Annotated in this window: 51 protein-coding genes and 4 pseudogenes; 11 read left to right on the top strand and 44 right to left on the bottom strand. The window is 70.4% G+C overall.

The window, feature by feature from the left end; genetic code table 11:
• The 7 genes from ACWDAK_RS30375 to ACWDAK_RS30345 all read right to left on the bottom strand — a co-directional run.
• A partial coding sequence (locus tag ACWDAK_RS30375) for an FtsW/RodA/SpoVE family cell cycle protein (RefSeq protein WP_427395382.1) occupies positions 1–858 on the bottom strand: 858 nt, incomplete at its 3' end.
• 615 nt (positions 859–1,473) lie between these two features.
• Positions 1,474–3,159, bottom strand: a complete 1,686-nt coding sequence (locus tag ACWDAK_RS30370) for a serine/threonine-protein kinase (protein WP_344640619.1) — start codon at positions 3,157–3,159, stop codon at positions 1,474–1,476.
• 297 nt (positions 3,160–3,456) lie between these two features.
• Entirely contained in the window at positions 3,457–4,512 is a 1,056-nt protein-coding gene (locus ACWDAK_RS30365) for a hypothetical protein (RefSeq protein WP_427395381.1), read from the bottom strand.
• Positions 4,513–4,557: 45 nt separating this feature from the next.
• Positions 4,558–6,312 carry a serine/threonine-protein kinase gene (locus ACWDAK_RS30360; protein WP_427395380.1) on the bottom strand — a complete coding sequence of 585 codons (1,755 nt, stop codon included), beginning with the start codon at positions 6,310–6,312 and terminating at the stop codon, positions 4,558–4,560.
• Between the two features lie 474 nt (positions 6,313–6,786).
• Positions 6,787–7,974, bottom strand: coding sequence for an XdhC family protein (locus tag ACWDAK_RS30355; RefSeq protein WP_427395379.1), 1,188 nt, complete (start codon positions 7,972–7,974; stop codon positions 6,787–6,789).
• Positions 7,975–7,983: 9 nt separating this feature from the next.
• A complete protein-coding gene (locus ACWDAK_RS30350; RefSeq protein ID WP_427395378.1) occupies positions 7,984–8,640 on the bottom strand; it encodes an SRPBCC family protein in 657 nt (218 codons plus the stop codon).
• A gap of 111 nt (positions 8,641–8,751) precedes the next feature.
• The gene (locus ACWDAK_RS30345; protein WP_427395377.1) at positions 8,752–9,384 is read right to left on the bottom strand and encodes a LysR substrate-binding domain-containing protein; all 633 of its coding nucleotides are present in this window, start codon (positions 9,382–9,384) and stop codon (positions 8,752–8,754) included.
• Here ACWDAK_RS30345 and ACWDAK_RS30340 point away from each other — a divergent pair.
• On the top strand, positions 9,374–9,844 hold the full coding sequence (locus ACWDAK_RS30340) for a VWA domain-containing protein (RefSeq protein ID WP_427395376.1): 471 nt from the start codon (positions 9,374–9,376) through the stop codon (positions 9,842–9,844). The genes ACWDAK_RS30345 and ACWDAK_RS30340 overlap by 11 nt on opposite strands.
• A 78-nt stretch (positions 9,845–9,922) precedes the next feature.
• On the opposite strand, the gene ACWDAK_RS30335 is transcribed toward ACWDAK_RS30340, so the two are convergent.
• The 3 genes from ACWDAK_RS30335 to ACWDAK_RS30325 all read right to left on the bottom strand — a co-directional run bounded on the left by ACWDAK_RS30335 (position 9,923) and on the right by ACWDAK_RS30325 (position 12,404).
• Positions 9,923–10,867 carry a hypothetical protein gene (locus tag ACWDAK_RS30335; RefSeq protein ID WP_427395375.1) on the bottom strand — a complete coding sequence of 315 codons (945 nt, stop codon included), beginning with the start codon at positions 10,865–10,867 and terminating at the stop codon, positions 9,923–9,925.
• Positions 10,868–11,379: 512 nt separating this feature from the next.
• Positions 11,380–11,853: a GNAT family N-acetyltransferase gene (locus ACWDAK_RS30330; protein ID WP_427395374.1), complete on the bottom strand. Its 474-nt coding sequence runs from the start codon at positions 11,851–11,853 to the stop codon at positions 11,380–11,382.
• 344 nt (positions 11,854–12,197) lie between these two features.
• Positions 12,198–12,404 carry a hypothetical protein gene (locus tag ACWDAK_RS30325; protein WP_427395373.1) on the bottom strand — a complete coding sequence of 69 codons (207 nt, stop codon included), beginning with the start codon at positions 12,402–12,404 and terminating at the stop codon, positions 12,198–12,200.
• Between the two features lie 401 nt (positions 12,405–12,805).
• Between ACWDAK_RS30325 and ACWDAK_RS30320 the strand changes: the two genes are divergently transcribed.
• Positions 12,806–14,032, top strand: a complete 1,227-nt coding sequence (locus ACWDAK_RS30320) for a globin domain-containing protein (protein WP_427395383.1) — start codon at positions 12,806–12,808, stop codon at positions 14,030–14,032.
• On the opposite strand, the gene ACWDAK_RS30315 is transcribed toward ACWDAK_RS30320, so the two are convergent.
• The 17 genes and pseudogenes from ACWDAK_RS30315 to ACWDAK_RS30235 form a co-directional block, all read right to left on the bottom strand.
• Positions 13,920–15,224: a DUF4132 domain-containing protein gene (locus tag ACWDAK_RS30315; RefSeq protein ID WP_427395372.1), complete on the bottom strand. Its 1,305-nt coding sequence runs from the start codon at positions 15,222–15,224 to the stop codon at positions 13,920–13,922. The two genes, ACWDAK_RS30320 and ACWDAK_RS30315, sit on opposite strands and share 113 nt — an antisense overlap.
• Before the next feature lie 251 nt (positions 15,225–15,475).
• Positions 15,476–15,604, bottom strand: a pseudogene (locus tag ACWDAK_RS30310) (family 1 glycosylhydrolase); the annotation flags it as partial.
• Positions 15,605–15,661: 57 nt separating this feature from the next.
• A complete protein-coding gene (locus ACWDAK_RS30305) occupies positions 15,662–16,246 on the bottom strand; it encodes a hypothetical protein (RefSeq protein ID WP_427395371.1) in 585 nt (194 codons plus the stop codon).
• Positions 16,243–17,640 (bottom strand): hypothetical protein, encoded by a 1,398-nt coding sequence (locus ACWDAK_RS30300; RefSeq protein ID WP_427395370.1) that lies wholly within the window; start codon positions 17,638–17,640, stop codon positions 16,243–16,245. The genes ACWDAK_RS30305 and ACWDAK_RS30300 overlap by 4 nt, the downstream gene beginning before the upstream one ends.
• Positions 17,637–18,446 (bottom strand): ABC transporter ATP-binding protein, encoded by an 810-nt coding sequence (locus ACWDAK_RS30295; protein ID WP_427395369.1) that lies wholly within the window; start codon positions 18,444–18,446, stop codon positions 17,637–17,639. The genes ACWDAK_RS30300 and ACWDAK_RS30295 overlap by 4 nt, the downstream gene beginning before the upstream one ends.
• 32 nt (positions 18,447–18,478) lie before the next feature.
• Complete coding sequence (locus ACWDAK_RS30290; protein ID WP_344640603.1) at positions 18,479–19,306, bottom strand: zf-HC2 domain-containing protein; 828 nt, start codon at positions 19,304–19,306, stop codon at positions 18,479–18,481.
• A gap of 73 nt (positions 19,307–19,379) precedes the next feature.
• Positions 19,380–19,949 carry an RNA polymerase sigma factor gene (locus tag ACWDAK_RS30285; protein WP_344640602.1) on the bottom strand — a complete coding sequence of 190 codons (570 nt, stop codon included), beginning with the start codon at positions 19,947–19,949 and terminating at the stop codon, positions 19,380–19,382.
• A gap of 59 nt (positions 19,950–20,008) precedes the next feature.
• A pseudogene (locus ACWDAK_RS30280) lies at positions 20,009–20,154 on the bottom strand (IS630 family transposase); the annotation flags it as partial.
• Positions 20,155–20,220: 66 nt separating this feature from the next.
• Positions 20,221–20,787 (bottom strand): hypothetical protein, encoded by a 567-nt coding sequence (locus ACWDAK_RS30275; protein WP_427395368.1) that lies wholly within the window; start codon positions 20,785–20,787, stop codon positions 20,221–20,223.
• Positions 20,788–20,986: 199 nt separating this feature from the next.
• The gene (locus tag ACWDAK_RS30270) at positions 20,987–22,345 is read right to left on the bottom strand and encodes a GH1 family beta-glucosidase (protein WP_344640600.1); all 1,359 of its coding nucleotides are present in this window, start codon (positions 22,343–22,345) and stop codon (positions 20,987–20,989) included.
• A gap of 164 nt (positions 22,346–22,509) precedes the next feature.
• Positions 22,510–23,169 (bottom strand): TetR/AcrR family transcriptional regulator, encoded by a 660-nt coding sequence (locus ACWDAK_RS30265; RefSeq protein WP_344640599.1) that lies wholly within the window; start codon positions 23,167–23,169, stop codon positions 22,510–22,512.
• Between the two features lie 231 nt (positions 23,170–23,400).
• The gene (locus ACWDAK_RS30260; RefSeq protein WP_344640598.1) at positions 23,401–24,342 is read right to left on the bottom strand and encodes a permease prefix domain 1-containing protein; all 942 of its coding nucleotides are present in this window, start codon (positions 24,340–24,342) and stop codon (positions 23,401–23,403) included.
• Between the two features lie 44 nt (positions 24,343–24,386).
• The gene (locus ACWDAK_RS30255; RefSeq protein WP_344640597.1) at positions 24,387–24,749 is read right to left on the bottom strand and encodes a PadR family transcriptional regulator; all 363 of its coding nucleotides are present in this window, start codon (positions 24,747–24,749) and stop codon (positions 24,387–24,389) included.
• Between the two features lie 605 nt (positions 24,750–25,354).
• Positions 25,355–26,557 (bottom strand): FAD-dependent oxidoreductase, encoded by a 1,203-nt coding sequence (locus ACWDAK_RS30250; RefSeq protein WP_427395367.1) that lies wholly within the window; start codon positions 26,555–26,557, stop codon positions 25,355–25,357.
• Positions 26,558–26,674: 117 nt separating this feature from the next.
• On the bottom strand, positions 26,675–29,152 hold the full coding sequence (locus tag ACWDAK_RS30245) for a PEP/pyruvate-binding domain-containing protein (RefSeq protein ID WP_427395366.1): 2,478 nt from the start codon (positions 29,150–29,152) through the stop codon (positions 26,675–26,677).
• Positions 29,153–29,204: 52 nt separating this feature from the next.
• Complete coding sequence (locus ACWDAK_RS30240; RefSeq protein WP_344640594.1) at positions 29,205–29,954, bottom strand: VC0807 family protein; 750 nt, start codon at positions 29,952–29,954, stop codon at positions 29,205–29,207.
• A gap of 133 nt (positions 29,955–30,087) precedes the next feature.
• A complete protein-coding gene (locus tag ACWDAK_RS30235) occupies positions 30,088–31,914 on the bottom strand; it encodes an AfsR/SARP family transcriptional regulator (protein ID WP_344640593.1) in 1,827 nt (608 codons plus the stop codon).
• Positions 31,915–32,969: 1,055 nt separating this feature from the next.
• Here ACWDAK_RS30235 and ACWDAK_RS30230 point away from each other — a divergent pair.
• From ACWDAK_RS30230 to ACWDAK_RS30215, 4 genes are read left to right on the top strand one after another with little or no spacing between them, the layout of a single operon-like run.
• Positions 32,970–33,413 carry a helix-turn-helix domain-containing protein gene (locus ACWDAK_RS30230; RefSeq protein WP_344640592.1) on the top strand — a complete coding sequence of 148 codons (444 nt, stop codon included), beginning with the start codon at positions 32,970–32,972 and terminating at the stop codon, positions 33,411–33,413.
• Entirely contained in the window at positions 33,410–33,910 is a 501-nt protein-coding gene (locus ACWDAK_RS30225; protein ID WP_344640591.1) for a hypothetical protein, read from the top strand. Before ACWDAK_RS30230 ends, ACWDAK_RS30225 begins: the two co-directional genes overlap by 4 nt.
• Before the next feature lie 9 nt (positions 33,911–33,919).
• Positions 33,920–35,137, top strand: a complete 1,218-nt coding sequence (locus ACWDAK_RS30220; RefSeq protein ID WP_344640590.1) for an MAB_1171c family putative transporter — start codon at positions 33,920–33,922, stop codon at positions 35,135–35,137.
• Complete coding sequence (locus ACWDAK_RS30215; RefSeq protein ID WP_427395365.1) at positions 35,128–36,570, top strand: amidase; 1,443 nt, start codon at positions 35,128–35,130, stop codon at positions 36,568–36,570. Before ACWDAK_RS30220 ends, ACWDAK_RS30215 begins: the two co-directional genes overlap by 10 nt.
• A 105-nt stretch (positions 36,571–36,675) precedes the next feature.
• Here ACWDAK_RS30215 and ACWDAK_RS30210 read toward each other — a convergent pair whose 3' ends face one another.
• From ACWDAK_RS30210 to ACWDAK_RS30135, 16 genes and pseudogenes are all read right to left on the bottom strand, one after another.
• Complete coding sequence (locus ACWDAK_RS30210; protein WP_344640588.1) at positions 36,676–37,665, bottom strand: quinone oxidoreductase family protein; 990 nt, start codon at positions 37,663–37,665, stop codon at positions 36,676–36,678.
• Between the two features lie 28 nt (positions 37,666–37,693).
• Positions 37,694–38,728 (bottom strand): methyltransferase, encoded by a 1,035-nt coding sequence (locus ACWDAK_RS30205; protein ID WP_427395364.1) that lies wholly within the window; start codon positions 38,726–38,728, stop codon positions 37,694–37,696.
• A gap of 36 nt (positions 38,729–38,764) precedes the next feature.
• Entirely contained in the window at positions 38,765–39,220 is a 456-nt protein-coding gene (locus ACWDAK_RS30200) for a DUF1772 domain-containing protein (protein ID WP_344640586.1), read from the bottom strand.
• Positions 39,217–40,269, bottom strand: a complete 1,053-nt coding sequence (locus tag ACWDAK_RS30195; RefSeq protein WP_344640585.1) for an NAD-dependent epimerase/dehydratase family protein — start codon at positions 40,267–40,269, stop codon at positions 39,217–39,219. The genes ACWDAK_RS30200 and ACWDAK_RS30195 overlap by 4 nt, the downstream gene beginning before the upstream one ends.
• A complete protein-coding gene (locus ACWDAK_RS30190) occupies positions 40,266–41,027 on the bottom strand; it encodes a class I SAM-dependent methyltransferase (RefSeq protein ID WP_344640584.1) in 762 nt (253 codons plus the stop codon). The genes ACWDAK_RS30195 and ACWDAK_RS30190 overlap by 4 nt, the downstream gene beginning before the upstream one ends.
• Positions 41,028–41,319: 292 nt before the next feature.
• Positions 41,320–42,270 (bottom strand): amidohydrolase family protein, encoded by a 951-nt coding sequence (locus ACWDAK_RS30185; protein WP_427395363.1) that lies wholly within the window; start codon positions 42,268–42,270, stop codon positions 41,320–41,322.
• Positions 42,271–42,303: 33 nt separating this feature from the next.
• Positions 42,304–42,612, bottom strand: a complete 309-nt coding sequence (locus ACWDAK_RS30180) for an antibiotic biosynthesis monooxygenase family protein (RefSeq protein WP_344640582.1) — start codon at positions 42,610–42,612, stop codon at positions 42,304–42,306.
• Positions 42,609–42,932 (bottom strand): antibiotic biosynthesis monooxygenase family protein, encoded by a 324-nt coding sequence (locus ACWDAK_RS30175; protein ID WP_344640581.1) that lies wholly within the window; start codon positions 42,930–42,932, stop codon positions 42,609–42,611. Before ACWDAK_RS30175 ends, ACWDAK_RS30180 begins: the two co-directional genes overlap by 4 nt.
• 1 nt (position 42,933) lies before the next feature.
• A complete protein-coding gene (locus ACWDAK_RS30170; RefSeq protein ID WP_344640580.1) occupies positions 42,934–43,665 on the bottom strand; it encodes an SDR family NAD(P)-dependent oxidoreductase in 732 nt (243 codons plus the stop codon).
• Between the two features lie 34 nt (positions 43,666–43,699).
• The gene (locus ACWDAK_RS30165; protein ID WP_344640579.1) at positions 43,700–44,161 is read right to left on the bottom strand and encodes a DUF1772 domain-containing protein; all 462 of its coding nucleotides are present in this window, start codon (positions 44,159–44,161) and stop codon (positions 43,700–43,702) included.
• Positions 44,161–44,643 (bottom strand): SRPBCC family protein, encoded by a 483-nt coding sequence (locus ACWDAK_RS30160; protein ID WP_344640621.1) that lies wholly within the window; start codon positions 44,641–44,643, stop codon positions 44,161–44,163. The genes ACWDAK_RS30165 and ACWDAK_RS30160 overlap by 1 nt, the downstream gene beginning before the upstream one ends.
• Positions 44,641–44,853, bottom strand: a pseudogene (locus ACWDAK_RS30155) (acyl carrier protein); the annotation flags it as partial. The pseudogene ACWDAK_RS30155 and the gene ACWDAK_RS30160, both read right to left, overlap by 3 nt.
• A 24-nt stretch (positions 44,854–44,877) precedes the next feature.
• Positions 44,878–46,062 (bottom strand): ketosynthase chain-length factor, encoded by a 1,185-nt coding sequence (locus tag ACWDAK_RS30150; protein ID WP_427395362.1) that lies wholly within the window; start codon positions 46,060–46,062, stop codon positions 44,878–44,880.
• The gene (locus ACWDAK_RS30145) at positions 46,062–47,336 is read right to left on the bottom strand and encodes a beta-ketoacyl-[acyl-carrier-protein] synthase family protein (protein WP_344640577.1); all 1,275 of its coding nucleotides are present in this window, start codon (positions 47,334–47,336) and stop codon (positions 46,062–46,064) included. Before ACWDAK_RS30145 ends, ACWDAK_RS30150 begins: the two co-directional genes overlap by 1 nt.
• Positions 47,336–47,818, bottom strand: coding sequence for a cupin domain-containing protein (locus ACWDAK_RS30140; RefSeq protein ID WP_344640576.1), 483 nt, complete (start codon positions 47,816–47,818; stop codon positions 47,336–47,338). Before ACWDAK_RS30140 ends, ACWDAK_RS30145 begins: the two co-directional genes overlap by 1 nt.
• The gene (locus ACWDAK_RS30135; RefSeq protein ID WP_344640575.1) at positions 47,815–48,147 is read right to left on the bottom strand and encodes a TcmI family type II polyketide cyclase; all 333 of its coding nucleotides are present in this window, start codon (positions 48,145–48,147) and stop codon (positions 47,815–47,817) included. The genes ACWDAK_RS30140 and ACWDAK_RS30135 overlap by 4 nt, the downstream gene beginning before the upstream one ends.
• A gap of 183 nt (positions 48,148–48,330) precedes the next feature.
• On the opposite strand from ACWDAK_RS30135, the gene ACWDAK_RS30130 reads away from it, so the two are divergent.
• The 3 genes from ACWDAK_RS30130 to ACWDAK_RS30120 all read left to right on the top strand — a co-directional run bounded on the left by ACWDAK_RS30130 (position 48,331) and on the right by ACWDAK_RS30120 (position 51,281).
• The gene (locus ACWDAK_RS30130) at positions 48,331–49,473 is read left to right on the top strand and encodes a cytochrome P450 (protein WP_427395361.1); all 1,143 of its coding nucleotides are present in this window, start codon (positions 48,331–48,333) and stop codon (positions 49,471–49,473) included.
• Between the two features lie 24 nt (positions 49,474–49,497).
• Positions 49,498–50,685, top strand: a complete 1,188-nt coding sequence (locus ACWDAK_RS30125) for a cytochrome P450 (protein WP_427395360.1) — start codon at positions 49,498–49,500, stop codon at positions 50,683–50,685.
• A 122-nt stretch (positions 50,686–50,807) separates the two neighbouring features.
• On the top strand, positions 50,808–51,281 hold the full coding sequence (locus tag ACWDAK_RS30120; protein ID WP_344640572.1) for a pyridoxamine 5'-phosphate oxidase family protein: 474 nt from the start codon (positions 50,808–50,810) through the stop codon (positions 51,279–51,281).
• Here the strand turns inward: ACWDAK_RS30120 and ACWDAK_RS30115 are convergent.
• Positions 51,274–52,284 carry an LLM class flavin-dependent oxidoreductase gene (locus ACWDAK_RS30115; protein WP_427395359.1) on the bottom strand — a complete coding sequence of 337 codons (1,011 nt, stop codon included), beginning with the start codon at positions 52,282–52,284 and terminating at the stop codon, positions 51,274–51,276. The two genes, ACWDAK_RS30120 and ACWDAK_RS30115, sit on opposite strands and share 8 nt — an antisense overlap.
• Before the next feature lie 250 nt (positions 52,285–52,534).
• Here ACWDAK_RS30115 and ACWDAK_RS30110 point away from each other — a divergent pair, with 250 nt between their 5' ends.
• Together ACWDAK_RS30110 and ACWDAK_RS30105 are read left to right on the top strand one after the other, a co-directional pair.
• Positions 52,535–53,728: a nucleotide disphospho-sugar-binding domain-containing protein gene (locus ACWDAK_RS30110; RefSeq protein ID WP_344640570.1), complete on the top strand. Its 1,194-nt coding sequence runs from the start codon at positions 52,535–52,537 to the stop codon at positions 53,726–53,728.
• Between the two features lie 34 nt (positions 53,729–53,762).
• Positions 53,763–54,451 (top strand): annotated as a pseudogene (locus ACWDAK_RS30105) (hypothetical protein); the annotation flags it as partial.

Here is a 54,451-nt window from a genome sequence, read left to right as displayed (position 1 = left end):
CGTGCCGACGACGGCGGCGCCGCCGACGGCCATCAGCAGGCCGAGGACCACCCAGCTGGTCCGCTCGGTGGCCACGTAGAGCATCACGACGAAGACGCCGAAGAAGATCAGCGAGGTGCCGAGGTCGCGCTCGAAGATCAGCACCAGCAGGCTGACCACCCAGATGGCGAGCACCGGGCCCGCGTTGCGTCCGCGCGGAAGGTTCATGCCCCAGACCTTCCGCCCGGTCAGCGCGAGCGCGTCCCGGTTGGCCATCAGGTACCCGGCGAAGAAGACGGTGATGGCCACCTTGACGAACTCGTCCGGTTCGACGGTGATCCCGGGGAGCTTGATCCACCGCTTGGCGCCGTTGACGTCACCGGGGAAGAAAGCCGGTGCCGCCAGCAGGATCAGCGCCCCGGTCATCAGCAGGTAGACGTAGCGCTGGAAGATCCGGTGGTGCTTGATGACGATGATCACGGCAGCCGCGGCCGTGGCGGCGACCCATACCCACATCACCTGGTCCGGGGCCGCCGGGCTCTTCTGAATGTCGCCCTTGGCGGCGTGGAAGAGCGCGTAGGACTGGTCCAGCCGGCTGAGCAGCACCAGTCCCAAGCCGGTCAGGAAGACGGCCAGTGGCAGGAGCAGCGGGTCCGCGTACGGGGCGAAGCGCCGGACCGCCAGGTGCAACCCCAGGGCCAGCGGTGGCAGGCTGAGGCCGTAGACCAGCAGGCCCTCGGGCAGCGCGTGGTTCATCGCCTCGTTGGCGGTCACGTAGCCCACCAGGCAGACCAGGACCGCCGCAGCCAGCATGAAGAGTTCGAGGTTGCGGCGCCGGGTGGCCAGCCTGCGCCCGGAGCTTCGTGGGCTGTCCTTCACAGGATTCCCTATCTTGGCGGCTTCGACAGCGATGCGGTGGACGACGACTCCTGACGCGGGGTGGGCACGAGCCGATCGTGCCCGTTCATCACACGCTCGACCGTCTCGCCGCCCCCACGGACGGGAAGTCCGCGGGCGTACGGGGAGGCCCCTGACCGGCACCGCTCAGACCGTTCGTCCCCCGGCGATCGAGACGCCGAACGTGACGGCACCGACGAGCAGGGCGCTGACGAAGACGAATGCTGCGAGCTGGGCGAGCGGGTCGAGCTGGGTGCCCTGCCCGACCAGCGTCCAGATGGGGTCGCGGAACGCTCCTGAGACCGCGATGGCGAGTGCCGCCGCGTTGACGGCGTGCCGTGACGCGCGACGCCGGTTGCCGCTCTGCGGACGCCGGCCATCGGCCTCGCGGCGACGAGGAAGAGCGTGAAGGACACCGCCCCGATCGTGTGGCCGTGGCGGCCGGGGCGGCACTGGTGTTGCTCGCCTGGGCACTCACGGCCACCCTGCGCGACCTGCGCTCCGTGCCGACGGAACTGGCCTGACCCTGTCGTACCACGTTGCCCACCGGCCGTGGCGAGGCGGTTCCCGCGAGCTGGAGGTGTACCGTGCCGGCCTTCAGGAGCTGCGCGGGTAGGTCCGCGTCACGTTGCCCTTCGGGTCCGCCTCCAGGTAGCCGCTGCCGTAGTCGTCGGAGAGGTAGACCTTGACACTGGGCGAGCCGTCGAACATGTCGGCCTCGATGATGAGGTAACGGCTGGTCGGATGGGCGACGTTCAGGGTGTCCTGGGCCTTCTGCAACAGGGCCGGCAGGACGTCCCAGTCGAAGTCCTGCAGACCGATGGCCTTCTCGTCGGGCGTGAGCTCACCGCCCACCGAGCGGACCGCCTTGCCGTCACGGTAGTTGACCTCGTCGTAGAACTTGGCGCCGGCGGCGGTGGGCACCTGGGCGATGGCGTAGTCGGGGTAGACGACGAGCTGGTAGGCCTTGCCGCCGGAGAGGTACGGGTGTAGCGCGTCGATCGTCCGGCGCACACCGCCCGGCGTCAGCAGGTTCGCCCCGCCCGGGGATTCCGACGGCGGCAAGGCGGCAGGTGCGCCGGCGCCGGCCGGGTCCGGACTGCTGGTGACCGTGGTCGTCGTACCGGTCGTCGAGCCCGCGGTGGTGCCGTGCGCCGCTGTCGCGCCGCCCTGATTCAGGAGCAGGGCGACGACACCGGCCAGCACAACGGCGGTGACCACCCCCGTGGCGGCGACCGTCCGGCCCCGGCGGGCGGCCGCCGAGGGCTTGGCGGGGGTGCTCGGAACCGGCCGGAAGTTCTGCGCCGCCGGGTCGGGCGGCGGCGCGGCGAAGCCAGGCGGCATCCGGTCCGCAGGCAATGCGGCGCCACCGGGCGGCGGCGCGGCGACGACGGCCTGCGGAACGCGGTCTTCGAAGGCGGCGCGGTCTTCGAAGGCAGCGCCGTCGAACTCAGCCGCCGCGAGCATCCGGTCGAGCTGCTCGGCGTCCGGGCGGGCCGCCGGGTCCTTGGCGAGCAGCGCGGTCAGCAGCGGGCCGAGCCGCCCCGCGCGAACCGGGGGTGGCAGCGGCTCATCGAGCACGGCGGCGAGCGTGGCGAGCGTGGTCGCCCGACGCAGCGGGTGGCGGCCCTCGACGGCGACGTACAGCATCATGCCGAGCGACCACAGGTCGGAGGACGGATTTCCCTCCTGGCCGCGGATCCGTTCCGGCGCGATGTACTCGGGTGAGCCGATCAGCGCGCCGGTCGCGGTCAGGGCGGTCGCGTCCTGGATCGCGGCTATGCCGAAGTCGGCCAGCACCGGCGTGCCGTCGGGGCGCAGCAGCACGTTGCCGGGCTTGACGTCCCGGTGCTGGATGCCGCCGGCGTGCGCGGCCCGAAGCGCGGACAGCACGCCGCGGCCGGTCCGGGCCGCCTCCGCCACGTCGAGCGGCCCCTCGGCCAACCGGTCGGCCAGACTGCCGCCGGCCACCAGCTCCATCACCAGCCAGGGGTGCGGGTGTTCCGGAGTGTCCACGATGTGATGGATCACCACCACGTTCGGGTGCTGGAGCCGGGCGAGCGCCCGCGCCTCGCGCAGCACCCGTTCGCGCAGCTGCCGCGCCTGGGCCGGATCGGCCGCCGCCATGGCCGGGTCCGGCGGGCGGACCTCCTTGAGCACCACCTCACGTTGCAGCGCGTTGTCGCGTGCCCGCCAGACCAGGCCCATGCCGCCGCCACCGAGCTGTTGCAGCAGTTCGAACCGCCCGTCGATGAGGCGCTGCTCCGCCCCCGCTGTGTCCATGGCGGTCATCGTAGGAGACGCCACCGACTGCGCTGACCACACCGGCAGCTCCGTCGGCGGACGGGTACGCACCATGGCCCGGTTCCACTGCCCTCACCCCGTGACCGGCTCCGTCCCCACACCCGAGGGCCCTTCCTCGTTCCGCACACTGGTGCGTGAACGGAGTGTGATGGCCATTCCGCGCGTGCCCCGGTGCGGAGGGCGCGGACGTCAGGGCACTGAGCGGCCACGACCGCCTGCAGCAGTCCGGTGCGGGCGGTCGAGGCATCGGCGGTCGGGGCATCGGCGGCCGGTGACTCAGTGGCAGGTGTAGGTGAAGGAGGCCGAGGCAGTACGGGAGTCCGGGGAGAGCACCTCCAGGGTCGCCGTGGCCGCCATGGTCCCCTTTCCCTCGAAGGTCCAGCGGAGCACCACGTCCGTCTGGTGGCTGCCCTTCGGCACCGGCTGGGCGATCTCGGCGGAGACCGTGCCGTCGCTGCGGCGCCAGCGGTAGGAGACCGTGCCGGCCCGGCCCTTCGTCCGCAGGGTGCCGATGACCGTAGCGGTGCCGTCGCAGGACGGACCGGCCGGGTCCGCGCGGACCGAGACCGCGGTCACCGAGAGCGGCTGCGCGGAGCCCTGCCAGGCCAGATAGCCCAGCACGGCGAGCAGGACCAGCAACGGCAGCAGCCACCCCAGGCGCCTCCGGGCTGGCCGTGGGGCTTCCGCGGCCGCCGGCTCGCCGGGCCGGGCGGTGCCGTGCCACACGGCTGCGGCGAGCGCCGGAACGTCCGCGGTGGCGCTCGGCACACCGGGGCCGAACCGGCGCAGCCCGTCGGCCCGAGGTTCGCCCGTCGGCTCCGACGACCCCGCCGGTGCCGGGACGGTCGCTTCGAGAGTGGCCTCGAGGGGTGCTTCGGCCGTCGTCTCGACGGTGGCGGCCGACAATTCGACGGTGGCGGCCGACAATTCGACCGTGGCGGCTGGGGTGGCCCAGGCCTCCTCGTCGAGCAGCGTGGCGCTTTCGGCTTCCTCACCGACCGCACGCACGTCAGCAGACGCGAGCCGCACCGTCGCCGCAGCAGCCGACGGCTCCAGCTCCACAGTCGCGACCGCATCGAGCTCGACATCCTCACCGACCGCACGCACGTCAGCAGACGCGAGCCGCACCGTCGCCGCAGCAGCCGACGGCTCCAGCTCCACAGTGGCGACCGCATCGAGCTCGACATCCTCACCGACGCCGCGTACATCGGCAGACGCGAGCCGCACCGTCGCGGCGGCGGCAGGGTCGGGCGGGGACGGTCTGTCGAGGCGCATCGTGCGGTCCGGCTCCGGGACGGTCTCCGTGGCCGGGCGCTCCTGAGGTGTGGTCATGGTCTCTTCCTGGCGGGTGGTGCGGTGTGGTCTGCGGAGGGGGTGTCAGCGGGGCGGGTTGCAGAGGTAGGCGTAGACCTCTTGGTAGCTGCCCTGGCCCCGGAGTGCGGCGGGGGCGGTGCTGACCTGTAGGCCCCACGCGGTCGCGTTGTCCGCGAAGGTGTGGCTGACCGGGAACGACGCGTTGGTCTGGCCCTTGGCGAGTGTGAGGCTCTGGGTCGCGACGACCTTCCGGGATGACCCGCCGTCTATCCAACTTACAGCAAGGGTCCCGGTGTTGGCGCCGTTGGTGGTGACGTTGACGGTGCCCTTGGTGCCGTAGTTCCCGTAGCAGCCGTACGAGGAGATGCTCACCGAGATGACGCGCAGCGGCGTCGGGGCCGGCGAGGGCGTAGGCGGGCTCGGCGGGCTCGGCAGGCTCGGCGGGGTCGGACCCGTGGTGGTGGCCGTCGGGTCCGTCACCGTCCCGGGGGCCGGCGCAGGTGGGTCGGTGGCGGCCGGGCCGGCAGTGCTCGGTCCGGTCCGGGTGGTCGCCGTAGCCGTCGCTCCGGGCGTGGCGCTCGTCGAGGACGACGGCGACGTCGACGCGGTCACCGAGGCGGAGGGTGAACCGCTCGCGGACGGCTCGGTCGAGGACGCGCTCGCCGTAGGCGCCAGCGAGGTCGTCAGTTCCGGTGCCGGAGCAGCCACGGACGTCACGTGCGCGGCATCCACGCTGCCTGCGACCGCGACTGCGGCCATCGTCCCGGCCACCAGCGTGACGCCCACGGCACCCGCCGCGAGGCTGGCCCTGCGGCTCAGCCGAGGACGCCGAGCGGGCTCGACGTCGGCGGCGGTAGTCGCGGCCGGGTCCGGGCCGCCGTCCAGCACGGTGGTGGCCAGCGTGGTGCCTCCCGCACCCGTGCCACCGGCGGAGGGGAGCAGCAGGGGCAGCAGTGCCACCAGCGCCGCGAGCACCCCTCGCCCGCGCTCCTCCCAGTCCTCGCCGTACTCGGAACTGGCCACCCGTTCGAGCTCCTCCACCAGCGCGGCCGCGCTCTGCGGGCGTTCCCCGGGTGTCTTCGCCAGGCCGGCCCGGATCAGCGGCCGGACCGGCTCCGGCGCCAGCTCGTCGGGGATGGGTGCCTCGGTGTGCTTGATCGCCAGCTCCGCCAGCGTCGTGCCGCTGTAGGGCTTGGTACCGGTGAGGCATTCGAAGAAGGTCGCCGTGGCCGCGTACACGTCGCCGGACGGCGAGGCCGGCTCGCCCGCCCACTGCTCGGGGGCCATGTAGACGGGGGTGCCGGCGACGCCCGGCCGTTCGCCGCTGCGTACCGCGATGCCGAAGTCCACCAGCTTGGACGATCCGTCGGCCGCGACCAGCACGTTCTCCGGCTTGTAGTCGCGGTGCACCACACCGGCCGCGTGCGCGGCGGCCAGGCCGAGCAGGGACCCCTTGAGCACCACCAGCGCCGCCTCCGGCGAGGTGGCGCCCTCCTGGCTCAGCAGCCCGCGCAGCGCGACGCCGTCCACCAGCTCCATCACGATCGCGGCGCCCCGGGGGCTCTCCACGTACTCGTACAGCGCGGCCACCTGGGGCGAGCGCAGGCCGCCGAGCAGCACGGCCTCGTTGCGGAAGGAGGTGGTGTCACCGACCGCCGCGCTCAGGTACTTGACGGCGACCCGCGTGCCGGTGGCGTCGTGCCGGGCCAGCACCACCCGCCCGCTCGCCCCGGCGCCGAGCTCGCGCTCATGGGTGTAGCCGGGCAGCGTCCACAGGCCGTCGGCCTCCGCCGCCGTGCCCTCGGTCTGGCCGTTCATCCTCAGTCTCTCTCTTGGTCTCTCTCGGATCCGGCGAGCAGCGCCGCGCCGTCCGGACGGACGTCGGGTGCGCGGCCGCCGCGACGTGCCACGGCGTTGTCGGCGACGTGAACGTCAGGGCCTCGGGTTCCCGCCCGAGACGGATCGCAGGTCACGATTCGGATGCTTCGCATGCATCCGCAAAACCCTTCGCACACAGGCGAGTTCGCTTTTCGGGTAGACCGGTCGTCCGGATGCGCAGCCACCCGGCGGCGAATTGTACGACGCGCGCCGGATCCGTCGCGCCGTGCGCCGACCGGACGGAGGAGTCGTGGAGGAGCCGTGGTGTGCCGAGCGGGACCGGCGCCGTGTGTGCTGCCCGGCGGTGAGGTCTGGCGTGGTCCTCGCGGGGTGGCGGATCGGTCGGAGCCTGCCACGTCCGCTGCCGCGTCACCTGCGCGGCCGCAATGGCCGGCAGCCGATCGGACTGGGCGGTCAGCCGGCTTCGACCGGGGCCGGTGGCCGTTCGTCCGGCGCGGTGGCGGTGTGGATCGGACCGTCGGTCCGGGTGAGCGGCCGGCCGGTGCCGCCCCAGCGGGCGGCGATGATCTCGGCAGCGATGGAGACCGCCGTCTCCTGCGGCGTGCGGGCGCCGAGGTCGAGCCCGGCGGGAGCCGACAGCCGGGCCAACTCCCGTTCCTCCAGGCCGGCTTCGCGCAGGCGGGCGAGCCGCTCACGGTGGGTGCGCCGCGAGCCGAGCGCGCCGACGTAGGCGAGTTGCGGCAGCCGCAGCGCGGTCGTCAGCAGCGGCACGTCGAACTTGTGGTCGTGGGTCAGCACGGCCACCACCGTGCGGTCGTCGACCCGGCCCGCCCCGGCCTCCTCGGCCAGGTACTCGTGCGGCCAGCGCACCACGACCTCGTCCGCGTGCGGGAAGCGGGAGGCGGTGGCGAACACCGGCCGCGCGTCGCACACCGTGACGCGGTAGCCCAGGAACGACCCCAATTCGGCGACCGCGGCGGCGAAGTCGATCGCACCGAACACCAGCAGGCGCGGCCGCGGGACGAAAGACTCGACGAACACGGTCAGCCCGCCGGGCTCGGCCCTCTCCGCGCCGTCCAGGCATCGGCCCACGGTGTCGTAGTGGCGCAGCATGGTCGTGCCGTGGTCGAGCAGGCCGCGGACGTCGAGGCCCACCGCGCGGTCCAGCGCGGCCGACCCGAGGGTGTCCGAGGAGCGGTCCGGCCAGACGACCAGGCGGCTCCCGAGCGCGCCCGCCCCGTCGTCCGCCCCGGTCACCACGGTGGCCACCGCGACGGGCTCACCGGCGCTCAACGAGGCCACCACGTCCGGCAGTTCGGGAAAGGTCCGGCGGGACACCGGTTCGACGAAGATCTGGATCGTGCCGCCACAGGTCAGCCCCACCTCGAAGGCGTCGTCGTCGCTCACCCCGTAGGTACGCAGCACCGGGCGTCCCGTAGTCCGGGCCGCCTCGGCCTCCTCGTACACCGCGCCCTCGACGCAGCCGCCCGAGACGCTGCCGACCACGGTGCCGGAGGCGGACACCGCCATCGCCGCACCCGGCCGGCGCGGCGCGCTGCGGAAGGTGCTGACCACGGTGGCGAGCCCGAAGCTCTCGCCCGCCTGGTACCACGGGTAGACCTTGTCCAGGACGTCACGCATGGTGGCTCCTCACGCGCGCCGGCAGGTCCGCCGCAGTCGGCGCACGACGCCCAGCAGGACCGTGACGGCGAGGACGACCGGCACCAGGCGCTTGACCACCGGACCGCGCGCCACGGCGAGCAGGTCCAGCGGCTCGCTCCCGGGCGTCTTCGACGGGGCGGCCGCGGGCTCCGCGGCCGGCGCGGCCTCGTCCTTGGCCCTGTCCTCGCCCCCGCTCCCCCGCTCGGCGGCCAGCCGCTCCTCCAGGCAGGCCACGAACTGGTCCGGCAGCTTGCGGCTGATGTCCGTCATCACACCCTTGCCGAACTGGGCCACCTTCCCGGTGACGCTGAGCCGGGTCTCCACCGTCACCCGGGTGCCGTCGCCGTCCGGCGCCAGGGTCGCGGTGATGTGCGCCTCGGCGTTGCCCTGGCCGTGGGTGTCGCGTCCGGAGGCGGTGAGCCGCGCGGTGCGGTTCGCCCCGTCCAGTTCGTCGACCGCGGCCGTGCCCCGGTACTGGACGGTCACCGCGCCGACCCGCACCTTGACCGTGCCGTGGAACCGATCGCCGTCGACCTCGGTGAGCTCCGCTCCCGGCATGCACGGGGCGATCCGCTCGACGTCGGTGAAGAGGTCCCAGGCCGCCTCCACCGGCAGGCGCACGCGGAACTCGTTGGTGAACTCCATGTGGACGGTCCTCCTTGCCCGGACCTGCCCGGTGCCCCGGGGAATCCGGCGCTCGACCTACCTTCCAACGGTTCCCGGCGACCCGGCGATTCCCGGTGGGGCGGTGCCCGGTCAGCTCCACAGGCTCACCCGGACGGTCGGCCGGTAGTGGTCCACCGGCACGCCGGTGGCCGGGTCCAGCAGACTCCGCACGGCGGCCGGCGTGGTCAGGAACCGGCACAGCGCGGAGGCGGCCGGCGAGCGCCGGTCACCGCTCAGGGCGGCGGCCCGCAGCACGCCGTTGACCGGGGTGCCGGGGACGGCGACCACGGTGAGCGTGCCGTGGCGCAGCTCGTCGCGGACCAGGTGGAGCACGGCCAGCGACAGCCCGTCGCCGGCCATGACCGCGCTCAGGGCCGCGCTGGCGCTCGGGAAGATCGACGCGTCGGCGTCGCCGACGCCGTGCCGGGTCAGGAACGCGCCGCCGGGCGTGCCGGGGTCGAGCCCGCCCGGCCCGAGCAGCCAGTGCTCCCGGGACAGTCGGCCGATCGGCAGGTACAGCCGGCCGCCCGGGGCACGGTCCAGCCGGGCGCCGGCGTGGTGCGGCGCAGCGACGACCACCAGTTGGAAGCCCAGGAACGGGATGTGCTCGAGGGTGTCAGGACCGGGCGGTGCGGCGATCGGGCCGGGCTCGGCGCCGACCGGGCTGATCGCGACGTCCGCGCGCCGGTCCAGCAGCAGTTCGCCGAGCGCGGTGGACGGCACCGCCGCCGCGCTGCGCCGGGCGAGCCGGGCCGCCCCCGACTGGTCCGGCGGCACGCTGATCGGGCGGGCGCTCACCGGGTTCAACGATCGCTTCGGACGGCGCGGCATGGCCCGGGGAGCGGTGGTGGTGATCTTCTCCGACGGCTGGGAGGGCGAGGATCCGTCGGCCGTCGGCCGGGAGAAGGCCCGGCTCAGCCTGCTCGCGCATCGCGTCATCTGGGTCAACCCCCGTAAGGGGGCGCCCGGCTACGTCCCGCTCGCCGCCGGGATCGCGGCCGCACTGCCGCACTGCGACGCCTTCGTGAGCGGACACGGCCTCGCGGCGATGGCCGACGTCTTCGACGCCATCGCCGGCCGCGAACCGTCGGCGGCGAGGAGAACCACGCGAGATCGAGGGTTCCTGCGCTCCTCACCCGCTTCCGTGTTCACCCCGCTACCCGGGAGCCCCACCCAGCTCTGACCACCCCAACTCCTCGCACCACACAGCCGGTTGGTGCCCAGCGCCATCGCTGCGTCCCGCCAGCCGATGCGACCGCTGTCAGGTCAGCGCCCTGGACTGCCAGTAGCCGAACTGCCGGAGCGGGTCGTCGTCGAGCACCCACGGCCACGCGGTGACCGTGTCACCGAGCAGGCGGAAGGTGTCCGTACTCTCCTGCACGCGGCCGGCCTGGACCAGGGCGAAGGCGAGCAGGTTGAGGTCGGCCAGGGCGGCCGCGTGCCGCAGGTGGCCGGGGCGCGGCCAGTCGGCCACAGCGGTGTTCAGCGCGGCGGTGGCCCGGTTGCTCGCCCACTGGCGGCGGACCAGCAGCGCCTCGACGCCGCCCCGCGCGGCAGTGCGGGCGTGCTCGTCGACCAGCGCGGTCAGTTCGACACCCACGGCCGGTGCGGCCGGTGGCACCGCGCCCCGCACGGCGTTCACGAACTCCAGCTGACCGCCGCGCGAGCCGCACTCCTCCGGCGACAGGTAGCGCAGCATCTGCAGATGGGCCTCGCGGTTCCAGGGGTCGCGCGAGGTCACCTCGTGCCAGACCGCGAACAGCTTGCGCGACTCGACGCGCGCCAGGCGCAGGATCCCGAGCAGAACCACCCAGGGCGTGGGGTCCTCGGGGCGGGCGTCGGCAGCGCGGTAGCAGTTGTCGGCGGCGGCACGGACGTCCTCCATCCCTCCCGCGTGCCGACCGCGGACCAACTCGACCCACGCCTCGAACACCAGCGGGTCGGCGCCCCGTGACCGGCGCATCCGCCAGGAACGGGCCAGCGCCGACGGCGCGGCGGCCTCGGCGAGCACGGCGAACCGGTGCGCACGACGGTCCCAGTCCGTACCGGCCTCCTGCAGAAGCCGCTCGACCTGGCCAATCTGAATGTCGTACTGGCCCGGCATCCCGGAGGAATTCAACTGTCGCCGCACGCGACCGAGTTCGACGTCGTCGAGTTCCGGCAGGAGGCGCGGGCCGGAAGCGCGAAGTCTTCGAAAGATCGACACGTGCCGCAGCCTAGGCGCCCGGCGGAATTTCAGACAGCCCTTGGAAGGGAATTGTTATTTCCCGGTGATTCCGGTGATTCCGGTGACCCTACCGTCTCGTACCGCAACCGGAGGAGGCCGGCGACCGACGGAAACGGAGTGGGGAAGGGAAAGGACGGGGGTGTGGAAGGGCGGGCGGATGGAGTATGGTCTCCCAATCCGACGGGCACGCCGAGGTCATGCCGCGACGCGAATACGGTCATGCGCGCGCAGAGCGGGGCCGTGGATGGCGCGGACCGGCGGAGTGAGCCCTCGTGACGTCACGGATTCCATGATGTGCTCGCTTTCGGAAATATGACCACTCGTCAGGAATGTGGCCCCCCCGGCGACGGGATTTCTCGCCATCGGCCGCCCGGGAACGCACGGCCGCCGTCCCGGAGCGCGCACCGCCGGCCACCCGGCGAGGGTCCGGGCCGCGGAACGTGGAAACCTGCCTGCCTAGCAGCGCGCGAACCCCTTGATGGCGGCCGGGGTCAGACCCCGGGCGCCCCGGCGAGCGTCCTCGTCATGAAGACGCTGTTGGGGTCGGGTCGGTAGCCGGCGAACGGCTCGCAGTAGTCGAAGCCGAACTTCTCGTACAGCTTCCTGGCAGGCAGGAAGAACTCCTCCGAGCCGGTCTCCAGGCTCAGCCGGGCGAACCCCATCCGCCCGGCCTCGGCGATGATGTGCCCGAGCAGCCGGGAGGCGATCCCGCTCCGCTTGCGCGCCGCGTCCGTGCGCATCGACTTGAGCTCCACGTGGCCCGCGTCCAACCGCTTGACCGCACCACAGCCGACCAGCGCGGCCCCGTCCCTCACCGACCAGAACGTGACCTCCGGCCTGCGGAGCTCGTCGAGATCCAGCGCGTGCACGCTCTCCGGCGGCGAGATCGACCGCAGTTGCTGGAGATGAGCGTCGAGGAACCGCGCGATCTCCGGACCGGAGAGGTCGTCCACTGCGATCTTCATGTCCTGCGCCATCCCTTCCCGCCCGGGCCTGCCCGGGAATCCACACCTCGGCGAACCGTCCGAGGTCCCGGACACCATGATCGCTCCTCACCCCGTGCAGCCCGATCAGTGGGGGGTACTGCACGGCGCTGATCATCTGATCCAACAGCCGTGGAAGCGATGACAGAGCACCCGGCCGGTTCCTGGCCGGCGGACTCGCGCCGGAAACCTTCCGTAGCCACTCGCGTTCGTCAGCGGCGCCGCCAGACCGGCCGGACGCGTCGCGCGAGTAGGGCCACAGCATGCCTCCGTTCAGTCATCGTTGGTGTCGAACTAGCCTTCGGTCACAGGAATGTGACGTGAAGTCAGGAAACCGGAAGACGTCTGACGCCGTCGGTCAGTACTGAACCGCACCGGCCGCGACGGGCGGTGCCGGCGGTGCCCACGGCGATCAGCGTGCTGTGGCAGATGAGCGAGAAGCAGCGCATCACCGGCGGATTCCACGTCTCCGGAAGCGCCAACGTCCACACCGCCAATTCGGGAGTGGCCGCCGGCGAGAACTCCTCGGCCACCGTCAACACTTCGCCGGCGCGGATCAGTGCGCGGAGCGCGCCGATCGCGCAGGCCGTGACGGCTCAAAGGGCCCGGAATTCTCTACCAGAGGATCGGAATCACCATCAGTTCCCTTGGACGGGAGCCGGACTGCGATGATCGGACACCGGCGGTACAGCTCGGCGGAATTCCGACACGATTGCGTGGCCGGAATTCAAGGGAAAGTTCCCCACCCACGCGGCCGGTCACATCCGGTCGGACGGTACCAGATACAGCCACTACCAGCTAGTAGCATACTTCACAAACTATTCACCGGATTCAGCTTGCAAATCCGATTGCCACCATGGGCAGAATGAGGCGTTTTCCGGCCCGCAGCAAACAGTTCTCGACGCGAAGAACTGGACAGGAGAGTCACCGCGTGATGTTTCGCGTCGAACACTCGGTCAGAAACTCCGCTGCACCGGAGAATTCGCAGGACCGTCCGCAGCCGACGACACAGCGCCACGGCACCGATGCGCTCCTGTCCGCACACGATGTCGCCCTGCTCCGGGCGAGCCGGGCCGCCGTCGAGCCGCACGCGGCGGACCTCCCGGTCCACTTCTACGCGACGCTGTTCCAGCGCTACCCCCAGGTCCGCGATCTGTTCCCGCCGCACATGGAGATCCAGCACGACAAGCTTGTACGCGCCCTGCTGCTCATCGTCGACCTGGTGGACGATCCCGAGAACCTGGTCCGCTTCTGCTCCGAACTGGGCCGCGACCACCGCAAGTTCGGCGCTCAAAGTGAGCACTACACCGCGGTCGGCGAGTGCCTGCTCGCCACGCTGGAACACTTCGCCGGGCCCGCCTGGAACGCGGACGTCGCCGCGGCCTGGACCCGTGCCTACACCGCGACCGCCCAGGTCATGGACGGGGCGGCCCTTGCCGACGCCGCCGAGCGACCGGCCGTCTGGGACGCCCGCATCGTGCACCACCGCAGGTACGGCCCCGACCTTGCGGAGATCACCGTGCGGACCGACCAGCCGTACCCGTTCACCGGCGGGCAGTTCGTCAGCATGGAGACCCCGTGGTGGCCGAAGAGCTGGCGCTACTACTCCCCCGCCAATGCGCCTCGGCCGGACGGGACCATCACCTTCCACATCCGCGCTGTTCCTCGCGGCCCGGTGAGCAGCGCCCTGGTGCACCGTGCGGCGGTCGGCGACGTCGTCCGGCTCGGCCGGCCCCTCGGTGACATGATCCTCGACCCGGCCTCCACCCGCGACGTCGTGTGCGTCGCCGGCGGCACCGGGCTCGCACCGATCCTCGCACTGGTCGAGCAGGCCCTCCTGGACGGCGTCCAACGACGGATGGACGTCTTCGTCGGGGCCCGCAGCACGCACGAACCGCACGGACTCGAGGACATCCGCCGGATCTCGCAGCACCACCGCTGGCTCACCGTACGGGCCACCGTCTTCGCCCCGGACACTCCCGGCGCCGCCTCCGGCCTGCCCGAGGCACTGACGGCGGCCGGCCCCTGGCGGGAGCACGACGCCTATGTCAGCGGCCCCGGGCCGATGATCGTCGACGCCGCCCGAGCGCTGTACCACGCAGGGGTACCACTCGAGCGCATCCACCACGACCCGTTCGTACACCTCGACTTCGCCCACTGAGCGCATCCGCGGCCCCGGGGGCGACGCCTTCGGCGTACGCCGCTGCGTCGCGAAGTCGACGTGCACGAGCCCGAAGCGCTGGCTCGGCGCGCAGACCCCACTCGGGCAGCAGCCGCATCGGGGCGGCGAAGGAGTTGTCCACGGCGAGCTGCAGCTGGCTGTGCCAGCCCCGTGCGCCGGCCAGGGCGTGGAACCTGTGCTGGCGCAGGACGTGCGCGGCGAAGCGGTTGGAGTACACCCGGGTGTGCTCCTCGGCGGCGGTGAGCAGGTAGACCTCCCGGTGCGCCTGCTTGAACGGCTGGACGACTCCGTTGCGTTCCAGCAGCGCGCGCCAGGCGAGCACCGTCTCGGGCGGGCAGCCGACGGGGTGCCACAGTTCGACCGAGGCGTCCGCAGCGGGCGCGAGTTCGTCACCGGTCACGGTGCGCAGGACGCCGCCCAGCCAGGCGCAGGCCGTGCCGTCCACGGTCCAGATCAGCCGGCGGGCCAGGGTGCCGACCAGCGGATGGTCCAGGAAGCGCTGCCGCCAGGAGCCGTACCGCCAGCTGCGCCGCGCCGGGAACTGCCGGTCCAGCCGCTCGGACTGCGCGGTCAGCATCTTCTCGAGGTCCTTGGTCGAGGCCTTGAACTCCTTGAGCCCCTGGGCGTGTTCGCGCCGCACCGAGGCGGGTGGGGTCTTCACCGCGCGGCCGGTCTCGTTGTACCAGGTCTGGCGGACCCGGGAGCCCTCCACCAGCAGCTCCACCCGGGCGTCGCCGAAGCTCTCGCACCCTCGGCCCACCTCGGTCAACCCATAGCTGGATACGGCGAGTTCCTCGATCTCGGCGCGACTGAGGCCGAGTGCGGCGGCTCGACCCCGGAGCGCCTTGTCCAGCTCCTTGGAGGTGCCCTTGTACGTCACCCTGGTGGTGAGGCGGGCGAGTTGGGCGAGCCCGTCCTCACCGTCCAGGCGGGCGAGGCAGTGTACGGCGGCGTTGGCGACCTTGGGCGCCCGGGGGCCGACACCCGGTGCCTTGCGCAGCGCGGACTCGACCAGCCCGGCCAGTACACGGGCGCTGTCGGGATGGGCCTGGGTCAGGGCCAGCAGCTGGCCGAGCCCGCGCAGCGCGTCCATGTTGTGCGGGTCGAGCTGGTTGACTCCGTCTCCGTGCGGGTCCCGGAAATCCCAAGCCCTGCCCAGAAGTTCGCTCACGCTTCAATTCTGCCGTGGTTGTCCGTCTCGGGGAAGGTGGCACTGTGCTGTGGTCGGGCCGGTTCAGGACACGAACGCGGAGAAGACGGAACGACGCCCGGCCGTACATGGCCCTTGGTCCACCAGGCGGTGCACGTCCGCGTACCGGCCCTGGCTCGACTCGGAGCGTCGGCCCCGACGGCCGCCGCAGAAGGTCGAACGTCGGGCTCATCGGGCCCGGTCGAATCTCGGCCGAGCGCATCTGCGTCCAACTACCCTCTGAGGCAAATCCGGTGGGTGTGAATCAGGTAGCGATACCAGGCGTATGGCGCCTTCGGGGTGGGGCGCTGGGTCTCGAAGCCGACGTGGACGAGCCCGAAGCGCTGGTGGTAGCCCTCGGCCCGTCGAACAGGCTGTCAGGGTATCCGGCCGAGTTCAGCGGCCGGGGGACGTGCCCGCTACCGTCTCGGTCCTGCAAGGGCGTAGAGCACGGTGCCGGTCACCAGCAGGGCTACCGCGGTCCAGGTGGACGCCTCCGTGCCGGGGGGAAAGGTCATCCAGCCGACCGCCTTCCCCACGGTGTGGGGCGGCAGCGGCGGGACGAGGACGGTGAACGCGAGCCAGCCGGTCGGCAGGGTCCAGGCGAGGTGTGCCCCGCACAGCACCGCCCCGAGCGCGGCCAGGCCGGCCAGGCCCGCGCTGTCCCGGACGACGACCTCGGTGGGGGCGAACTTCGCCCCCATCGCCTGGACCGCCAGCAGCGCCGCACCGGCGACCGCGCCGATCAGCAGCATGTGCGCCGCCCGGCGAGGCGCCCACCGGATCGCGGCCGTCCGGTCCAGGGCGAGATCCTGCCCGCCGAGCCCGACGGAGCCGGCCGCCACGCTCGCGGCGAGCACGAAGAAGGCGATCGGATCGATCGCATCCACCGCATCCGTGCCGTCGCCCCGGTTGAAGGCCCACACCGCCAGTGCGACGAGCGTGACCGCGGCGGCCGAGGTGGGTACCTGCCGTGAACGCGCATACAGCATCAGCCACCTCATCGCGATGCCTTCCCCGCCAGCACCGAAAGCTCGTTGTGCCCCGTGCAGGAGAGGGCGGCGGCATGCACCTCGGCAATCCGCGAGCGCTGCTCGGCCGGTGACAGCGCCATCAGCCGCTGCCAGGCGGTGTCGGCGTCCGCCCATGTACGCTGCGAGTACGCGTAGGAGTCCGGCCTCTGCAGTGGTTCGAACTGGTGATCGCCCAGGGCCCAGCTCGCGGCAATGCTCTGTACAGGGATGTCGACCTGCCCCCCGCCCTCCCAAGTGGTGCGCGGTGCGCAGTTCGGTGCCAGGCCCTGGGCGACCAGGAGGCGGGTCAGTTCCGCCCCCGTCGCATGGGCGATCAGCGGGTCGTCGAAGTCGACCAGCACCGCGTCGCCGAAGAGTTGGCGTTCGTCGCCGAGCGCGCGCAGCTCGGTGTCCTCCCGCACCGAGTTCGGCGCCTTGTCGCCCAGGGCGTCGTGCAGCACGCGCAGCGCGTCCTTGCCGCGCGGCGCGAGTTCGGGCAGGTGTGAGCGGTTCGCGTGCGTCACGCACACCGGTCCGTCGCAGACCAGGGTGGCGGCGGCCTTGTCGATGACGTAGGTGTCGCGCGGAGTGGCCGGAAGGATCAGCAGGGCCAGGGCCGCGCCGGCCAGGACGGGGGCCACCGCGAGCAGTCGGGCCCGGCGGGTCGCGGCCGACAGCAGTGCGAAACCGGTGGCGATCAGGCCGAGCAGCCAGAGCGTCTGGCCGAGGTGCACGGAGCCGGACAGGGTCAGCAGTGTCTCCCGCGGCTCCGCGGTCACCGGGACCAGCAGGGCGAGCCGGTTCGGCGCGACGCTCGACGGCAGTGCCCCCTCATTGCTCTGCCGCAGGAGGAGGGCCGTCAGCAAGAGGAGCACCGTCAGGGCCGGCGGGGTGAGCACGGAGGGCACGGCCCGCGCGACGCCCATGCCGAACACGGCGGCCGCGACGAGGCCAAGTACCGCCACCAGCGAGATCGGCAGCCAGCCGAGGCCCGTGTAGGTGGTCGAACCGAGCGCCACCTGGGCGCCGCCCACGAGGACGAGGAGGCCGAAGCCCGTCGCCAGCGCGAGCGCGATCGCACCGGCCGGCAGCGCCGCACGGCGCCAGGCCGGCAGCGGCGTGGTCGTCAGCAGTTCGGTCATCCGCGAGCGGGGTTCACGCAGCCCGTACACCGCCCCGATGCCGACCGCGAACGGCAACCAGAAGGCCAGCAGGTACCGGGTCCACATGGCCATGGTGGTCCACTGGGCCGTCCACCCCGCGTTGCCCTTCCACCAGATTCCGTCGATCAGGCAGAAGATCGCCAGGCTTCCGCCCAGGACGACGACTCCAGCCCACGGGGCGGCGGAGCGCTTCAGCTCGATGCACAGGACACGTGCGTTCACCAGGTGCCTCCCTGCTGCCCGGAGTTGTGGAGCAGCGCCGAGTAGCCGCGCTCCAGGGGGCTGTCGCCCGGGTACTCGGAGCCGCCCGCGGCGGCCAGGTCGTCCGGCGTGCCCTGGAAGACGAGGCGGCCGTCGGCGAAGAGCACCACGTCGGAGCAGGCGGCCGCGACGTCCTCGACCAGGTGGGTGGAGACGACCACGCAGGTGTCGCGGCCCAGTTCCTGCAGCAGCTCGCGGAAGCGCAGCCGCTGCGCCGGGTCCAGGCCGGCCGTCGGCTCGTCCAGCAGCAGCACCGCGGGGTCGTTGACGATGGCCTGGGCGATGCCGGCCCGCCGCACCATGCCGCCGGACAGGGTCTTCATCCGGTGGTCGGCGCGGTCCGCCAGGCCCACCCGTTCCACGGCCCGCTGGACGGCCGCGGGGACGGCCGCCTTCGGAACCTCCTTCAACCAGGCCATGTACTCGACGAACTCGCGCACCGTGAAGCGCTTGTAGTAGCCGAAGTCCTGCGGCAGGTAGCCGATCCGGCGACGCAGGGCCCGGTGGTCGCCCATCGCGCCCACGGAGGTGCCGAGCAGTTCCAGTTCGCCCTCGGTGGGGCGCAGTACGGTGGCCAGCGTCCGGATCAGGGTGGTCTTTCCCGCTCCGTTGGGCCCAAGGAGGCCGTGGGCGCCGATGCCCAGGGAGAGGTCGAGCCCGTCGACGGCCATCTTCTTCCGTCCGACGCGTACTCTCAGGCCGCTGGCCCGGATCTCCCAGGCGTAGGTCTTCGGCGCGGTGTCAGCCGCGCTCGTCACGGGTGTCATGCGGTGGTCCCTTTCGAGGGTGGACATGGGTTTCACAGCGTTGAGTACGCGTTTCTGCGGGCGATCACGGCGCCGGTTCCGAGCGCGAGGAGCAGCCCCCACACGGGCAGCCGGTCCGGCTGGAGGACAAGCTGCAGGGCGAGGGGGACGCGGCCGGTGGCCCACGCGGGTACCACGACGACGACGCCCCAGGCGACCATCAGCCCGACGGCTGCGCGGGTCACGCCGACCACGCTGCCCAGCGCCAGGGCGGTGGAGGTGAAGGCCAGGGAGGGCAGCAGCCACTGCGCGGCGGTCATGGTTCCGGTCAGCCATCCCCCCACCAGGAGCCCGGGCAGGACCACCACGAGAACCGCCGTGGTGCGCCTGAGGAGCAGGGGCAGGCCGGCCCGGGCAGTCGAGGCCGTCAGTTCGTGTGCCGGGTCCAGGCCGCGCGACCACGATGCGGCGACACCGCACAGCGGCAGCACGGGCGCGATCGGCAACACGGGAGAGGCGTCGCCGAAGAACGTCGGCGCCGCGACCGCGTCCAGTAGCAGCGCCATCAGGGTGACGACGACGGTCATGGCCAACCACGGGGCCATGACCGGCGTCAGCCAGGCCGAGACCCACCTCGGGCGGTGTCGCCGCGAGGGCGCCCCAACGGCCGCGTCCAGCTGCGGTTCCAGACCGGCCCGGACGGTGTCGAGGAGCGCGGCGATGTCGGGCGCCTCGGTGGCCACGGAGGCCGCCAGGTGACTCCGGCACGGCGCGCACGTCTCCAGATGGGCCTCCAACGCCCATACCGTGTCCGCGGCCATCGTTGCGTCACCACGTGCGTAGTCGTCGATCAACCGCCTAGACGCGTGTTCCCCGCTCATGCGCCCATCTCGCTTCGCTCGGCAGACGCTTCGCTCAACGCGCGCCTCTTGATGGTTCGCTCGCTTCGCTCGCTCATGCCAGCGCCTCCCGCATCGCGATCCGGGCCCGGCGGGCGCGGGTCTTGACCGTGCCTTCGGGCAGTCTGAGCAGGACGGCGGTCTCCCGGACGGAAAGCCCGTCGAGCACCGTGGCCTGCAGTACCTCTCGGAGTTCCGGCGCCAGTCGCCGCAAGGCATCGCCGACGTCGCCGCCGACGGTCCCGGCGAGTGCCTCGTCCTCCGCCGCGGGCACCACCGCCCGCTCGGCGGCGGAGGCGACGACGACGGGAAGTTCGGCGTGGTGGGCACGGCGCCGGAACGCGTCGACCAGGCGGCGCGCCGCGATCGTCCACAGCCACCCGACGGCCGTCCCGCCGACCGCGCTGCCGGAGAACGCGCCGGCCGCACGCCACACCGCCAGATAGGTCTCCTGCATGACCTCGGCGACGATCTGCTCGTCCGCGCAGCGGCGGCGCAACCGCACCGCCAGCCACGGCGACGTGCGCCGGTACAACTCGTCGAACGCTCCGCGGTCACCTCTGGCCACCAGCCGGAGGAGGCGTTCCTCGTCCAGCTCGTCCAGTGCTCTCCTGCGTGATCTCACACCAGCCAGACGCCCGATGCGGCGCGCAGGTTCTACATCTGCCGTGACCTGCGTCACAGTTCTTCCGAGCGCACGCCCACCCGCAGCGCCGCCGCGATGTCCCTGTTCTGCTCCCCGCTCTCGAAGCGTTCCGCGGCTACCGCCGGACCCGCTCCCGCGCAGCCCTCCCGGCGTCGGTCAACCCGCCGCTCCGCGCGTATCTCATGCCCCAGGACCACCGGATCCTGGCTGCCGCTGTTCGGCGAACGGCCAGGGCATCACCCGACCGAAGTCAGTTCTCTTCGGCCAGCTCCCACAGATGCACGGAAGTCCCATCCTTGGAGATCGTGTACCACGTGCCGCCCCCTGCTGCGCGGGCAGGACCCGAGACGGGAACGGGGTAGGAGATCTCGCCGCGCAGAGTCATCTCGTGCACGTCGACCAACCAGTGGCGGGCTGTTCCATACGGGGCGTCACACTCGGAGGTCCCGGCAACGATGGTGGCCTCATCCACGAAGGCCGCGTCATAGTCCCAGTACACCCTGTCCTCGCCGGTGCTCCCCGGGTGTACCGGCACCGTGTCCGCGGCCTCCAGTTCCCGCAGAACCGAACCGTTCTCCACCTCGTGGAGGGAGAGCGACCACTGCCCGACATCAACGGTCAGGAGGTGCCGGCCGGACGGGCTCACCGCAAGGAGGACCAGCTCGATCCCGATCTGTGCGGCGGTCAGTTGCTGCCCGTCCCAGCGTCCCCACAGCGCAGGCGACCCTTCCTCGCCCTCGCCGACACTCAACCCCGTCTGCGCAGGGTCCGGGTGTGGAGTGTGCTCGGAGTTGGAGGCCACCGTCATGGTGTCCACACGTCCCAGGACCCTTCCGTCCCTGGCGTCCAGGACCACCCACAGTTCCTGGCAGTCCTCCGTGTCCCCGTCGCCGCCCAGCGGAGCGCGGACGTGCGACACGATGCCCCCAACACCTATGTGGAGCCCCGATCTCACTCGTGGCACCTGGGCAGGCAGACCCTTATCGGTAGGTGAGTCGGGAAGTTCGCCCACTCCCCTACCGCGTGAGCCGCGCCCGATGCGCGGCGATCAGGTCGCGGTACCAGGCATAGGAAGCCTTCGGCGTCCGCCGCTGCGTCTCGAAGTCGACATGGACCAGCCCGAAGCGTTGCCGTCCCAGCCCCTCCGCCCACTCGAAGTTGTCGATCAAGGACCAGGTGTAGTAGCCGCGGACGTCCACGCCCTGGGCGATCGCCTCGGCCAGGGCGTCGAGGTGGCTCGCCATGTAGTCGATCCGGAACCGGTCGTCGATGGTGCCGTCGGGGGCGACCCGGTCGTCCACCGAGCAGCCGTTCTCCGTGATGGTGATCGGCGGCAGCGCATCGCCGTACCGATCGCGCAGGCCGAGGAGGAGTTCGCGCAGGCTGTCCGGGACGACCGGCCAACCGAAGGCGGTGCGCGGGACTCCCTCGATCTCGGCCTCGTTGAACGGGAGTTCGGGATCGGCGGGGGCGGCGATCCGGGTCGGGTTGTAGAAGTTGAGGCCTAGTCCGTCCAGGCCCGGAGCGGAGATCAACTCCAGATCCCCGAGGCGCACGCTGCCCCCGAGGTCCCCGCCGACGCCGAAGGCGGAGAGGTCGGGGTAGCGGCCGAGGAGCAGGGGGTCGGTGAACAGCCGGTTGTGCAGCGCGTCGTACGCGGCCGCCGCCGCCACGTCCGCCGGGTCGTCGCTGGCCGGCCAGACCGGGGTGAGGTTGTTGGCGATCAGGACCTGGTGGCCGCGCTCACGCAGCACAGCGGCGGCAAGACCGTGGCCGAGGAGCTGGTGGTGCGCAACGGGCAGGGCGTCGAGCATCAACGTGCGGCCCGGGGCGTGGATGCCCAGCGCGTAGCCGAACACCATGTGCACGAAAGGCTCGTTGAGCGTGATCCAGGCGGGGACGCGGTCGCCGAGCTGGTCCACGACGAGTTGGGTGTACTCGGCGAAGCGGTACGCGGTGTCCCGGGCCAGCCAGCCGCCGCCGTCCTCCAGGGCCTGTGGCAGGTCCCAGTGGAAGAGCGTGGGCATCGGTGTGATGCCAGCGGCGAGCAGGGCGTCCACCAGCCGGTCGTAGAAGGCGAGTCCGGCCGGGTTCGCCGGGCCCGTGCCGGTGGGCTGGATCCGGGGCCAGGCGATCGAGAACCGGTAACCATCCAGGCCGAGTCCGCGCATCAGGGCGATGTCCTCGGGGTAGCGGTGGTAGTGGTCGCAGGAGATCCGGCCGGAGTGGCCGTCGCGGACGGCACCGGGGCGGGCGGCGAATATGTCCCAGACGGAGGGCCCGCGCCCGTCCTCGTCGACCGCGCCCTCGATCTGGTAGGCGGCCGTGGAAGCACCCCAGCGGAAGCCCGCCGGCAGGTCGAATCGAGTCGGCATGGTCAAGCCCCTCTCCGCTAATGTGAGCTGAGCTCATGTTAGGGAACCGGCCGCTGAACTGACAGACACACCGCGTAGAAGCCGCGATGCCACCGCACTCAAACGGTGCGGAGCTGGCGCCGGCGGGGGCGGGGGCGGGGGCGGGGGCGGACCATCATCTTGTGTCACCGCGGCAACGGGGCGGCGATGCCGTTGAAAACGGCGTCGACCAGCTGCTCGGCCAGCGCGGGATCGTCGAGCGGTGCCTCCTTCCAGAAGACGGTGCGTAACAGGATCGGTCCCATCACCACTTCCGAGAGCAGGTCGGGGTTCAGGTCCGGGCGGATCACCCCTTCGGCGACGCCGCGCCGAACTATCCGCCGGACCAGTTCGCGGCGGGGTTCGAGTACCTGCTCCTGGTACATCGAGCGCAGTTCGGGCCAGTTGTCCAGTTGGCCGAGGGCGGTCTTCAGCACCCAGCGCGAGCGCTTGGCCAGACCCCGGCGGCGCATGAACTCCATCATCGCCAGGAGTTCCTCGCGCACCGTGCCACCGGTGAGTTGCGGCTCGGGGGCCTCCAGTCGGGCGACCACATCGACCAGCAGCGCCTCCTTGTTGGGCCAGCGCCGGTAGATGGTGGCCTTGCCGACGCCCGCAGCCGCGGCGATCCCCTCGATCGAGAGGTCGGCCAGGGCCACACCGTCCTCCATCAGCCGCTCGACTGCGGCGACGATCGCCCGCTCCGCCGCCTCGCTGCGCGGGCGGCCCCGCCGCCGGACACACGGCTCGGCGGCCGCGCAGCGGCTCTCGGGTCGAGGCACCGGGGCCGCGGTGTCGATCTGCATGGCCTTGTCCTCCACAGGCTTTCGAAGCCGTTCGTCCCACCGCCACGGCCAGCCACCGCGGTGGCCTCGCCCTCCTTGCCACAGGCGACGGCGCACCCCCGTCCCGGTCAACCGTCGGCCCTTCCCCCGTTCGCCGGGCTAAGAGCTCGGCGGCCTACCACGGCTCGGCCTCGGTACCGAGGCCGAGGACCGTTCAGCCCGGAGGCCGAACACCCCGGGCGCGCCGGGCAGTCAACCCGACCACGGGGCCTTCGTGCCGCGCTGGAGCGTGAATCGGGCCTGGGTGAGGGTGCCGATGGCAGCCAGGGCGAGGGTGAGGACGGCAAGCCAGGCGACCCAGTTGCCCGGAGTGGCCAGGGTTGCCAGCGCGCCACGATCGGCGGCAAGCGCCGGGTTGAGCACACTCGCCCGCCAGAACAGCCAGGCGAGCGGCGCGATGCCGGCCAGGGTGAGTGCGGCATGGGCGACGACGGTCACGGGCCTGCCGCGGCGCAGGCGCAGGCTCACGGCGCTGACCAGGGCGGCGAGAGCGAGCACGGCACCGAAGTAGGGGATCCAGAAGCTCCAGAGGGCCGGGTTGATGATCGGCACATGCCCACCCGTCGGGGTGGTGACCGGCGAGATCACCCGCTGCGCGAACAACGCCGCGATCAACGCCACCGCCCTGACAATGTCGCGGATCAGGTCGCGCACCGTGACGGCCGGGCTCGGCTGCTCGGCGACGGGCAGCTGGTCGGGGGTCCAGGGGGCGGCTGCCCTGACGGCTTCGGGATGGGCCCTGCGCACGCGGTCGGCGATCACGAAGAGGACGGTCACGAGGACCACGAGGTACATGGCGGCGGTCACGATGCTGCCGAGCGGGCGCAGGAGTGCGACCCAGGTGCTCGCCCCGTGGGCGCGGAAGACGATGGCGAGCACGACGTAGGCGAACGGCAGCACGGTCCAGCAGGCGCCTCGCAGCGCGTGGATGTAGCCGGGGTAGCTGTCGGGGCCGATGAGCGCGACGTCCTGGCGGGCGTACCGGGCGGCCAGGCGCTCGGGATCGCCGAGTTCGGCGAGCGCGGCGTATTCGGCGTCGGCCGGACCCTCGCCGCGTTCGATGCGGGACTCGACGTCGTCGGCGATCGCGGCGCGCAGCTCCCGCTCGATCTCGGCCCGCTGCCTGTCGGGCACGCGTTGCACGGTAGCGGCGATGTACCGGTCGGTTAATGTCGCGGTCACTGGTTCTGCCCTTCCGGGATGGTGGCTGAGGTGGGGGCCAGGCGGGTGAATGCCGTGTCGATCGCCTGCCATTCCCGCAGCAGTGCCTGGGCGAGGAGGATGCCGTCACGGCTGGTGTGGTACGCCTTGCGCGGGCGCGGCTGGCTGGTGTCCCACTCGCTGGTCAGCAGTCCCTGGCCCTCCGGCCGGCGCAGCAGCGGATAGGGCGTGTTTACCGCGACCGGCACGCCCGCGAGCTCAAGCTCGTCCAGCAGGCCGTAGCCGTAGCCCGGTGTCCGCAGCGCGAGCAGGCTCGCGAGCACCACGGAGCCACGACGCAGTTCCTGCCTGTGGGCATCGAGGAGTTCGGAGCCATCCACGCACACACCATACTGTGCGGCACACATTAGGGTCTAGCGGCATCAGTGTGTGACGAGTGACAGTGCGCGACAGCGAGTCCCGCCGGTAGCGGGCAGCCGGGCAGGGCGCGTGGTGGCGCCCGCGATGGTGGTGTTGGCGAGGGCCCGCGTGCGGCCGGGGTCGGTGCCGTGGTCATGGGCGAGGAAGCTGTCCCAGCGTGACGCCCATCGCACCTGACCCCATCGAGGAGCCCTTCATGATCTCGCCGACACCGCTGCCCGAGAACGCGCCGCTCTGCGTGCTGGGGACGGGGCAGTGCCGGTCTCCCATCGTCAGCGCCACCACGACGGTCGGCAGCTACCGTCCCGGAAGGCCGGCAAGGGAGTTGATCGGCGGAGGAGTTGGCCGAAGAGCGCGGTACGGGACGCAGGCACAGTCCAGGCCTCCCGGAGGCCGGCTAAGCCTCGCTGACGCACCGTCAGCGCGCGGCGTCCGGCGGCCACCGCACGATCGCCAGGAGTCCGAATCCCCCCGATGACCGCGCGGTGGCCACGCCTCCTCCCACGCGACTCGACGTTCCCACCCGACGCGACCCCGCGTCGCGAAGTCACACCTGAGTGCTCGCCTACTCGTTGTCGAGCAGCCTCCTGCTCCGCAGGATGCGCTCGGCGCCGGCCAGGGAATCCCGAACGGCCTGGTATCCGTATTCGCGCATGTCCGTCTCGTACTGACCGATCGCCTGCAGCAGCAGGTCGGGGAACTCCGCCACCTCCGCGAGATTCCTCGCCAGTGCGGCGGCATCGCGCAGCGCGACGTTGGCACCCACGCCGCCCACGGGGGTGGTGGCGTGGACTGCGTCACCGAGCAGCGTCACCCGGCCGGTCGGCCATGTCGCATCGGGACGAGACGCCCGTATCGACAGCGGAAACGTCACGGCGACGAGCGATTCGTCCAGGATCCGCCTGACGGCCGGGCCCCACTCCGCCGTCATCTCGCAGGCCTTCGCGTGCAGCCACTCCGGGGAGCCACCGAAGAAAGCCGCCTCGTCGACGCCGAACTGCTCGGCAGGAGCGATGAGATTCCATTTCAGGTAGTCGTCCACCGGTGTGATGTCCGCCTTCGGCGCGAACTCCGCGACCGCATCAGTGATCGGCATCTGCGGCTGGAACGTTCCGAGCGCGAGGGTCCGGCCCTCTGGCCCCAGGACGGGTCGGGAGCCGCCGAACACGTTCGGCGGTATCCACCTGCGGTTCTGTTCGTCCAGCATGAGCTGCCCGTAGATCGACCACAGTCCGGTGTCGATCAGGCCACTGTCCGGCACAAGCTGCCTGCGCACGGCCGAGTTGATGCCGTCGGCTCCCACCAGTACGTCCGCGACCCATGCGCTGCCGTCCCGGCAGTAGGCCACGACCCGGTCGTCGAGCAGCTCGTAGCGCTCGAACTCCTTGTCGAAGAAGACATGGTCCGATGTCTCGGACATCAGGATCTGCCGGAGTGTGTGGCGGTTCACGACGATGCTTGCCGTCGCCTCGTCCACGGTGCTCTGGGCGGGAACCGCGGAATGCAGCTCGTTCAGGTTCTCGTCCAGCGTCACGCCGCGGGACTGGTAGGGCTTGTTGGCCGTCGCGGCGAGCAGTTGGTAGTAGTCGTCGTTCAGGCAGTCGGCGAGCGCGGATCGGCCGAGTGCGTCGATCTTCAGGCGGAGCCCCTGGGCACGGGCGTCCGAGGCGACGTCCCGTTCCAGCACCACAACGCCGATCCCCCGTTTGCGCAGGCCCTGCGCGAGGCACAGCCCGCCCACACCGGCGCCGACGATCAGTACGTGCATCTCATCCTCCAGGCCGACCCGCTCGATGCGGTCGGCAGTCCTGGTTTGTCCTTGTGTACGACGTGCACGAGACCGAAATCACCGTCCGGTGGCAGGGCGGCCTCTCGCCAGCTTCACTCATCTCGCCGCCTCCGATCGCCGTGCGGCGATCGAACCGCTGATCAGGCGCACGGTCCCGGCGGCTCCGTCCACCTCGACCAGATCGCCGTCCTGCAGCAACCGGGTGGCGTCACCAGCGGCCACCACCGCGGGAATGCCGTACTCCCTGGAGAGAATCGCCGGGTGGGACAGCAGGCTGCCGCCGTCCGCCACAAGAGCCCCCAGGCTGGGAAAGAGCACTGCCCACTGCGCTGTGGTCTCGGGGCAGACGAGCACGTCACCGCGGCGCAGCTTGCCGAAGTCACGCGGACCGCCGACAACCCGGGCGGGTCCCGTGTAGCGCCCGGCGGCGGCGGCGAGACCGCTGATGCCGTCTGTCTCGGCCGGCGCCTGTGGAGACCCGCCCATCATCCGCGTTGTCCACGCCGCGATGTCCATCACGTGCTTTGCCGCCTCGGAGGGTTCGGCCATGCCCGGCCCCCAGGTCGGCGGCGTCGGCGGAGTGCCGTAGAACCTCGGCCCCGGGTTGGCCTTCGCCCAGTTGAGCTGTCCACGGCCGAGCCGCACCGCCGGGCGCAGATCGCATGGGTCCGCGAGTGCCGCCAGCGCCTGGTCGAGCCCGATGAGGAACACGTCCTCGGGCTGCTGGATCAGCGCCGACCCGGCGAGCCGGTTGCCGAGCTCCAGGACGGCGTACCGCATCAATGCCCACAACGACACGGCCAGATGGGACTTCTCGTCCCTGATGGGCGCGCTCAGCTCCGCGGCCGCCAGCGCCGCCTCGAACTGCTGCCGCTCGGCCGCGGGCCTGCCTGCCAGCCTGCGCTCCAGCTCGTCGCGGCGGGGCTGGACCCGGCGGGCCAACACCGCCCGGCGGTCGGCCAGGTCGAAGGGTTCGCCGAGTTGCGCGACCACCATGGTGAGCACCATGGCGGGCTGTTCAGCGAACGTGGGGTCGGTCAGACCGAGTCGGAGAGTTCGATGCCCGTAATCGGCCAGATACCTGTCGAACGCCGCGGCGAACTCCGGGTCCATGTCCCGGAGTTGCCCGACCGCGCTCTGCACGTCGCGCTCCAGCGCCGCGCTGAGCGCAGGTTTGGCCGCCGCCAGCCGGGCGAGGTCGCCCAGGGCCACGACGGCGCCCATGTGCTCCCCGACCAGCCCGCTGCGCAGCGGGAGCAGGTCGTCCGGCGGCCAGTCGAGCAACTCCTGTGCCAGCAAGCCAAGTTCGGCGCCGATGAACATCGCCGCGCCCGCGATCCGGAAGTACACATCGTGAAGTTCGGAGAAGAAGCCCGTCAGCTCGGCGACATGAGCGGCAAGCGCCGCATCGTCCACTGCGCCGAGGTCGGTCTCACGCAACCGCCGGATGCGTGCCACGAAGCCGGGCTTCCACTCGGATTCCCATCGCCTGACGACAGCGAGCGGCGCGCCCTCGGCCACCAGTTCGGCGATGCGCTCCGAACGCCGGATCAGCTCCGGCATCGTGTCGGGCAGCGGGTTGAGGTACACCCAACCGCCGATGGTTGTCGCCGTCAGCGGCGCGCCGGTGGTGAAGTCGAAGAGCCGTTTCGCGGAGGCGGCGAACACCGGCAGGAACACCGAGTTCTCCATCGGAGCCCTGGCGTCGGGGGATCGTACGTCCCGGACGAAGAAGCCCGGCGGGACCTCGATGTCGATCGGCACGAGGTCGTGGTCCTCCACGAGCGTTGTGATCGGGCGTGCCTGCAGTAGCCAGAGTTCCCCCGCCGCGAACGCCCACTCGATGTCCTGCGGGGTGCCGAAGTGTTCGGCGACACGGCCGACCAGCGCCTCGACCTCGCATACCTGGGCCTCGGTGACGGCCTCACGGGACCCGGACAACAGCTGGGCCGTCCCGTCGCGGACCGACCATTCGTCGGCGACGGTCTCCCCTGCCATCAGCCTGTCACCGAGGCCGGTCACCGCGCTCACCATCGTTTCGCCACGGTCACCCGTCACCGGATTCGCGCTGAACGCCACTCCCGCGGCTGCGGCAGGCACCATGGCCTGGACCAGGACGCCCATCCTCATCGGGGCATCCTCACCGTTCCGATAGGCGGCCACGCGGTCCGAGAACGCCGACGCCCAGCACTGCCTCAGGGCGTCGGCAACCGCGTCGGCCCCACGCACGTCGAGGACCGAATCGTACTGTCCGGCGAACGAGCGTCCGGCCAGGTCCTCTTCAATGCCGGACGATCGCACCGCGACCGGACCATCGCCGAGTTCCCGGAGCGCCGCCGACAGTTCCGCGCGGAGCGCGTCCGGTAACTCCGTGCAGCGGATGCGTTCCACGACCGCGTGCGGGTCGGCGGGATCGATGCCGTCGAGCACATCCGTGAGCACCTGCCAGGGAACCCCGAATCCATCGGGGACGCGGAACCCGGTCTGCCGCAGCTCACCGAGTACCGCGGCCTTCCTTCCGACCCGGTCCACGTCGTGAAGGCCGAGCTGAGCGAGTGGAATCAGGTAGGCCATCGGCTCCTCTGTTTCTCTCCTGTCACGGCGTTGCCAGGTTTCCACGGTTCCGTCATGACTGACGGAACCCTTCGTGCGCGGGCGTGTCCGTCCCGCCTTCGGAGGCCGTCGGAATGTCGGTTCCGGAATCCGCGGACTCAGCCTTGAGCTGTTCGACGATTTCCAGCACGATTTCTCGTGCGGGCATGATCAGCTTTTTGGAGACCACACCGATGACCACGAACAGCAGGATTCCCGCGACGTTCGACAGGAGTAGGGAAACGTCGATCCGGCTCACCGGGTAGACGTAGATGACGAGGACCCGAACTGCGGCATCGACCACCATGATCGTCCCGATCGCGGTCGTCAACGTGCGTTGCTGCTGCCGGTACCTGGCGACGTCCTGCCACGCCTTCTCGAAAGCCCTGGCCCGCAGCGGGTCTCCGAACGTGGCCATGGACGCGGTGGTCACGGCGGTGAACGGTCGGCGACCGAACAGCGTGCCCAGGCAGAACAGCCCGCCGATGAGCACGTACAGGGGCTGTCGGCAGGCCGCGATACGCGCGTCGTTGGTGACGAAGGAAAGCCCGAGCGTCGCGGCCAGCTCCACGAGCACCAGGACACCCACCACATCGAGCTTGCGCCGACGAATGGTACTCAGGACGGTCAGGACTCCGACCACGATGCCCGGGATCGCGAGCGACCAGATCACACTGACGCCCGCCGCCCGGAGAATGAAATATCCGCCGATCGACACGAAGAGATCGAGAAATACGGTTGCCAAGCCGCCGAGCTGTGGCCGCTTCTGTGCCTTGGATTCCATGTGTGCCCCTGGTCCAGCCGTTGTTATCGCAATCATCATCACCAATCAGCCTGGGAGTCGTATAGTGACATGTCTACGGACCTCGGTAGGAGTTTTCTCCTATACCGCGGGGCACCGGCCCGAGCCCACCACCTCAGGCTCCGGCTGCTCGAACCGTCGCCAGTTCGCCGCTGATCAGGTCGTCGATGAACGAACGCACCAGGACGGGCATCACATAACTCCCCGGGCCGATTCCGGCCGCGACCGCATGCAGGAACCGCAGCTGCTTCAGCTGGCTGAGCACATGTTCGGTGCTGGCACGGTCCCAGCCGCACAGTTCTCCGATCCGCACCGTCGTGATGGAACACAGACCGGAGACGGCCATCATGGTCAGGGCCTTCCGTCCCTGGCTGTCGAGCAGGCGGTATCCGGCGGCGTAGGTCTTGCGAATGTCCCACTCCCCGAACCGCATCTCCTCCAGCCGGGCCTCCGGAGCCGCCAGACGCTGCGCCGCCGCCGGCAGCGAGGCGTAGACGCCGGTCGTCACCTTCGCCGCCACGATGCGCAGGGCCACCGGAAGCTGGTCACACACCTTGACGACGTCGTAGGCCACGTCCTCTGCGCCGGCCACCCGTTCCCCGCCGATCATCGAACTCAGGACCGCGACGCATTCGTCGACCGACGGGGCGTTCAGCTGGAAGGAACGCGATCCCTCCAGGCCGCCGATGGCCAGCTGGGAACCGGTGATGAGGACCGCACTGCCCGGTCCGGAGGTCAGCAGCGGGCGGACCTGGGCTCGGGATGCGGCATTGTCCAGCAGAACGAGCACTTGGTGCTGCCTGGTCCAGCTTCGGAACAGCTGCGAACGCTCGTCGAGGTCGCCCGGGATCTCCTCACCCTTGAAGCCCACGCCCCTCAGGAACTTGCCGAGCACCTGGTAGGGCTCAACGGCGCCCCCGTCCAGGTCGGCGTACAACTGACCGTCGCAGAAGCGGTCCCGGATCTCGTGGCACACCCGGACCGCCAGTGCGGACTTTCCTGTTCCCGGGCTGCCGGTCAGCGTCACGATGGTCGGAGCCAAGGCGTTCTGGTTCGGCCTCAGCATCCGGCCCAGTTGTTCGATCTCGGCTGTGCGGCCGGTGAACTCCGCTATGTTTCCGGGCAGTTGTGCCGGCGTGATGGTCTCGCGGGCCTGCCACGAGGACTCGATCTCACTGACGCTGCTGGAGTTGGAGTTCAGCAGCTTGTTCTGCAGCTCCTGCAGGCTTGCCGACGGGTCGATTCCGAGCTCGTCCCGGAGGTTCCTGCGAAGCGTCTGATACAGGACCAGCGCTTCGGAGCGTCGGCCCATCCGCTGCAGACTTATCATGAGCTTCGCGTGCAGGTTCTCGTGGTACGGGTGTTCCGCGCACAGCGACTTGAGTTCGGCGACGAGTTCCTGGTGATAGCCCAGCCGCAGCTTTGCTTCGATTCGCAGCTCCACGGCCTGGAGTACGGATTCGCCGAGCTGGCCGATATACGATTCGAGCAGCTCCCGTGCGCTCACGTCATGCAGCGGAGCCGCCCCGCACATGCTCAGGGCCTTGGTGACAACCGTCAGCGCAGCCTCGTCCGCGCCTTCCTGGAGGTGATCCCGCGCCTCTTCGACAAGGCTGCGGAAGATGTCCACGTCCAGCTCGTCCCGCTTGAGCCGTAGTACGTACCCGACCGGCTTCGTCACGAGCACGTCCTTGCCGTTCAGGCCGTTCGTTGTCAATAACCGCCGTAATTGGTATATGTAGGTCTGCAGCGTGGCCATGGCACTCACCGGCGGCTCTTCACCCCACAGCTCGTTGATCAGTGACCCGATCGCCACCACGCTGTTTCTGCGAAGCGCCAGAAGAGCGATGAGCGTCCGCAGTTTCGAAGCCGTCGGAGTAGCGTCGACACCATCAATCGTGACGGCCAGAGGTCCCAGAACTGAGATCATGATCGGCAACATACCCACTTTCTAACGACAAAGCGCGGTAATGGACCCTGCTTGAGCCTGACTCACCTGCGCCTGCGACCATCTCTGATCTGCCCACCCGCGGGCGAGCGGCGCGCGCTCCAACTCACCTCCCAACCACTTGAACGGGCCATCGCTGAACCTCGACTGACCGGGCGAGCCTTTCCACAACACCCCGACACCCTCTCGGTGGCGGCCAACCCGCATCCCCGCGCGCACCTCCTGCCTGCGGGGCCGCCGGCACCGACCAGCCCATCCTCGGGCGAACAGCCACGGCATCGCCCAATCAAGTCCAGGCAGCACGATGACAAGTCGGTGGGCTTTCGTGCCCGCGCGAGAGTGGCCGTAGCCCCGCCTGGCCTTCTCGGGCCCGTACGCCCAGCAACTTGGTTGCACGCCTGATCCCGCAGCGGCGAATTCCGACGATTGCGGCCGTCCGAGCAGCGACGGATGCGACACAGTGCGGTGGCGAGTTCGGTGGGTCTCCGAACCGGGTCAATGGTCGCGGTGGCTGCATGTGTCGCGCGACAGACCGATCCGTGGAACGGACACCTCGTGCGCCTCTTACCGAAGCAAACAGACTTCCGTGCCTGACGGCAAGTGGTGCACGAATCTCTGATTGTCTTTCATCATGGCCACCTGTCAAGAGCGGCTTGTCGCCGACCATCTGTGGGAGCTGGTCTAGCCATTGCCGTCATCGTTGGCGTCGCGCCGACAGGTGGCGTCGCCTGCACCGCGCTTCCATGCGAGACGCACCCCAAACCCACACCACTACCCACGCCAGCCCCTCCTTCCGCGCTCTCTCACGAAGGGAGCCGGATGAAATTCGCTGCACCGCGGCTCGAGGGCGTCGACAGTCCTCTGCTGCAGTCAGTACTGGTCGTTTATGCCTTCGCAGCTGCCTTGCCTGACACAGGATCGCCAGGTGAGCCGGCCGTGCGCCACGGGGACGCGACTGCTGGCACACGGATTAATCTCAGTTAACATACCGAGAGTCGCATGATCCGCATAGGGTGTCAACTAGGGTTAACCGTGGGAACTATGGGGAGGTGGTTCTGTTGACCGGGACGTTCGAGGAGCGACTGAACGCGCTGTTCGAGACGGTCCATCCGCCCGACCGTGGCCCGTACAGCAACCACGAAGTGGCCGACATGCTCCGCGAACGCGGCAGCACCTCCGTCTCCCACGTCTATCTGTGGCAGTTGCGCACCGGACGGCGGGACAACCCCACCAGGCGGCACCTCGAGGCGCTGGCGACGTTCTTCGGTGTCCCCGTGGCCTACTTCTTCGACGACAGCACTGCCGACAGAGTCACAACCGAGCTGGCCCTCGTCAGACGGTTGCGCGAGAGCGGAGTACAGCGTGTCGCCATGCGGGTGGCAGGACTGTCGCCGCAGAGCCTGGACCAGGTACTTGCCACCGTTGAGCAACTACGCGCACAGGAAGGGCTCACGTCCTGCGCGGCCGACGAGGAAACGGACCCGAACCCATGAGGGACAGCACGCAGAGCATCTGCCGACGCTTCGTGCACGGCTTGAACCTGCCGCGCGTCAGCAGCGTGAGGGAGCTCCTCCCCGTCGTCGAAAGCCGGTCAGGCTACCCGATCCGGCTCGTCCACGCCTCCGGGGACATCGTGCAGGGTGTGTGCGGCCTCTGGATCCGGGTGGAGCGCGCAGACTTCATCTTCGTCCACCAGGACACCAGCCGAGCCCACCAGGACCACATCATCGCGCACGAGCTCGCGCATATTCTCCGCGATCACCAGGGCTCCCCCGTCCTTCCTCCGGTCAAGCCGGTCTCCGACCGACTGGTCCCCGACCTCGACCCGCAGGTGGTGAAGATGATGCTGGGCCGCACCAGTTACGAACACGAGGACGAACGGGAGGCCGAGATGATCGGCACCTACCTGCAGCGTCACGTACACCGTCCCGGCCTCCGCCTCCAGGGCCACGATCCCGTGGCGGAGACCTTACTGCGCGGACGGCGGTGACAGGGATCCATGCAGCAGTTACTGCACCCGCTCTGTCTGACCCTGGCCGTCACCGGCTTCCTCGTACTGCTCTGGCCACCGCGATACCTGCGCCGGGACCGGGCGCTGACCGCCCTGGTCGGCGTCTACGGCCTGTCCGCGCTCTCCTTCCTCGTGTCCATCGATCCGGTCTGGGGGCTGCTGGGCGACGCGACCGGCAACCCGTCCATCGGCATCCTGGCCGCATTCGGCACCGTCACGGCTCAGGTGACGCTGCAGATCGTCGTCCTGGCCGACTGGGTGCTGCCGCACGAGAAGGCCCGCAGCAGGACCCGGCTCTGCCTCGCGGCCGGGGCGGCGGTCATCGCCGCTCTGGTGGTGCTGTTCCTCCTGCTGCCTGCCTCCGGCCGGATCTCCCCGCAGGCTTTCACGGCCAGGTACATCCACGTCGGCGTCTACCAGACGTTCCTGACGCTCTACATCGGTGCCTACACCATCGGGCAGGGCATCCTTGCCGTGGTCTGCTGGAGAAGGGCCGGCGGCACACGCGGGACCTGGATCGCCCGCGGTCTGCGCATCGTGGGAGCCGGGGCGTTGCTGACCTTCGGCTACAGCACGATCCGACTCGTGGACGTTGCGGCCGCGGTCTTCGGCTTCACCCCTCTGTCGCGGTCCGCGGAGCGCTTCGCATGGCTCTGCGCCGACGGCGGCAGCACGCTTGTCCTCATGGGATTCCTCATTCCCACGCTGGCCATCCACATCGTCCCGAGGGCCCGGGCCTGGGGACGCGCCTATCGCGACCACCAGCGCCTGGCGCCGCTGTGGCACGCCGTGTACGAGGCTCTGCCCACCATCGCGCTCCACACGCACCGGGCCGCCTCGGCGCACGGCCCGTCCCTGTGGGGTGCCACCTGGCACCTGTACCGACGCGCCGTCGAGATCCGCGACGGCCAGTGGGCTCTGCGCCACCACCTGGACGAATCCGTACGCCGCGCGGCCGAGGCGCGGTACGCTGCCACCGGGCTGCGGGGTGCCGAGTTGGCCGCCGCGGTCACCGCCGACCAGCTCCGCGGGGCGCTGACCGCCTACCACCGCAACGAATCACCGAAGACCCCGACCGAATACGCCGACGCGGGCATCCGCGACGACGTACGCACGCCAAACGACGACGTTCGCGCGCTGCTGCGCATCGCCGCCCACTTCGAGGCCGTCTCCGAACACGAGGATGCCGCCACTTCATGGACCTGATCCGCCACTCCGCCCGCGAACAGCTGGATGCCCTGAACCGAGGAGAGGTCTCCAGCCGCGAACTGACGACCGCGCACCTGGACCGCATCACCTCCCATCCCGAGTACAACGCGGTGGTCACCCTCGGAGCCGAGGCCGCCCTGGCCGCGGCCGCGGCAGCCGACGAGCAGCGCGCCCGCGGCCGGACAACAGCCCTCCTGGGACTTCCGATCACCCTCAAGGACGCGCTGGAGACCGAAGGCCTGCGCACCACGTGCGGTTCGGCGGAGCTGTCCGAACACGTACCAGGACGCGACGCGGACGCCGTGGCCCGGATGCGCGCGGCCGGTGCGGTCATCCTCGGCAAGACGAACACACCGCCGTTGTGCCAGGGCATCCAGACCAGCAACGAGCTGTTCGGCACCACGCCCAATCCGCACGACCCGCACCGCACCACCGGGGGCTCCTCCGGCGGCTCGGCCGCAGCCGTGGCCGCCGGCCTCAGCCCGCTGGACATCGGCAGCGACCTGGCGGGCTCACTACGGCTGCCCGGCCACTACTGCGGGGTCTACAGCCTGCGGCCCACTTTCGGCGTCGTGCCGAACCGGGGCCACATTCCGCGCCCACCAGGCTGGCTGACGACCTCGGACATGCTCTGCATAGGCCCTCTCGGGCGCAGCGCGGCCGATCTCGCGCTCGCGCTCGGTGTGCTGGCCGGTCCGGCACCCCATGATTCCACCGCGTGGCGGCTGGAGTTGCCACCGCCCCGACACGAGAGGCTGGCCGACTACCGCATCGGTTTCTGGGCCGACGACTCCTTCTGTCCGGTGGACGCGGCCACCCGAGCCTTGCTGGAGGAACTGGAACGGACCTTGCGCAACACAGGCGTCCGTATCAGCGACTCGGCGCCCCCGGTCGACATGGCCTCTTCCGACCGGCTGTTTCGCTCCCTCATGCTCGCCGGCAGCGCTGCCAGCGCTCCGCCGCAGGCGTACGCCGCCGAGGTGGAGGCCTCCCGGAAGCTGTCTCCAGGCGATGAGTCGCCCGGGGCCCAGTACCTCCGTGACCGCACGATGAGTCACCGGGACTGGCTGCAGGCCAACGAGGAACGCCGACGGCTCCAGGATCGATGGGCCGCCTACTTCGGTGACGTCGACGTCCTCATCACCCCGGCCGCGCCGACGGCCGCAGTACCGGACCAGACGGACGTGCCCGTGTCCGAGCGCTACATCACCGTCGACGGCCGGCGTCGCGGCTACTGGGAGCAGACCACCTGGCTGAACCTCGCCGGCCTCGTCCACCTGCCGGCCGCCACCGTCCCGTTGGGCCGAACCCGTGAGGGGCTGCCGCTCGGCGTCCAGCTCATCGGCCCGCACCTGGGCGATCGCACGGTCGTCAAGGTGGCGGGACTGCTGGGCGAACTACGGGATGCGCAGACGGTGGTGCCGGCCTGAGAAGGGATGGCCCGGTCTGGAATGTGAGCAGGTGTCAGCAGTCGGGCTACCTGACGGATGGACATGACCACCGGCAGGGAGCGCGGACCCGCGGTGCCGCACCCGTCACGAGAACCGGAAGACGATCTTTCCGGTCACGGTGCCGGACAGCATGGCTCGCATGCCTCGCCTGACATCGCGCATGTCGAGCAGATCGGCAACAGTCGGACGCAGACCGGTGGCGACGAGAAAACTCATCAGACTCGTGAGATCCTCGGCCGTCCCCATGCCCGAGCCCAGCAACCGGACCTCCCGGAAGATGAAGTCCCGTACGAGGCTGCCGGCGCCGGTCGGCCCCAGGTCGCCGCTGTCCCGGTATCCCGCGCAGACGATCGCCCCGTTGGGCCGCACGCTGTCGACGGATCCCATCCAGCCCGACCCGCTGATCGAGGCGTCCATAACGGCGTCCACGGGTTGGGGCAGCAGGTGCGACCCGCTGAAGAGGGCATCCGCGCCGAGCCGGAGCGCCAACTCGCGGTCGTCGGGCTCGCCGACGACCCAGACGCGTACCCCCGCCGCGTTCGCGAGCGCGATCGCGGCGGAGGCGATGGTACCCAGGCGGCGCCTGCCGTGGACCACGACAGTCTGCCCAGGTTCGACGGCGGCGGTGACGAACAGCATGCGGTAGGCGGTCAGCCACGCGGTGGAGAGGCAGGCCGCGTCGACGGCGGACAGTTCGGGCGGTTTCGGGAGCGCGTTGCGGCGCGGAACGACCGCGATCTCCGCAAAGGTGCCCTGGTGCTGTTCGGAGAGCACCGTGCGCCCCGGATCCAGATTCTCCGGTCCCGTCCAGCCGGGGGACATGACCGATGAATGCACGACGACCTCGGTGCCGTCGTCGAGCACGCCGCAGCCGTCGCTGCCGAGGATCACGGGATAGCGCTGGCGGGCACCCGCGCGCCCGCTCAGCACCGTGATCTCCCGCATGTTCAACGACGCCGTGAGCATTCTGACGGTCGTCCATCCGACGGCGGGCGACGGCGGGCGGTGTTCGCCGACCACTGCGGCGGCCAGCGGGTCGGCGGCATTCGGTTGGGAGCAGTACACCGCGATCATGGCGCTCCGTTCCTCGGGCGGCAGGTTCTCAGACGGTCGGTTTGCGGCCGACGAGCAGTGTGTCGCTGTGGCCGAGCGGCCGGGCCCGGATGTCGGCGCAGCCTGCCGCAGCGAGCCACTGGCTGCCCTCGCCAACGGTGTACTCGGAGCCCTCCTCAGTCACCAGAAGCATGTTGAGACTGATGAGGATGCGCGCCAGATCGGTGGGCTCATCGCTGAGCATGGCGTCGTAGATCAGCAGCGCTCCACCCGGATTGACAGCCTCGTACGCCTTGCGGACCAGGAACTCCCGTTGTTCGACGGACCAGTTGTGCAGGACGTGGCCGAGGATGAGGACGTCGGCGCGTGGCAGCAGGTCGGTGAAGAAGTCACCGGCGTGGAACCGGACACGTTCGGTGACACCGAGTTCGGCGGCGTGGTCGGCGCACGATGACGCCAGCTCGGGGAGGTCGAACACCGTGGCCCGGAGGTGCGGGTGACGAATGGCCAGCTGTGCGACGAGGTTTCCCCGGCATCCGCCGATGTCGGCGACGTGCTGGTGGGAGTTCCACTCGAAGGCGTCGGCCAGGTGGCCCGCGATGAGCCCGTTGGCCGAGTCCATCATCTGGAGGTACTGATCGCGTTGCCGAGGGTCGTCCAGCATGGCCCGGAACGCCTCCTGGCCGGCGCCGGCAGCCTGTGGCTCACCGGAGGCCAGGGCCTGGGCGAGGTTCTGCCACGCGGGATACAGCATGTGGTCCGCACGGCGCAGGAAGCCACCGACGTAGTCGGCTCCACCGGGTACCAGGGTGGCGGACGCGGTCGCGCTGTTGGCATAGCGACCGTCCCGCAGTTCCAGCAGCTCCAACAGGACCAGTCCGTGCAGGAGTTCACGGGTCCCGCGACGGTTCAGGCCCAGGCGTCCGGCGAGTTCGGCCTCGGTCGACGGACCGTGCTGATGCAGATCCGCGAAGACGCTGAGCTCGTTGGCGGCCAGCAGCAGCTTCGCGTGGCAGAACCCGTTCGCCAGGCGCTTGACCGCTGCAGAGGCGGGGGCCTGCGACGGCACGGCTAACTCGGTCATGGTCACTTCCTTGCAGACTTGGGAACGGATGTGCTGTTACCGGAGAGTCGCCACACCGGCGGTGTTCGCCGCCACAGCACACAGCGCCAGCACGGTGCGTGTCAGATGCCAGTTTGCCCAGCGTGCCCGGGGGTCGTCCCAGTCATCACCGATGGACTGCGGCTCGGTGTTCTTGACTGTTCTGTTGATCGGGACATTGGCGAACTGGGACACCAGGCTCACGCCCAGCTGGGCGAGGGCTGCGGCCACGAACAGGGCGATGCGCGCCCTGCCGGAGACCACGGCTGCCAGGACGATGTCGGCTACGGTGCAGCTGATCACCAACGGTGGCATGACCCGGTCGTAGTGCCTCCCGACGAGCCTGTGCACCTGGATGTACTGCGTTGGGGAAAGGCCCTTGAACGCGGGCACGATCCCCAGCGCCACCGCGACCAGCACGCCGGCCATGGTTCCGTTGGCTCCCAACACGAGCGCGCTCAGGACGGCGATCACGGCGCCCCGCTCATCGGGGCCGTCGCGAACTCCGCCATCCCCGCCTCGAAGCCGATCCGCGGCCGCCACTCCAGCTCGCGCATGATCCGGGCAGGTGAGGCCACGATGTGCCGGACGTCGCCGAGCCGGTACTTCCCGGTGAGCACCGGCATCGGGGAGCCCGCCGCTTCGGCGAGGGCGACGGCGACATCGCCGATCGTGTGCGGGGTCCCGCTGGCGACGTTGAACGCCCGGTGTCCGCTGCCCGTCCAGCGCAGCGCCGCCAGGCTGGCCTCCGCCACATCGTCGACGTGCACGAAGTCGCGCATCGAGCCGCCGTCCTCGTAGACGATGGGCGCCTCCCCGCGCGCGACCGCGCTGCGGTAGACCGCCGCCACGCCCGAGTAGGGGCTCTGATAGGGAATGTCGGGCCCGTACACGTTGTGGTAGCGCAGCGAGACGGCCTGGCCCCCGGTCTCGGTCGCCCAGGCCCCCACCAGGTACTCCTGGGCGAGCTTGGTCACCGCGTAGATGTTCCGCGGCGGATCGAGCGGATCGGACTCGGTCACCGCGCTGGACACCAGCTCGTTCCCGCACTCCGGGCAGCGCGGCTCGTACCGACCTGCGTCCAGGTCCGCGCGGCTGCGCCGCGACGGCCGCACCCGGCCGTGCACGGAGCAGTCGTACTGGCTGTCGCCGTAGATCGCCACCGAACCGGCCAGCACCAGCCGCCGCGTCCCGGCCTCGGTCATCGCGACGAGAAGGTTCGCCGTCCCCAGGTCGTTGCAGCTCACGTGGTGGCGGGCGTCCAGGATCTCCCGCCCCCTGCCGATCACGGCTGCGTGGTGGCTTACCAGCTCGACACCGCGCAGCGCCGCCTCGACGGTCTCCTGGTCGCGGACATCGCCGTGGACGAACTCCACCGCGTCGGGGAACTGCGGCGGGACCTGCTCCCGGTGCGTGTCGCTCAGCAGCGCGTCCAGCACCCGCACCTCGTGGCCGGCCCCGACGTACTTGTCGACCACGCGGCGCCCGATGAACCCGGCGCCGCCGGTCACCAGGATCATCACTGCTGCGGTCCGTCGTTCATCCGGCAGACGAAGCCCATGAAGTAGCGCTCCTTACGGACCTCCACCACCTCGTCGAAGACGTCGCGGAGCACGGCGACGGCGTCCTCGCTCTTGGTGAGCTGTGTGCGGTAGGCCCCGGTCTTGAGCTGTCCGGCGGACGCCCGGATGATCACGGCGGTCCCGAAGAACGAGGCCGTGCGCACCAGATGGGCCGCGGTGCCGTAGCGCTTGCGCTGGAACTCGTGGAAGTTGTCGCCGATCCACAGGTTGCCGACGAACACGCCGCCGGGCTTCATCAACGACCGCAGCCTCACCAGCACCTGGCGGAGGTCGCCCAGGTGGTGGATGGCGTCCAGGCACTGCACCAGGTCCGCCTGTCCCAGGTCGTGGTCGGCCCAGAAGTCGCCTTCCACGAGCTTGAGATTGTCGTGCTTCACCCGCTTCGCCGTACGCGCTAGGCCCTCGGCGGAGATGTCGATCGCGGTGATCTCGCTGGCCGGTGTCAGCTTGGCGGCCATCGCGGTGAACTCGCCGGTTCCGCAAGCGACTTCGATGACCTGCTTCGCGTCCTGCCCGTACTTGCGGAGCAGCTCGGCGATCGTCTCCTTCTGGGTCAAGAACTCCGACCTGAGCTGTACGTGTTGCTCGGCTGCCGCACGGTCCCAGAACCGCGCGGCCCAGTACTCGCGGCCGTCCGGCGGGAACCCCTCCAGCAGTGCGCTGCCGCCGCGAGCGAGTAGTTCTGCCAGCATGTCCATGCCTCCATGAAGGGATCTCAGCACTGCGCTGTCGGGTCCGAGCATCGGGCCCGGGGCTCAAAAGGCGATCCAGTCCCAGTGGTCCGGCCGACTGGAGCGGGGGCGAGCCCGGCCCGCGCGTCCCGCCACACCGACCTGGCACCGTCCATCGGCGGCGTGCGCAACTCCCCGCGGAACCGCGGTCGTTCCGTCCCCTGGTCCACAGGACGCCCGCCCGGGAGAACACGGCCGGACAAGCCGCAGGGCCCGGCGCGTCGTCCACGACGACGGGCCGGGCCCTGCTGAATTCCGGTCACCCGACGGCAGTCGGTTCCGGGTCGACCGCCCCCGGGCGTCCCGGGACGAGGAACAGCGCGAGCGCGTTGTCCCGCTCGATCATCCGGCGGACGGCGTCCGGGACGCCGTCGAGCGCCCGTGCGCAGACCGCTACGGGCTCGGCCGGGGCCGCGCACCAGTCGGTGCCGAACAGGATCCGCTCCGGGCCGGCCACCGCCAGCAGTGAGGGCAGCGCGGACTCGCCCACCAGCGCGGTGTCGTAGTAGAAGCGGCGCAGGGCCGCCCGCACCCGGTCGGGGTCGATACCGTAGAACGCCTCGCCGAGCACCTCGATCCGGCTGGCCGCGTACGGCAGGAAGCCGCCTCCGTGCGCCAGGATGAAGGAGATGTTCGGGTACCGCTCCAGCGCCCCGGACCTGATCAGGCTGATAGCGCCCCGAGTGGTGTCGAGCAGGAAGTCGGCCAGCACCGGAGGCGAGGCCTCGACCGGCCCGCCCGGCAGCGTCATCGGGTGTACCAGGACGACCGCGTGCCGACGGTCGAGCTCGGCCAGCAGCGGCTCGAACAGCTCATCGCCCAGGTAGTTCGAACCGGCGTGCGGCACCAGCACGACCCCGTCGGCCCCGAGCTCCTCGTAGACATAGCGCAGGTGGTCGAGGGCGACGTCCACGAAGGGCATCGGGAGTGCGGCGAGCAGGCCGAACCTGCCGGGATGGTCGGCCGCCAGTTCGGCGACGGCCTCGTTGGCCCGGAGGGTGAAGGCCGCCGCCTGCCGGGCGTCGGTGAACAGGTCCCCGGGGATCGGATTGGACACCACGGCCCGGTCGATGCCGTGGGTGTCCATCACCTCCCAGGTGCTCTCCAAGGACCACGGAAGCACGAACCGGGCACCGCTCTCCCGCATGAGCGCGGAGATCTTCGGCACGATCGCGTGGTGGTGCACATCGATCCGGCGCGGACCGCTCATCCCTTTCACCCCTTCCAGTCCCCACCGCCGGCTTCAGTGCTCCGCCTCGACCTCGTAGACGCCGAACACCGACGTGAGGTCGCGATTCTGGTAGGGCCGCAGGGGCGCAGTCGTATCGCGGTGGTCCGACCCGCTCTCCCACTCCCTGAAGGCGGCGGCGTTCTGCCACTCGCTCATGACCGCCCACTCGTCCGGGGCGTGGAAACCGCGCAACAGCTCGTTGCGGACCAGGCCCGGCGTTCCGTCGAGTTCCCGGCTGATGCGGTGGTAGATGTCCTCGACGCGCGCCTCCTCGCCGGGCGGCACCCGCAGATGGACCAGGACCCTTACGCTGCCCTTCATCCGTTGCCACCCTTCCCGTCCAGGCGGTGCAGGGTCCGCATGGTCGTCATCTCCCCGGCGGTGCGCAGCGGATCGAGCGACCTGCGGTGCTCCAGGTGCTGCGGGCTGCGTTCGTACGCGAGGAACGCCTCCCTGCTCACCCAGTCGCTGACGACGTAGAAGGCGTTGTCCCGCTCGCCCTGTGAGAGCCACTGGCCGACGTTGCCCGGCTCGTCGGCGATGCGCTCCGCACCGGCCAGCCAGGCTTCCTCGAACTGCTGCTCCGCGCCGGGCACCACGTCCATCCGCAGGGTCACCCGGAACAGTGAGGTGGCCGGCATCTCAGATGCCCCCGTCGACGGGGACGACGGCACCGGTCACATAGGACGCCAGGTCGCTGGCGAGGAAGAGCACCACGTTGGCCAGTTCCTCCGGCGTGCCCAACCGCTTGAGCCCGGTCATCTGCTGGTACCGCGACGTCACCTCCTCCGACAGCTCCACCTCGGTCTGGACGACACCCGGCGAGAGCACGTTGACCCGGATGCCGAGCGGGCCGAGTTCCTTGTTCAGCGAGCGGGTCAGGCCGATCAGCCCGGCCTTGGCCGCGGTGTAGTGCGCCCGGTTGTGGATGCCCGCCAGCGCCGACCCGGAGCCGACGTTGATGATCGAGGCGCCAGGACCGAGCAGCGGAACGGCTCGGTGGATGACGTCGTAGGCTGAGGTCAGGTTGGTGTCGAGGATCTCGCGCCAACCGGCCAGGTCGAGATCCTTGATCGGGACGTGGGTGATCCGGCCCGCGTTGTTCACGATGACGTCGAGGCCGCCGAACCTGCTCCGGCACTCGTCGATCAGGTGCCCGACATCCTCGCTCCTGCTGACGTCCGCGGTGACGATGTGATGCTCACCGGGCGTGGCCTTGAGCTCGCGGGCCAGCCTGTCGGCGGCCTCGCCGCCGGTGCGCGAGCAGGTCAGGACGTTGGCCCCGGCCCTGGCGAACGCCAGGGTGATGGCGGCGCCGATGCCCCGCGTCCCGCCGGTGACCAGGACGCGCTTTCCCGAAAGGGGTATCTCCATGTTCTGCCTTCCCCTCCTGGGGAGCGGTACGGGCTCAGCGGAGCCGCACCGTCGCCAGGATGTTGACTGTGAATGCGAGCAGTGCGATTGACGTACGAGTGGCGTTCCAGTTGCGCCAGCGCCGACGGGGGTCCCTGCTGGCCCAGTCGGCGGGCTGGTTGCCGGGGTCCAGGGATTTGACGTACCGGTTGACCGGCACGTTCTTGGTGATGGAGATCGCCATGACGCACAGCAGCAGAACGGCCGCGGCGGCGAACCCGGTCCGCGCCGTACTGTCTTCGGCCACGAACGCGAGCACCAGATCGAGCACCGCGGTGAACCCGTTCGTCAGCGGCATGATCGGGTCGTAGCGCGGCCACAGGAACTGCACCGTCTGCACATAGCGCTCAAAGGACAGGCTCAGCATCATCGGCACGATGCCGATGACGGTGGAGGCCATGATTCCCGCCGCGATGCCGTTCGTCAGGACGGCGACCGGGGCCAGCACCGTACCCATCAGGCCCGACCGGCCCGCTGCTCGACCAGCTTCTTGATCCGCTCCATCTGGACGGCCGTGTTGCGGTTCATCCGGTCCTGCATGGCCGCGTCGTCGAGCGGGGCCTCCGGCTTCAGGTGGAAGTCCTGGACCCACCTCATCTCCACGCCGTCCGGGGTCTCGCGGTACGCCCAGAAGATCTTCATGTACTCGAAGGCCCCGGTCTCCACGCGGTGCGCGTGCACCGTGCCGAGGTCCCGGTCCATGCGCCGCTCGGAGACCCAGCTCCACACGTTGTGGTTCTCGTCGGGCACCGTGGTCAGCCGGAAGCTGACGGTGTCCTCGCTGCGCTCCAGCACCTCCGCCGACGCGTACTCGCTGAACAGCTCCGGCCAGGACGCCACGTCGTTGGTCATCTCCCAGACCAGGTCGTACGGCGCCGCGATGACGATGCTGTTGTCGACGTGGCCGGCGCCGGACGCACCGTTGACGAAGGCGACGATCTCGCGGGGGGTGCGGGTCACCTCGATGACGCCGTCGGGAGCCGTCACCTTGTACTGGGAGTCGAGCACCGTGGCGACCTCCAGCATCGCCAGCGAGTCGAACCCCAGTTCCTCGAACGTCACATCGATGTTGTCGCCGTCCACGACGTCGATGTCCCCTGCGGCCTTCCGCAGTACGGCCCGCAGGTCAGCGAGCGTGAAACCGGTCATTGCTGTCACCACTCTTCCCTCCGCTCATCGCAGTTCGCCGGTGAGAACGACGGCCGAGTTGTGGCCTCCGCGGCCGCGCGCCAGCACCAGCGCCGTCCGCAGCCGCGCGGTCCGCGGCTGCTCCAGCACCAGATCGAGCCGGTACTGCTCCGGCACGTCAAGAACCCCGGTCGTCGGCGGGATCACGGAATCCCGCATCGCCAGCAGGGCGGTGGCGATGTCGAGCGCACCGCCCCCGGCGTAGAGCCGACCGACCATGGTCTTCGGCGCGGTCACCGGAACGCCGTACGGTCCGAAGACCGCCTCGATCGCCGCCGCCTCCTGCCGATCCAGCTCGGGCACGGCGGCCGCGTCGGCGAAGACCACGTCGACGGCTTCCGGGGGGAGCGCTGCGTCGGCAAGTGCCAGCTCGATCGCCCGGCGCAGCCCCGGCTCGCCGCCACTGCCGGGCCTGGGGTCGAAGGTCGAGGCGTGCCCGGCGACCACCCCGTAGGGCCTGCGGTGCGCGGCTGGCCGGTCCTCGACGATGAACATGGCACCGCCCTCGCCGGGGACATGCCCGTCGGCCAGCCGGTCGAACGGCCGGAACGCGCGCTCGGTGTCGGCGCCGGCCGAGATCCGGCCGCCCGCCCGCTGGCAGGCCAGGGCGTACGGGGACAGCGGGGCCTCCGTGCCCCCGGCCATCACCAGCCGGGCGCCCGACCTCACCACCCGGCGCGCCTGGGCCATCGCGTCCAATCCGGCGGCCTGCTCGGTGACCACGACACAGCTGGGGCCCCGCGCGCCGTACCTGATGGAGAGCTGGCCGGTGGTCGCCGCGTAGAACCAGGCGATCGACTGGTAGGCGCTGACGTGTGCGGGGCCCTGGGTCCAGAGCTTCCCGATCTCCCGCTGGCCGAACTCGTTGCCCCCCGAGGAGCTGCCGGTGACCACGCCGATCTCGTACTCGGACACGGTCTCCAGATCGATGCCCGCGTCCTGCAACGCCAGGGCGGTGGCGGCGATGCCGAACTGCGTCCACCGGTCGGTCCGCACGACCAGCTGGGCGGGCATGTACCGCGACGCCTCGAACCCCTCGACCACACCGGCGACGCCGTCCGCGATCGGCTCGATGCCGCTCTTGCCGTTCAGCAGCTCCGCCCAGTACGCCTCGTGGCCGATGCCGTTGGGCGCGACCACGCCGATTCCCGTCACCACACCGGGCCGCATCACACCGCCTCCGCCGCTTCGGGGCGGCCCAGCACCAGTGCGGTCTGGAAGCCGCCGAATCCGCTGCCGACGCTCAGTACCACGTCGGTCGGGTGCTCACGTGCCACGAGCGGCACGTAGTCCAGATCGCACTCGGGATCGGGATCGGTGAGGTTGGCCGTGGGCGGCACCACCCGGTGCTTCAGGACGAGCGCGCAGGCGGCGGCCTCCAGGGCGCCGATCGCGCCCAGGGAGTGCCCGATCATCGACTTGATGGAGCTGACCGGTACGGCGTAGGCGTGCTCGCCCAGGCTGCGCTTGAAGGCCGCCGTCTCGTGCCGGTCGTTCTGCCGGGTGCCCGAGCCGTGGGCGTTGATGTAGTCGACGTCGGTACGGTCCACCCGGGCCAGATCGAGAGCGGCCCTGATGGCCTCGGCCATCTCACGGCCGTCCGGCCGCAGGCCCGTCATGTGGTACGCGTTGCTGCGGTTGGCGAAGCCGAGGACGCTGCCGTAGCTGTGCGCACCCCTGCTCCGTGCGGCCCGCGCCTCCTCCAGGATCAGCACGGCCGCACCCTCGCCCAGCACGAACCCGTTCCGGCCACGGTCGAAGGGGCGGGAGGCGTGTTCCGGGTCGTCGTTGTTGGTGCTGGTGGCCTTGATGGCGTCGAAGCAGGCCGAGGTGATCGGCGAAATCGGCGCCTCCGAGGCCCCGGCGATCACGATGTCGGCCAGGCCGTCCTCGATGAGCTGAGCGGCCTTGCCGACCGCGTCCAGGCCCGAGGTGCAGCCGGTGGACAGGCACTCGACATGGCCCTGGGCGCCGCACTCCCAGGCCACCTCGGCAGCGATCGAGCTCGGTACCAGGTAGTCGTACAGGTCGGGGATCGCCCGCTGCTGATCGACCTGCCAGAGACGGCCGTGGTCGCTCACCTTCAGGTAATTCTCCTCCAGACGCATCGTGCAGCCGACCGCGCTTCCGATCACCACACCGACCCGCTCGGGCCGTACGGCATCCAGATCGAGTCCGCTGTCGGCGACAGCCTCGCGGGCGCAGGCCAGCGCGAACTGCGTCACCCTGTCCAGCCGCGCGACCTGCTCCTCGTCCAGCCCCGCTCGGGCCGGGTCGAAGTCGCACTCGGCCGCGACCCTGGAGCGGAACCCGGTGGCGTCGAACAGCGAGAGTGACCTGGTCGCGGTGCGGCCCGCCGTGAGCAGGTCCCAGTACGCGCGGACACCGACGGCGCCGGGCGCGACCACCCCGAGACCGGTTATCACCGCCTTCCGGTCGGCCATCAGAGCGCTCCGGCCTCACGTGCGGGCTCCCCGGACCGGGGAAGGGTCTCGGTGTCGACGTGGTCGAGAGCCTGGTGCGGAGCGGGGGGCGCCAGGGAGATCACGCACTCGGCGGAACGTCCGGACCGGTTCTCGACCCGGTGCCGGACCCCGGGCGGGATCCGCAGGCCTTCGCATGCGGCGACGGTCATGGGCTCGCCGTCGAACCGGACCACGATCTCGCCTTCCATGACGTACACGAACTCCTCGGCGTGGGGGTGATAGTGCTCGGTCACGAACTCCTCGGGGCCGAGCTTCAGGACGACGTAGCGGCAGTCCTTGGCGCGAGGACGGCCGGCCCCGGCCACGAACTGCTCGGGGCCGAACGCCAGGACGTCGGGGAACCCGCTCGTCGCATCGGGAACCGCGGATGCGAGGGCCGCTCGGAGGTCGCCGCCCCTGCGCAGGTTCGGGGTGATGTCGACCCAGCGGATGGGCTTCACGATGACTCTCCCGCCGACCACTGGTAGAAGACCTGCGCCATCGCGTCGCGGGGCTCGCGCCAACCCGGGTCGTACGGCCGCACGCACTTCGCCAATTCGAAGTTGAGATCTTGGAACAGCGAAGTCGAGCGTGCCCTTTCCAACCCGGGGCCAATTTCTGAGTCGGCTTCGATCAGATGGAAGTACAGATCGTGAAAGCCGAAGAGCATACGACGGCTGACGCCGACGATATTGGGGAGTTCGGTCCTGTCGGAATCGGCGAACAGCTCGGCGACTCGCGGCCTGTGAACCGGTTCCAGCCGGGCGACGATGAGCGTCCGATGCGTCATGTCAGCGATCCTTTCCGGTTTCCTCCGAGGAGGACCACTACAGCCTTGGGGAGATTGGTCAACTCTTGGTCCAGCGAAGTTGGGACCGGTCACCGGTGAGATCGGCACCAGATGGACTAGACCGGATTCCGAGCCTGTTGTCCCAGGGTGGGGTGGTCTATCCATACGTCGAAAGGACGGTCTGTGACCGGCCAGCCCTATGCCTATCCGTTCGTGTGGCCGTCACCCTTCGAGCAGCCGAAGGAGTTCTCGGGCCTCCATGACGAACCGGTCGTCGAAGTAATTCTGCCGAGTGGTGACGAGGCGCTGCTGATCACCCGGTACGAGGACATTCGCGCGGTCCTGACCGACCCGCGGGTCAGCAAGAATCGAAACCGTCCCGACATCGCCAGGATGACGATCAAGAAGGTCAAGGCATTCCAGAGCCAGGTGGACATGGATCCGCCCGCGCACCCGCGCATGCGTGGTCTGATTGCCAGGGCCTTCACACCGGCCCGGGTGGAGAATCTCCGGCCGCGAATCCGGGAACTGACGGGCGGCCTGCTCGACGCGATGGCCGCAGGCCCCCAGCCGGCGGACTTCGCCGAGGCGTTCGCGTTCCCGCTGAGCATCCAGGTCATCTGTGAGCTGCTGGGCGTGCCCGCTGACGAGCGCGAGCAGTTCACGCAGAGGACCGCACCGCCGTGGGACTACATGGCGGAACTGATCGAGCGAAAGCGCGCCAACCCGGGCGACGACCTGATCAGCGCCCTGATCCAGGTCCACGACGAGAAGGACGGGCGCCTGAGCTCACAGGAGCTGCACTGGTGGTCCACCATGCTGCTGCTGGCGGGCTACGAGACCAGCGCGAACCAGCTCTGCAGCGCGGTGGTCATGCTGACGAGCCACCCCGACCAGATGGCGAAGCTGCGGGAGGACCCGGCGCTGCTGCCCGGAGCGGTCAAGGAACTGTTGCGTTGCCAGGTGGTGGGCACGTCGCTGTCCATGCTGCGGTACGTCACCGACGACATCGAGGTCGGCGGTGTGACGATCCCGCGCGGCTCCAGCGTGATCACCGCCCTGGAGGTCGCGAACCACGACCCGGCGGCCTTCCGCTGCCCGGAACGCTTCGACATCACCCGCTCCGACGACCCGCCGCAGCTCACCTTCAGCGCCGGACGGCACTTCTGCGTCGGCGCCTCGCTGGCCAGGGCCGAACTGCAGATCGCGCTCGGCTCGGTGCTGGACCGGTTCCCGAACCTGCGGCTCGGCGTGCCCGTCGACCAACTGGTCCGTACCGAGGACGCCTTCACCCAGGGCTTCACCGAGGTCCCCGTCACATGGTGAGCCCAGATCCAGAAAGGCCGTGTCATGGCTGAACCGTTCCCTTACCCGTTCCCGCGGCCGACGGCCCTGGGAATCCCGGAACAGATCGCCGGGGTCCACGACGATCCACTGCTGCCCGTGGTGCTGCCGAGCGGTGACGAGGCCGTGCTGCTGACCCGGTACCGGGACGTGCGCCAGGTGCTCACCGACGACCGCCTCAGCCGCAACCTCAGCCGCCCGGACGCGGCCCGCATCAGCCGCAACAACAGCATGTTCCAGGACCCGCGCATCAACCCCGACCCGCCGGAGCACACGCGGGTGCGCAGCCTGGTCGCCAAGGCGTTCACCGCGACGCGGGTGAAGAAACTGGAGCCGCAGATCCATGCGATCGCCGATGAGCTGCTCGACGACATGGAGCGGACCGGTGGGCCCGTCGACCTGAACGAGGCGCTGGCGTTCCCGTTGCCCGTCCGGGTCATCTGCAGGCTGCTGGGCGTCCCCGATGAGGACGTGGCACTGTTCCGCCACTGGACCGCGACGTTCCTGTCGGTCAGTCAGTTCCCGGCCGAAGAGATCAAGAAGTCGATGGCTGACATGAGTCGGTACATCGCCGCACACATCGAGGCCCGTCGGCAGGACCCCGGGGGCGACCTGGTGAGCGCCATGATCCGGGCACACGACGAGGAAGGCCGGCTGAGCGAGTACGAACTCCAGTGGTGGTGCCGGCTGTTGCTGCTCGTGGGCTATGAGACGACTGCCACCCAGCTCGGCGGCGGCGTGGCCATGCTGCTCAGTCATCCGGACCAGCTCAGCCTGCTGCGCGAGGACCCCTCGCTCCTGCCGAGCGCGATCGAGGAACTGCTGCGCTGGAAGATCGTCGGCTCCTCGGTGTCGATGCTGCGGTACGCGACCGACGACATCGAGCTGGAGAACTGCACGATCAAGAAGGGCATGAGCGTCATCCCGGCAGCGGACTGCGCCAACCAGGACCCCGGCCAGTTCCCGGACCCACTGTCCTTCGACATCACCAGGTCCGAGAACGCGCATCTCACCTTCAGCCTGGGCCCCCACTTCTGCATCGGCGCCGCCCTCGCCAGGGCCGAACTGCGAATCGCCACCGAGGCGTTGCTGAACCGCTTCCCGACGCTTCGGCTCGCGGTACCCGCAACCGACCTGAAGCGGATCGAAGGCGCGCTGCTGGAGGGGTTCACCGCGATACCGGTGACCTGGTAGCCGTCGCGGGTCCCGGCCGCGCCCGGGGCCCGCGTCCGCGCCCGGGCGTCGCCGATGCCCACCCCTTTCCCAGCCGACGGCGAGCCCAGGGCCGCCGTCGGCCGTCCTACCCCGGAGGCCACATGTCCGCGTCCAAAGCCCGACCCGTCCGCCCCGGCGGCGCCAATCCGAGGTCACGCGCCCAGCGCCGCGCCGACACCGAGCGGCTGCTGGCCGACGAGCGGCACCTCTGGCTGGCCAGCGGCGGCCCGCGACCGCACCTGGTCCCCCTCGCCTACGTCTGGGACGGTGGCGTGATCACCATGGTCACCCGCCGGGCCACCCGCACCGCCCGCAATCTGCTGGCCGACGGCGTCGTGCGGGCGGCGTTCGGCTCGGCAACCGACGTCGTCCTGGTCGACGGCACGGTCGAACTGACCGAACCGGCCGAGGACCCCGCCGACGTCCGGGCCCGCTACGCCCGGCTGCCGCTGGACCCGGCCCGGGTTCCCGGTGCCGTGGGCGTCCGCCTGACTCCCCGGCGGATCCTCGCCTGGCGGAGTCTGGCGGAGCTGGAGCACCGTGTGATCATGGACGACGGGGTCTGGCTCACCTGACCTCCGCCAGCCGCAGGCCCTCCGCCGCGCCGCGTACCACCGCGAGCTGTCCGTCGAGCGTGCGGTCGAGAACGGTCAGGCCGAGCGTGGTGACACCCGCCTCGGCGTACTCGGCGATCCGGGACGCGATCCGGTCCACGGGCCCGATCAGCCCGGTCCGGTCCATGAACTCGAACGGCACCGCCCGCGCCGCCCCCGCCCGGTCGCCGGCCGCGCACCTGGCGTGGATCTCCTCGGCCGCGTCTTTGAAACCCATCGCGACCGCGAGGGCGAAGTAGATGCCGCGTTCCTTGCTGCCCAGTCCGACGAAGTTGGCGTAGTAGCCGCGCAGTCGATCGGCCGCCTCCCGCGGATCGTCGGCGATGGCGATCGGGACCGAGGGCACCACCTCGAAGCCGTCGAGGTCGCCTCGCACCTTCCGGACGTGTTCGAGCGCCTCGGCGATGCGCTCCGGCGGGCTGAAGACCCCGATCCAGCCATCGGCGATCTCACCTGCCAGTTCCAGGCTGCGCGCGCCGACCCCGGCCAGGTACACGGGGATGTCGGCGCGGACGGGTGCAGCCACGAGGTGCGCGGCCTCGTCGGACCCGGCAGGGGGCAGCTGCAGGTGGCGCCCCGAGTAACGGACCGGTTCACCGCGCAGCGCCATCCGCACGACCTCGACGTACTCCCGCAGGCGGGTCAGCGGCGCGGTGAAGGGCACGCCGTACCAGCCCAGGGACACATCGGGGTTGGAGACGCCGAGCCCGAGCCTGAACCGCCCGCCGGACAGGCTGTCGAGGGTTGCTGCGGTGAGGGCGCTCATCACCGGCGTGCGGGCGGGAACCTGCATCACGCCGGAAGCCAACCCGATCCGCCGCGTTCGAGCCGCGACGGCGCCGAGCACGCTGGGGGCGTCCGAACGGAACCCCTCCGGTACGAGGGCCATGCCGTACCCCAGCCGCTCGGCCTCCTCCGCAACCTCACAGGCGGTCTCGTGCGAAAGGAAGACCCCAAGCTCCATGACTGACTCCTTCGTTGGATTTCCGCATCATCACCGCCGGTTCTGAAGCCCTGGCAGAGCGCCACTCCACGCCGTGCGGATTCCCCGCCGCTGCGCCCCCGCCCGCCCCCTCGGCCCGCGCTGGGGCCTCGCTGAACTTCGGCGGACACGCCGACCAGCACCATCCGAGACGCGATTCACCGGAGCATGAACGATCTCCGAGAGTCAACCCGCAGGATCTCAACCCGGAGAGACCAGGTAAGGATTCAGGATGCGCGTATTGTTCACCAGTTGGGCCTGGCCCTCGCACTACATGCCGCTGGCCCCACTGGCCTGGGCGTTGCAGGCGGCGGGTCATGAGGTCCGTGTCGCGAGTCAGCCCAGGCTCACGCCCGTGATCACCGACTCCGGCGTCGCAGCCGTGCCGGTCGGTCCCGATCTGGACCACGACGAGGTCCGCGGCCGTCAGATGGCGGGCCTGTCGTTCTCCTCCGTCCCACGGGTTCCCGCGGCGGGTGCATCGATGGACACCTGGCAGCCGGAACGCATCCGACGGGTCCGTCGGGTGTTCGGCACCTTCGCCGCCTACTCCGACGCCATGCTGGACGATCTCGCCAGCTACGCCCGGTTCTGGCGTCCGGACCTGGTCGTCTACGACCCCACCACCTATGCCGGGCCGCTGGTGGCGGCGATGCTCGGGGTGCCCGCGGTGCGGCACGTGCACGGCATCGACGTCACGTACCAGGCCCGGCAGATTGTTCCCGGGCTGATCCGGAGTATGGCCGAGCGTCTCGGGCTCGACGAGGTGGACGCCCTCGGTGCCGCGACCGTCGACCCGTGCCCGCCGACCCTCCAGATCCCCGCGGACGTGAGCCGCATCCCCGTGCGCTACGTCCCCTACAACGGCCCCGCGGTTCTGCCGGGTTGGCTCAGGGAGAAGCCGGCCCTGCCACGTGTCTGCGTCACCTGGGGAACGTCGACCAGCCGCCTCACGGGGCCCGACACCTTCGTCCCGGCCCGGCTCGTCCAGGCGCTGTCGGCCATGGAGGTCGAGGTCGTCATGGCCCTGGCCGAACAGGATGTGCACAGGCTCGGGGAGGTTCCGGCCAACGTCCAGGTGGTCGACTCGCTCGCGCTGCACCTGGTCCTGCCGAGCTGTGACGCGATCATCCACCAGGGTGGCAACGGCACCCTGCTGACCGCCGCGCTGCACGGTGTCCCCCAGCTGGTCTTCCCCCAGATACCGGACCAGATGTTCCAGGCCGAGCGCATCGTGCTGGCCGGGGTCGCGGACTCGTTGCAACCAGATCAGTTCAGCGAGTCCGAGGCCGCGAAACGGCTCGAAGCGATCCTGACCGCGGCGTCATACCGATCCCGTGCGCGCGCGCTCCGTGAGGAGATGCTCGGGCAGCCGGCACCGGCCGAGGCCGTCGCCCGGCTCGAACAGCTGGCCGCCGAACAGTAATAGATCCCAAGCTGGGGCCTGAGGAGGAAGACCGATGCGTGCGTTGTTCATCACGTGGGCCTGGGGCTCGCACTACTACCCGATGGTGCCGTTCGGTTGGGCGCTGCGGGCCGCCGGCCACGAGGTGATGGTGGCCAGCCATCCGTCCTTCACGCCCACCATCACCCAGGCGGGGCTGCCGGCCCTGCCCGTCGGCAGCGACATCGACCTCAAGGCCCGTGCCGCCGCCGCGTTCGACAACTGGCGCCCGAACCGCGAGGACGAGAGCCCTCGGTCCGTCGCCGAGATCGAACGACGAGCCATCCGGTGGACGGGGCTGGCGTCCGAAAGCGCGGTGGCGATGGCCGAGGACACCTACCGTTTCGCCGAACAGTGGCGACCGGACTTCGTGGTCTACGAACCCCTGGCCTACCTCGGCCCCGGCCTCGCCGGGGACCTGGGGGTGCCCGCGCTGCGGCTGCTGTGGGGACCTGACTTCATCGCCTCGATCGTGGAGCGCCAGAAGGACGTCTTCGCCTCGCTGGCCGGGCGGGTCGGGCTCGACATGGCGCGGTCGTTCGGTGATGTGACGTTGGATCCGTGCCCGCCGTCGCTGCAGGTCCCCGCCGACGACGTGGTCCGCCAGCCCATGCGCTACATCCCGTACAACGGACCCGCCCAACTGCCCGCCGCACTGCGCACACCGCCCGAGCGACCCCGCATCGTGGTCACCTGGGGCGGCTC

The sequence above is a fragment of the Kitasatospora sp. NPDC001175 genome (assembly GCF_053598215.1).
Note: the sequence above shows the minus strand (reverse complement) of the source record. Positions and strands in the feature narration are given on the sequence as shown.

Bases quoted from the DNA above. Each gene is read 5' to 3' on its own strand.
- ACWDAK_RS30365 (WP_427395381.1), bottom strand. From the start codon at position 4,512: ATGACCACACCTCAGGAGCGCCCGGCCACGGAGACCGTCCCGGAGCCG.
- ACWDAK_RS30265 (WP_344640599.1), bottom strand. From the start codon at position 23,169: ATGCAGATCGACACCGCGGCCCCGGTGCCTCGACCCGAGAGCCGCTGC.
- ACWDAK_RS30355 (WP_427395379.1), bottom strand. From the start codon at position 7,974: ATGCGTGACGTCCTGGACAAGGTCTACCCGTGGTACCAGGCGGGCGAG.
- ACWDAK_RS30205 (WP_427395364.1), bottom strand. From the start codon at position 38,728: ATGACCGAGTTAGCCGTGCCGTCGCAGGCCCCCGCCTCTGCAGCGGTC.
- ACWDAK_RS30225 (WP_344640591.1), top strand. From the start codon at position 33,410: ATGAGGGACAGCACGCAGAGCATCTGCCGACGCTTCGTGCACGGCTTG.
- ACWDAK_RS30185 (WP_427395363.1), bottom strand. From the start codon at position 42,270: ATGAGCGGTCCGCGCCGGATCGATGTGCACCACCACGCGATCGTGCCG.
- ACWDAK_RS30110 (WP_344640570.1), top strand. From the start codon at position 52,535: ATGCGCGTATTGTTCACCAGTTGGGCCTGGCCCTCGCACTACATGCCG.
- ACWDAK_RS30360 (WP_427395380.1), bottom strand. From the start codon at position 6,312: ATGAACGGCCAGACCGAGGGCACGGCGGCGGAGGCCGACGGCCTGTGG.
- ACWDAK_RS30330 (WP_427395374.1), bottom strand. From the start codon at position 11,853: ATGAAGATCGCAGTGGACGACCTCTCCGGTCCGGAGATCGCGCGGTTC.
- ACWDAK_RS30125 (WP_427395360.1), top strand. From the start codon at position 49,498: ATGGCTGAACCGTTCCCTTACCCGTTCCCGCGGCCGACGGCCCTGGGA.
- ACWDAK_RS30290 (WP_344640603.1), bottom strand. From the start codon at position 19,306: ATGAGCGGGGAACACGCGTCTAGGCGGTTGATCGACGACTACGCACGT.
- ACWDAK_RS30220 (WP_344640590.1), top strand. From the start codon at position 33,920: ATGCAGCAGTTACTGCACCCGCTCTGTCTGACCCTGGCCGTCACCGGC.
- ACWDAK_RS30115 (WP_427395359.1), bottom strand. From the start codon at position 52,284: ATGGAGCTTGGGGTCTTCCTTTCGCACGAGACCGCCTGTGAGGTTGCG.
- ACWDAK_RS30250 (WP_427395367.1), bottom strand. From the start codon at position 26,557: ATGCACGTACTGATCGTCGGCGCCGGTGTGGGCGGGCTGTGCCTCGCG.
- ACWDAK_RS30135 (WP_344640575.1), bottom strand. From the start codon at position 48,147: ATGACGCATCGGACGCTCATCGTCGCCCGGCTGGAACCGGTTCACAGG.
- ACWDAK_RS30235 (WP_344640593.1), bottom strand. From the start codon at position 31,914: ATGTTGCCGATCATGATCTCAGTTCTGGGACCTCTGGCCGTCACGATT.
- ACWDAK_RS30120 (WP_344640572.1), top strand. From the start codon at position 50,808: ATGTCCGCGTCCAAAGCCCGACCCGTCCGCCCCGGCGGCGCCAATCCG.
- ACWDAK_RS30350 (WP_427395378.1), bottom strand. From the start codon at position 8,640: ATGGAGTTCACCAACGAGTTCCGCGTGCGCCTGCCGGTGGAGGCGGCC.
- ACWDAK_RS30240 (WP_344640594.1), bottom strand. From the start codon at position 29,954: ATGGAATCCAAGGCACAGAAGCGGCCACAGCTCGGCGGCTTGGCAACC.
- ACWDAK_RS30320 (WP_427395383.1), top strand. From the start codon at position 12,806: ATGTTTCGCGTCGAACACTCGGTCAGAAACTCCGCTGCACCGGAGAAT.
- ACWDAK_RS30295 (WP_427395369.1), bottom strand. From the start codon at position 18,446: ATGACACCCGTGACGAGCGCGGCTGACACCGCGCCGAAGACCTACGCC.
- ACWDAK_RS30270 (WP_344640600.1), bottom strand. From the start codon at position 22,345: ATGCCGACTCGATTCGACCTGCCGGCGGGCTTCCGCTGGGGTGCTTCC.
- ACWDAK_RS30370 (WP_344640619.1), bottom strand. From the start codon at position 3,159: ATGGACACAGCGGGGGCGGAGCAGCGCCTCATCGACGGGCGGTTCGAA.
- ACWDAK_RS30150 (WP_427395362.1), bottom strand. From the start codon at position 46,062: ATGCGGCCCGGTGTGGTGACGGGAATCGGCGTGGTCGCGCCCAACGGC.
- ACWDAK_RS30305 (WP_427395371.1), bottom strand. From the start codon at position 16,246: ATGAGGTGGCTGATGCTGTATGCGCGTTCACGGCAGGTACCCACCTCG.
- ACWDAK_RS30165 (WP_344640579.1), bottom strand. From the start codon at position 44,161: ATGGGTACGGTGCTGGCCCCGGTCGCCGTCCTGACGAACGGCATCGCG.
- ACWDAK_RS30245 (WP_427395366.1), bottom strand. From the start codon at position 29,152: ATGGCCTACCTGATTCCACTCGCTCAGCTCGGCCTTCACGACGTGGAC.
- ACWDAK_RS30170 (WP_344640580.1), bottom strand. From the start codon at position 43,665: ATGGAGATACCCCTTTCGGGAAAGCGCGTCCTGGTCACCGGCGGGACG.
- ACWDAK_RS30215 (WP_427395365.1), top strand. From the start codon at position 35,128: ATGGACCTGATCCGCCACTCCGCCCGCGAACAGCTGGATGCCCTGAAC.
- ACWDAK_RS30180 (WP_344640582.1), bottom strand. From the start codon at position 42,612: ATGAAGGGCAGCGTAAGGGTCCTGGTCCATCTGCGGGTGCCGCCCGGC.
- ACWDAK_RS30145 (WP_344640577.1), bottom strand. From the start codon at position 47,336: ATGGCCGACCGGAAGGCGGTGATAACCGGTCTCGGGGTGGTCGCGCCC.
- ACWDAK_RS30175 (WP_344640581.1), bottom strand. From the start codon at position 42,932: ATGCCGGCCACCTCACTGTTCCGGGTGACCCTGCGGATGGACGTGGTG.
- ACWDAK_RS30210 (WP_344640588.1), bottom strand. From the start codon at position 37,665: ATGATCGCGGTGTACTGCTCCCAACCGAATGCCGCCGACCCGCTGGCC.
- ACWDAK_RS30190 (WP_344640584.1), bottom strand. From the start codon at position 41,027: ATGGACATGCTGGCAGAACTACTCGCTCGCGGCGGCAGCGCACTGCTG.